Below are 57,671 nucleotides of genomic sequence, written 5' to 3' on the forward strand. Positions count from 1 at the left end.
ACGCACGACCTTGAGGAAGAGGGTCCCCTCGGCGGCGTCGACCCGCACCACGGCACGCTTGCCCGGTCGGTACGCCGCGACCGTGAGGGTCGGGTCGGTGACCGGCATGCCGAGCGTCGTGAGGAGCTCGGCGACGGCGTCGCGGTACGTCACCTGGGGCAGCACCGGCAGCCCGGGGTCGTTCGGGTACGCCCACACCGAGACCGGCTCGCCCGTCGCGGGGTCGGTGACGATCGCGCTGTTCTGGTCGTGGGTCCCGCCGGTGTCGACGTAGGTCAGGACCGTGGCGCGCTGGCCGTTGCGGTCCACGGTGTCGACCTCGTAGCCGTACAGGTAGCCGTTGCCCGAGGGTTCGACCGAGTGCGCGCGTGCGGCCACCACGGAGGTCCCGGAGCCGGCGAAGGCCTGCGGGATGACGCGCTCATGGTTGGGCCACACGAGACCAGTCAACCGGACGGGGCGGGATTCGTCGCGTTCGTGCACGGCTCGGCGCGCGCACCGTGGCTACCGTGGTCGTCGTGAACCCGGTCGCGCGTCTCCGCAGCTCCAGTCGCACGCCGTTCCTGCAGGTCGTCAAGACCGCGGTCGCGGTGGTCGCCGCCGTGCTGCTGTGCCGGGTGTTCATCGACGGCCCGTTCCCGACCTTCGCCGCGATCGCCGCGCTCCTCGTGGTGCAGCCGAGCATCAACCAGTCGTTCGTGAAAGGACTCGAGCGCAGTGCCGGGGTCGTCCTCGGCGTCGTGCTCGCCACCGGGTTCCACCTGCTGCTCGGCGACACCGTGTGGGTCGTCCTCCTCGTCATCGTGCTCGCGATCCTCATCGCGTGGGCACTGCGGCTCACCCCGACCTCGGCGACGCAGGTCGGCATCAGCGGCATGCTCGTGCTGACCGCGGGCGTCGTCACGCCGAACTACTCGGCCGACCGGATCCTCGAGACCGTCCTCGGGGCGATCGTCGCCCTGATCGTGAACGCGCTCATCGTGCCGCCGGTGCTGCTCGGTCCGGCGCACCTCGCGGTCGCACGGCTCGCCCGGGACACCGCCGCCGCGTTCGAGCGGGTGGCGATCGGGCTCACCGAGGGGTGGGACCAGGACCGCTGGCACGAGGCGCTCCTGCAGGCCCGGGCGCTCCGGCAGCAGCACGCCCGCGCCGAGGCGTCGCTCACCGCGGCCCGGGAATCCCTCACGATGAACCCGCGCGGCGGCCGGCACCGGACCGTCCTCGACGAGGACATCGTCGTGGCCGAACACCTGCGTGTGCTCGTCACCCGGGTCACCGGCATGACCCGGGCGATCCAGGACAACACGGCACCCGACCTCCGGGCCGACCCCGTCGTCGGCAGCATCGCCACCGAGGTCGCCCGGATCGCGGCCGACGTCCGGGCGCTCAGTGCCCGGGTCGCCGCGAAGGAGGTGCCCGTGTCGACCGCCGCGTCCCCTCGGCCCCGGTGGTCGGTGCCGACGTCGCCGCAGCACGACGAGGACGTCGCGGAGCCTGCACTCACGGCGCCGCTCGAGGTGATCCGGCCGAACTCGCGGCACTGGATCCTGATCGGGGCGCTGCTCGAGGACATCCGGCGCGTGCGCGAGGAGCTGCTCGGCGAGGACGACTGACGCGGAACGTGGGCGTGCGCGTGCGCGTGCGCGTGCGCGCTCGTGGCGCGTCAGCGCGCGGCGGGCACCGCCTTGCTCACCGGCACGCGGCGGGCGTCGCGCGTCAGCGTGCGGCCGACGCTGCCTCGGCCGCGGAGTGCACGATGTCGTCCCAGATCGTCGCCGTCGGCACGGTCGAGTCGCTCGAGACGACCTCGACGCTCGCGAACCGGCTGATCTCGGCCACGACGGCATCGGCCCCCGCGGCACGAGCAGCGACGCTCGCGATGTCCGGGACCGCCGCCCGGAGCTCGGCGACCACACGGTCGCGGCTGTCGTCCTCCATGTCGCCGAGCACGCCGATGCCCTTCCAAGCGGCGTCGAGCTCGGCACGCAGACGGACGAGGGCCGGGTGTTCCGGCATGTCGTTCATGGTGCCCCCACTGCGGATGTGACGTCGGGTACGCCGCTTCCGGTGCGCGAGCATAGCAACGAAGCAAGCAGTCCTCACGTCCCACGAACGGGGGACAGACCGTTCTACCTGTCCGACCGCCGTGACTGTGACGAGATTCAGCGAGTTCAGCCGTGGGATCTCCCGCATGTACAGGTTCGATGCCACGATGGGGTCGAGGAGGTCGCTATGCGCCTGTTGGTGGTCGAGGACGATGACGAGATGCGCGCGCTCATGGAACGTGGGCTCGCGGCAGAGGGGTACCGCGTCACCGCGGTCGAGAACGGGGTCGAGGCGCTGATCGCGCTCGGCGACCAGGCGTTCGACCTGGCCGTCGTGGACGTCATGATGCCCGGCATGTCCGGCTTCGAGCTCGCCCGCCGCATCCGCGAGCGCGAGGACCCGGTCCGGATCCTCCTCGTGACCGCGCGGGACGCCGTGGACGACCGGGTGTTCGGCCTCGACGCCGGCGCCGACGACTACCTCACGAAGCCGTTCGCCTTCGCCGAGCTCACCGCGCGCCTCCGCGCCCTCGGCCGTCGCGAGTCCGCCGGCGCCCCGCGCACCATCGAGGTGGGCGACGTCGCGATCGACTCCGAGGCCCGTCGCATCCTGATCAAGGGGCAGCGGGTGGCCGTGAGCCCCACCGAGTTCGCGCTCCTCCGGCTGCTCGCACGGTCGGTGGGCACCGTGGTCGACCGCCCGAAGATCCTCGAAGAGGTCTGGGACGGCTCGCAGCACGTCGACCCGAACGTCGTCGAGCAGTACATCTCGTACCTCCGCAAGAAGCTGACCTCGCACGAGGCGACGGTCGCGATCTCCACCGTGCGCGGCCGCGGCTACCGGCTCGATCTGCTCGGAGCGTGACCGGTTCCGGGCGTGGCCTGATCCGTCCGCTGCGGAACCTGTCGCTCCGCGCTCGGATCACCATCGGGTCCACGGCGATCGCGGCGGTGGTCATCGTGCTGCTCGTGCTCGTCATGCGGTTCCAGGTGGTCAGCGTCGTCGCGAGTGCCACGCGCACCCTGCTCGACGCGGACGCCGACCCGTACGTGGCCACGCTCGAGGTCGACAGCGATCCCGACCTGTCCCCGCCGGGCAACGCGCAGCTCGTGGCCGTGGTCTCGCCGTCCGGTGACATCGCCCTGTCGACCATGCCGCCTCGCGTCGAGCGCGCGCTCGGCAGCCTCACCGAGACGAAGGCCGGGACGTCCCTCATCCGGGTCGCCGGCTCGGAGTACCGCGTCGTCGTCGAGCACCCCGTCAACCAGGCGGGTCGGTGGACGGTCGTGGCGGCCCGCAACTCGCAGGCCGAGGCGATCGTCGTCGACGACCTGACCTCGACGCTGTCGCTCACCGGACTCGCGATCCTGGTCGCGTTCGGCGTCGCCTCGTGGGTGCTCGCGACCGCCGCCCTGCGCCCGGTGAACCGGATGCGCCGCGAGGCCGAGCGCCTCTCCGTCGCCCCCGAGCGCGCCGAGCTGCCGGTCGGTCCGGCCCAGGACGAACTCGCGTCGCTGGCGACGACCCTCAACGCCTTCCTCGCCCGCACACGCCAGGCCACCGAACGCGAGCGCCAGATGGTCTCGGACGCGAGCCACGAACTCCGCACACCCCTCGCGATCCTGACGACCCAGCTCGACCTGGCGTCCCTCGACGGGGACGACGCGGCCGCCCTCGCCGCCCACATCGAACGCGCGAAGCTCAGTGTCGCGCGGCTGTCCCGCCTGGCGAACGACCTGCTCGCGCTGTCGCGCATCGAGGAGTCCGAGCGCCGCGAACAGGACGGCGCCGAGCAGCAGCCCACGGGCTGGTCGGACCTCGGCGACGAGGTCATGAGTGCCGTCGACCGCGTCCGGCTCATCGCGTCCGCCAAGGACATCACCGTCGACTTCGACCTGGAGTCCCCGGTCGCCGTCGGGGGTTCCGGCCCGGGCATCGGCGGCGGCACCGTGGAACCGCGGTACCGACTCGACACCGGTGGCATGGCGCAGCTCGTCACGAACATCGCCGGCAACGCGGTCTCGGCACTCCCCCGCGGCGGCGGCGTCTTCGTCTCGTGGCGCAGTGCCGGCGGCGAGGGGATCCTGCAGATCACGGACGACGGCCCCGGCGTGCCGGAATCGTTCATCCCCGTCGCCTTCGACCGGTTCACCCGCCCCGACGAGGCCCGGAAGTCCCGCCCGAACCCCGACCCCGCGACCGGCACGATCCCCCTGCCGGGTGGTTCCGGACTCGGGCTCGCGATCGTGCGGGCCGTGGCGGAGCGTGCGGGCGGGACGGCGTCGCTCCGGAACGTGCGGTCCGGCGGGCTCGAGGTCACGATCCGCATCCCCGAGGTGCAGTAGCCGGTCGGTCACTGGAAATCCCTCGACCGGGTGCGGACCGACAGGGACAGGTGTTCGATCCGGTCGGCCACCAGGTTCACGACCCCGTCCGGCGACCGCTCGAGGATCCCCCGCACGATCACGGCCGGCGCCTCGCGCGCGACCCGTCGGTACCGCCCCCACACCCCGACGCTGCAGATCACGTTCACCAACCCGGTCTCGTCCTCGACGTTCATGAACGTGATGCCGGACGCCGTCGCCGGACGCTGCCGGTGCGTCACGATCCCTCCGACCTCGACCCGCCGTCCGGTCTCGGCCGTCGCGGTGTCCTGGACGCTGAGCACCCCGCGGGCCACGAGGCCGTCACGGACGTACCGCACGGGATGGTCGTCCGTCGTCATCCCCGTCGACCACATGTCCGCGATGAGGACGTCACCGCTGGTCATCTGCCCGAACAGCGGCGGCTGCACCGTCACCTGGGTGTCGGGCAGCTGGTCGGGACGCTCGGCCGCGGCCTGTGCTGCCGACCACATCCCACCGCGCCGGTCGACCCCGATCGACGCGAAGGCGTCGGCGGCGGCGAGCGCCTCGAGCTGCGCCGTGGTCAGCCCGACACGGCGAGCGAGGTCGGACATGTCGGTGAAGGGACCGTGGGCATCCCGCTCGGCGACGATCTTCTCGGCGCTCTTCCGGCCGAGCGAGGAGACCTCGGCCAATCCGAGGCGGACCGCGAAGGCGCCGTCCCGCCGGTGCCGCGCCGTGTCGTCGGGCGTGGCCTTGTCGAACGGCAGCACCGGGGGTTGTTCCTCGGCCAGGCAGTCGTCGTGACCCGTCGCGTGGACGTGCGCCGCGCCTCCTGGACCACCGTCGGCGTCGTCGTCGGCGGCGTCGTCGTGCAGCGGCTCCAACGTGGCGTCCACGCCGGAGCGCAGGATGTCCGGTCGCAGGACGGTGACCCCGTGCCGTCGGGCGTCGGCCACCAGGGTCTGGGGTGAGTAGAACCCCATCGGCTGCGCACGGAGCAGCGCCGCGAGGAAGGCGCCGGGGTAGTGCAGCCGCATCCACGCGCTCGCGTAGACGATGAGCGCGAAGCTGATGGAGTGGCTCTCCGCGAAGCCGAAGTTCGCGAACGCCTGGATCTTGGCGTAGATGGCGTCGGCGTCCTCGCCGTGGATGTCGTTCGCGGCCATCCCGGCGTAGAGCTTCTCGCGGAGCCGGTCGATCTTCTCGTGCCCGCGCTTCGACCCCATCGCACGCCGGAGCAGGTCGGCGTCGTCCCCCGAGCACCCGCCCACCGCGATCGCCATCTGCATCAGTTGTTCCTGGAAGAGCGGGACGCCGAGGGTCCGCTCGAGCACGGGTTCGAGCGACGGGTGGATGTACGTGATCGGCTCTTCGCCCGTGCGCCGCCGGATGTACGGGTGGACCGCGCCGCCCTGGATCGGCCCGGGGCGCACCAGGGCGACCTCGATCACGAGGTCGTAGAAGCGCCGCGGCAGCAGTCGGGGCAGCGTCCCCATCTGCGCTCGGGACTCCACTTGGAACACCCCGATGGTGTCCGCGCGGCACAGCTGGTCGTAGACGCCCTGTTCCTCCTTCGGGATGGAGTGCATGTCCCACCGCTCCCCGCAGTGCTCGTCGGCGAGGTCGAACGAGTACTGCAGCGCGGCGAGCATGCCGAGCCCGAGCATGTCGAACTTCACGAGGCCCATGTAGGCGCAGTCGTCCTTGTCCCACTGCAGCACCGTCCGGCCGTCCATGCGGGCGTGCTCGATCGGTACGACCTCGCCCACGGGCCGGTCGGTGAGGACCATGCCGCCGGAGTGGATGCCGAGGTGCCGGGGGAACCCGAGCACCTGCTGCGCCATGTCGACCACGGTGTCCGGGATGTCGTGGTCTTGGCTCTCGGTCACCGAGCCCCAGCGTTCGACCTGCTTCGACCAGGCGTCCTGCTGCCCGGGGCTGTGGCCGAGCGCCTTCGCCATGTCCCGCACGGCGCCCTTCGGCCGGTAGGTGATGACGTTCGCGACCTGTGCGGCGTTGAACCGGCCGTACTTCTCGTAGACGTACTGGATGACCTCTTCACGTCGGTCGGAGTCGAAGTCGACGTCGATGTCGGGTTCCTCGTCGCGCATGGCCGACAGGAAGCGTTCGAACGGCAGCCCGTAGCGGATCGAGTCGACCGCGGTGATCTCGAGCAGGTAGCAGACCGCCGAGTTCGCCGCCGAGCCGCGGCCCTGGCAGAGGATGCCGCGCTCCCGGGCGTACTGCACCATGTCCCGCACGATGAGGAAGTAGCCGGGGAAGTCCTTGTCCTCGATCACCGACAGCTCGCGTTCGATGCGCTCGCGCTTCTGCGGGTCGACACCGTCGGCGCTGCCGGGGTAGAACCGGCGGGCGCCGCGCCAGGTGAGTTCCCGCAGCCAGGACATCGTGGTGTGCCCGTCGGGGACGTCGATGTCGGGCAACCCGGGCTTGACCGTCTTCAGCCGGAACCCGAGCTCGTCGGCGAGTTCGACGCTGTGCTCGATCGCCCCGGGGTAGCGGGCGAACCGCCGGGTCATCTCGGCCCCCGAGCGGAGGTGGGCCGTCGGTGCGGCCGGCAGCCAGCCGTCGATCTCGTCGAGACTGCGGCGGGCCCGGACCGCGGCGAGCGCCGTCGCCACCGGGAAGCGGTCCGGGGTGGCGTAGTGCACGTTGCCCGTGGCCACCGTGGGCAGCGCGTGCTTCGCGGCGAGGGCGGCCAGGGCGTCGTTCCGCGCGGTGTCCATCGGGTCGCCGTGGTCGGTGAGCTCGACGACGACCCCCGCCGTGCCGAACCGGTCGAGCAGGGCGCGCAGGGCGTCCTCGGCCGCGGACTCGCCCCCGCGCTCGAGCGCCTGCCGGACGGCCCCCTTGCGGCACCCGGTCAGGACGCGCCAGTGCCCGTCCGATCGTGCTGCGAGGTCGTCGAGGTCGTACCGGGGTCGTCCCTTCTCGGCGCCGGCGGCCAGGTGCGCCCGGGTGACGGCACCGGCGAGCCGGTGGTACCCGTCCTGCCCGTCCGCCAGCAGGAGCAGGTGCGTGCCCTCGGGGTCGGGTACGCCGTTCTGCGGTTCGGTCAGCCCGAGGGACAGCTCGGTGCCGTACACCGTGGCGACGGTCGGGTAGGCCTCGGCCACCTCGGCCATGCGCGCGGCACCGTAGAAACCGTCGTGGTCGGTGAGGGCGAGCCCGTGCAGGTGCAACCGAGCGGCCTCTTCGAAGAGCTGTTCCGGGCCGCTCGCGCCGTCGAGGAAGCTGAACGTCGAGTGCGCGTGCAGCTCGGCGTACGGCACGACCGGCACGTTCGTGTCGTCGGCCACCGGCGGGGTCGTCGGCGCGTAGGGCTCGCGCTTGCGGGACCACGCGGGGCTGTCCCCGCCGTCGCCGTCGTGCGTGCTGCCGGGGCTCCGCTTGTCGGACAGCGCACGTTCGAACTGGGACCACGGGATCGGCGGGTTGCTGTACCCCATCAGTGTTCCCCCGTCCGGGCGGTCACGTCGCCACCGCCTCGGCCCACCACCGGTGGTCGGCGAGCACGAGGTACCACGCACGTCCGTCGGCGTCGACGAGCTGCAACCGGTGGAGTCGGCGTCCGCCGGCCTCCCACCAGCGCACGACGAGCGGCCACGGTCCGGCCCACGCGGTCACGGCGTCGAACCGGCCACCACGCTCCCCCTCGGCACGGAACCGTTCCGGGACCCCGGTGAGGACGCCGCGGTCGTCGACGTCGACGGTGCCGCCGTCGCCGGTGACGACGTCCACCGGGCGCGGACGGTCGAGCACGGTCGCCGGCGGCGGACCGGGAAGCTTGCCGGGCCACGGGCGGTCGCGGACGGTCGCCAGCGCACGCTCGCCACCGGCGGGAGCGTCGCCCCACGGCACGAGCACCACGCGTTCGGCCAGGGTGCGCCCGCCGCCGATCCGTGGCGTGACCACCCCGTCGTGCCCGACCAGTCCCTGCACGCGGGCGAGACCGTGGTGCACGCGTTCGTCCGGTCCGGTCCCCCAGAGCCCGCGTTCGTGGTTCGCCATGTCGTCGACCGCGACGGGCTCGAGCACCACCTGGACGACCGGCGCCTCGAGCCCGGTCGGGTCCACCCCGCCGGCGAGCTGCCAGCGCACCCGGTCCACCACGTCGGCGGCGTCGAACCACCGCGGGTGCACCCACGTGCGCTCGAGCAGGATGTCCCGCTCGTCGACGATGCCGACCCGGATCGTGGTGGCGACGAGTCCAGCTGCCCGGAGGCGTGCGGCGAAGTCGTCGGCGGAGCGACGGAACGCGAACGCGATCTGGTCGGCGCGGTCGAGCGGAGGTTCGAACGACGCCTCGACCCGGAGTTCGGGCGGGACCGCGCGCGCCGCGACCTCTCGCGGGTCACGACCGCCGGCGAGCCGGTGCAGGAACGCCCCGGCGAGTCCGAACCGGTCGCGCACCTGTTCGTCGGCCAGCGCGGCGAACTCGCCGAGGGTCTGGATGCCGAGGCGCCCGAGCAGCATCGCGAGGTCGGCGTCGCCGAGCACGCCGAGCGGCAGCCCGGCCAGGAACGGCGCCGAGCCGTCGACGGGCACGATCCGCACCCGCTCCCCCGGACGTGCCGGGCGAGCCCGTGCGGCCTGTTCGGCGGCGAACGGGGTGTCCGCGACGCCGGCGCGCACCCCGGGAGCGCCGTGGTCGGCAGCGATGCCGGCGAGGGTCGCCGCGGCGGCTCGTTCTCCGCCGTAGTACCGGGCCGGCCCGCGGGACCGCAGCGCGAGGGTGCCCGGGCGGAGGACCTCGACACCGGGGACCGCCGCCTCGACCGCGCGGATGACCGGTTCGAACGCCCGGTGGTCGAGCGCGTCGTCGTAGGGCTGGACGACGAGCTCGGGGCAGCGCGCCTGTGCCTCGCGCACGCGGAGCCCCCGGACCACGCCGTGCTGCCGGGCACTGGCGGAACTGGCGTACACCTGGCCCTTCACCACGAGGGCGAACGGGTGGTCCGGCGGCGACCCGGCAGCGCGAGCGGCCGCGATCACCGGCCAGTCCGGGCACCACAGCACGATCGTCCGGGTCGGCGGGGGCTCGGGCAGCGCCCCACCGCGGGCGAGTGCGTCGGCTCGGATCGACCGCGCATCGGGCACGCCCGCCGCACCCGCGCCGGCCCCGGGCCCGCGTCCGGCGAGGGCACCGGTGACCCGGGACCCGGTCGTCCGGGTCCGGCCGCCGCCACGGGGGCTCACGACGCCACCGCCACGGGACGCAGCACGGGTGTCGTCCGGCCGGGGCCGGACGCCGCAGCGGTGGGGACGGCGGCCCGGACCGTGCCGTCCGCCGCGGGCAGCAGCAGGTCGGCGTCCACCGGTCGGCCCGCTCCGGCACGACCGGACGCCGACACCGTGACCCGTCGTTCCGTCAGGAAGCCGTGCCCGTCCCCGATGCCGCTCCACTCGGACCGGGTCACCCGCAGCGAGACGTCGGCCCCGGGCCAGGACCCGAGCGCGACGAGCGCACCACCACGCTGACGCAGCCGTGCCGACAGCCGGGAGACGTCGCCGGGAACCACCCGACCGAGCGGACGGGTGAGGACGATCTGGGCGACGTCCGCCAGCGCGGCCGTCACGGTGAGCCACTGGTCGCCCGGGTCCGGCACGAGCACGAGCCGTTCGAGGTCGATGCCGGCCGCGGCCGCTGCCTCGACCCCGAAGGACGGCACCCCCACCACCGCGCACCAGGCACCGGCGGCCGAGGCGGCCTGCAGCATCGTCATCGCGAGGAGTACCGACTCGTGCACCGAGTAGGACCCGCCCACGCGGATCGCACCACCCGGCAGGAGCGGTGCGAGCGCCTCGGCCGTGGGCAGCCCCTCGGTGTCGACCCGGGTGGACTCCATCTCGGCCACACGCGACCGCAGCGAGGTGATCCGTTCGAGTGCGGCGCGGGCGTCACCGAGGTGGTCGACCCGCCGCACCGGCCGGGCAGGACCGGGCCGCCCGGTCGGCTCTCCGTGAGCCCCGGGCGATCGGAGTGCCGCCGCCGTCTGCATGCCCTCATATTCGAACATGTGTTCGATGATGTCAATCGGGTCCGACATCCTGTGGACAGTTGCTTCGAACACGCGTTCGACACGCCGTGTGAGCGGTGGATCAGCGCCCTGTGGAGGAGTGATCCGGCACCGCCGCCCGACGATCCGCCGTCACCAGCGGGCGACGGCCCCCACACCGGCGAGCACCGAGCGCGTCTTCGTCTCGACCTCGTCCGCCTCGTCCGCGGCGACCGACGACCACGTCACCGCGCCGCCGGCACCGAACGACCGCGACCGCACCGTGCCCCGGTCGTCGATGACCGTCACCAGTGTGCGGATCACCACCGACAGGTCGACCGCGCCGCTGGCCGAGAAGTACCCGATCGCACCCGAGTACAGCCCGCGAGGCCCGTCCTCGAGCCGATCCGCGATCCCCATGGCACTGATCTTCGGCGCGCCGGTCATCGACCCCGGCGGGAAGGCGGCGTGCACCACGGCTGCCCGCGACGTCCCCGCGGGCAGGACCGCACCGATCGTCGACACCATCTGGTGCACGCTCGCGTACGTCTCGACGTCGCAGAGCCGGTCGACGTGCACCGACCCCGGTACCGCCGTCCGGAGCAGGTCGTTCCGGAGCAGGTCGACGATCATGACGTTCTCGGCTCGGTCCTTCGCGCTCACGGCGAGTCCGGCGCGGACCGCTTCGTCCTCCACAGGGTCGTCGGAGCGCCGTCGGGTCCCCTTGATCGGCTCCGCGGACACCGTCCCGGACGCATCGATCCGCAGGAACCGCTCAGGAGACCGGCTCGCCACGCGCAGCGGGCCGAGCCGCAGGTACGCACCGAACGGGACGGGGTCCGCCGCGCGCAGCCGCAGGTACTCGGTCAGGTGGGGGTCCCTGGCGGGGCCCCGCCGCGCCTCCTGGACCGGCGGCACCGCGAAGGCGGTCGTGAGGCACACCTGGAACGCGTTGCCCGCACGGATCTCCGCGCGGCACGCGTCCACCGCCGTCTCGTAGGCGGCGCGCGTGACGCGCCCGGTCGCCGGAGCGGGGCCCGGGAGGAACGGGGCCACGTCGTCGACGTCGACCCGCGTGACCGGGGCGGTCACCGTCTCCAGCCATGCGCAGTTCCGCGCGCTGGCCTCGGGTTCCGCATCGCTCGCCAGGGCGAGTGCCCAGGCGTCACCGGCGGCGTCGACGACCACCGCGCGGTCGACGAACCGCAGGTCCGCGTCCGCGTGCCCCTCGGCCGTCCGGTCGACGCCGCCCGACTCGCGCCCGAGCTCGTAGCCGAGGAACCCGACCCAGCCGAGCGCGAAGCCGCAGCCCGCGACCGGTTCCGGCAGCACCGGGGTGCGCGCGAGCAACTCGGTGAGGACCGCGAAGGCGGGTCGGTCCGATCCCTCGGCGGTCGCGACGCCCCCGAACCACGATCGGGACGCCGGGGTCGTCTCGACGAACGCCCGTCGCGTCTCGTGCCGGAACCGCGCTGCGAACGGGCCGTCCGTCAGCGCCAGGACCGACCACCGGGCACGGGCATGCGCGGTCGGGGGTGAACCGGCCGGCAGCGAGGAGTCGAGCCAGACCACGTCGGCGCCGGACGCGGCGGCGAGGGCGCCGAGGTCGGGAGTCGACGGCAGCCGCCGGACCTCGATCCGGGCGGACGCGGGTGCTGCCGTCAGACCGCCGCGATCGTCCACGAGGCCGCCGACGAGGACCCGGGCTCGAGCACGACGAGTCCGGCGTCGGACCCGGCGTTGAAGGCGTCCGGCGCACAGGTCATCGGCTCGACCGCGAGACCCGCACGGTGGTACTCCGGCACGACGTGGTCGGCGGTGTGCACCTGCGCCCACCCGCACTCCGGGCCGAACGAGGCACGGACACCGCGGCCGTCGGCGGCGGTGAGGACGATCGTCGCGGTGCCGTCGGCGTCGCGGTCGAACCCGGTGAAGGCGTGGTCGATGAACCGGTCGCCGATGCGCGTCGCGGAGCGCAGGTCGAACTCGTCGTGCACCGGCGCGAGGCCCGTCGGGACGAGGCGGTCCTCGGTGACCTCGAGCACCTCGGCCGCGGGCAGCGTCAGGGTCCAGTCGTCGACACGACCCTCGCCGGCGACGAGGTACGGGTGCGGACCGGTCCCCCACGGTGCCGCGTCGGCACCGGTGTTCGTGCCGGTGATCGTCGTGTGCAACCCGTCGGCGTCGACGCGGTACTCGACCAGTACCTCGACGCGGAACGGGTACCCGTCCTGGGCGGGCACGGTCGTGGCGAGGACCGCGCGGTCCGGTTCGTGCGCGACGATCCGGAAGTCGGTCCAGGCGACCAGTCCGTGCAGCGCGTGCTGTCGCTTCGGCTCGGTCAGCGCGAGCTCGTGCTCGGTCCCGCCGAACGTGTACTTCCCGTCGACGACCCGGTTCGGCCACGGCGCCAGGACGGCTCCGCGGAAGGCCGGGCGGACCTCGTCGGCGTCGAACGGCACGACCAGGTCGCGTCCCTCGAACCGGAACGTCCGCAGTGTCGCCCCCACCGAGGCGATCTCGGCCGTGTAGCCGCCGGCGGTGATCGTCAGGGCGGAACCAGACAGGGGTGCGTCGCTGCTCATGCGCTCAGCGTACTGGGGACGCGGGAGCCGGATCACCTCGGGCGCGCGTCCCCGGAACGAGAAGACCCCCGCGGTTCCGGAGAACCGCGGGGGTGATGGTGGATCTGAGGGGACTCGAACCCCTGACCCCCTGCATGCCATGCAGGTGCGCTACCAGCTGCGCCACAGACCCGAAGTGTTGGTGTTCCCACCGACTTCAGTGTGCCCCCGTTCCCCGGAGGCACCATAGAAGCGTACACCATGCGAACGCCGGGTGACGAAATCGTCGCCGCCACCCGGGCGCGTCGCACCTACGCGGTGTGGTCCACCGGGAGCTCGAGCGGGATGGTCGGGCAGTCCGACCAGAGACGCTCGAGCGAGTAGTACTGGCGGTCTTCTTCGTGGAAGACGTGCACGACGATGTCGCCGAAGTCGATGAGGACCCAGCGGCCCTCGCTCCGGCCTTCACGACGGAGCGGCTTGGCCCCGGCTTCGAGGAGGCGCTCTTCGATCTCGTCCGCGATGGCGAGCACGTTGCGCTCGTTCCGGCCGGTCGCGAGCAGGAACACGTCGGTGAGCTGCAGCGGCCCGGTCACGTCGAGGGCGACGAGGTCCTCGGCCTGCTTGGCGTCGGCCGCCTGGGCGGCGATCTGCACGAGTTCCACTGCGCGTGAGGAGGCGGTCACGGATTCCTTCCGGTCGGTCGACCTGGCAGGCTGCCGGATCGCTTGATGGGTCACGATCATAAGCCACCCACCGACACACGGCCAGGCCGTGCGCGGTGGGGAGGACTCAGAACGTGTGGGTCGTGACGAGGGCCACGATGATGACGGCTGCAGCGGCGACGCCGACGGCACCGACCGTCACGCCGAGGATGAGTGGCGTGCGCGACTCCTTCGGCTTGGCCGCCGCGAGGACGACCTGCCGCGTCGAAGTGTGGCTCGACACCGCACGGCTGGCACGGACCGGGCTGGCGTCCGTGTCGGGCTGTTCGTCGTGCTGCTCGAGCAGACGGTCAACCTCGGCACCGTCGATCGGCCGGTGCGACCCGGTCGAGGACAGCGACGCCGGCAGGTCGATCGAGCCGGTGAGGATGACCTCGCCCGTGGCGTTCAGCGCACCCGTCGGGTCGGCGAGGGCCGAGTTCGGCAGGATGATCGCGTTCGTGTTCGTCACGGCGACGCGGCGGGTGCCGGTCTCCTCGTCGTGGACCTCGGCGTCGTTCGAGTCGTGCGCCTGCTGCGACCAGTGGCCGACGGGCGGCTCGAACGCGGTCGTGAGGGGCTTCGGCTCGGCCGGACGCTGGAACGAAGCCGGCACGCGGGGGGCATCGGCGTCGCCATCGGTGTCGCCGGCGGACGACGGTGCACCACTCGACGTGGGTGCCGAGGCAGCGCGCGCGGGCTGGGCGGCGTTCTGGACCGGGACCTCGTTCGTGTCGTCCTCGTCCAGCGAGAGCGGGAACACCGCCGGCGTGGAGGACTGGATCGGGGTCCGCTGCGCCGTGGCAGGGACGTCCGGGGTGCCCAGCGTGTTCGGAGCGTCCGGTGTGTCCGGCGCGTCTGGCGTGTCCGAGTCGGCTTCGGTGTCGGACGGCTCGGTGGCCTCGGGCGGGGCCCAGGTCGAACGGTGGCGACGCGGCTCTTCGCTGTGGGCGGCGGCTTCCTCGAGGGGCTCGATCGCGTCGGGCGATCCGTCCGCCTCGGTCGCCTGCGCCACGGCCGCCTGGTCGAGCACGACCGTCTCGGCTGAGGGCTCGGGGTCGACGGAGGACTCCTGCGCGAGCGGCTCGGGCTCGGCGGCGGCCGACGTGCCCGTCGCGTCCGGCGTGCCAGTGCGCTCCGGTCCACCGTGCAGCGCGTCGACCGAGCCGAGGACGTCCTCGACGGTGCGGTCGGACGACTGCGGGGTCGGGTTCTGCAGCGGGACGGGCTGGATCGCCTGTCCCTCGGCCGCACGCAGCTGCCGGATCTGCCGACGGGTGAGTCCGCCCGAGCCGGGGACGATCTCGGTCGCCGAGGCCGGGGGCATCGACGGCACACCGGAGCCGGCGGACGACGGCGACGAGGCCGACGACGGCACGGCGGACTGTGCGGGTGCGCCGGGGGCGGGAGCGACGTGGCTGCCGGGACGGTGGCGCACTTCCGGCTGCTCGGCCGGGGTGGCGACGGTCGGGGGCGGCGTCACGGGCTGCGCACCGCCCGCGGCGGCACGCTCCCGCTCGCGCGCCTGGCGCCGCGACAGGGGCGGCTGCGCGTCGGACGAACTCATGCAACGCTCCGATACAGATGGTGCTTGGAGATGTACTGGACGACACCGTCGGGGACCAAGTACCACACGGGGAAACCACGTCTCACCCGGTCGCGGCAGTCGGTCGACGATATTGCCAGCGCGGGAACTTCGAGCAAGCTTACGTCTCGTTCGGGCAGACCCGTGATGCTCAAGGCGTGTCCCGGACGTGTCACAGCGACGAAGTGCGCGAGGTCCCAGAGGCCATCATGGTCCTTCCAGTCGACAATCTGCTGGACGGCGTCTGCGCCGGAGATGAAGACCAGCTGCGCGTCGGGTCGCTGCTCGTGCAGGTCCTTCAGCGTGTCGACCGTGTAGGTCGGGCCCGGGCGGTCGATGTCCACGCGGCTCACGGTGAACATCGGGTTCGACGCCGTGGCGACGACGGTCATGAGGTAGCGGTGCTCGGCGTCGGTCACACCGGACTTCATGTACGGCTGCCCCGTGGGGACGAAGACCACTTCGTCGAGGTCGAACGCGCGCGCCACTTCGGACGCTGCCACGAGGTGGCCGTTGTGGATCGGGTCGAACGTGCCACCCATCACGCCGATGCGAGGCCGCCCCGTGCTCTCGAGCATGGAGTCGCGGGTCAGTGCTCGGCGCGACCGAACTCGTCGACACCCGTCTCGTGGGTGCGCGTGGCCTCGAACTTGTGCGAGTGGCGGTAGGCCACGTCGCGGAAGCTCCAGGTCACGAACCCGAGGAACGCGAAGAAGAGGGCACCGACGAGCGGGAACACGTACGCGGGGACCCCCGAGGCGTGCTCAGCGGCTTCTGCGAGGAAGGTCATTGATCCGATGCTCCGTTCGGTCGGGGGAATTCGCCGTTCAGTCTAGCCGCGGATCTGTCCCTGCCCGCGCACGATCCACTTGGTGCTCGTCAGCTCGGGCAGCCCCATCGGCCCACGAGCGTGCAGTTTCTGCGTCGAGATCCCCACCTCGGCACCGAACCCGAACTCCCCGCCGTCGGTGAACCGCGTCGAGGCGTTCGCCATCACGACCGCGGAGTCGACCTCGGCCAGGAAGCGCTCGGCCGTGTCGACGTCGTTCGTGACGATCGACTCGGTGTGGTGCGTCGACCAGCGCGCGATGTGCGCCATCGCCGCATCGACGTCGGGCACCACCCGGACGGACAGGTCGAGGTCCATCGACTCGGTTGCCCAGTCGTCGTCCGTCGCCCGGAGCACACCGGGCACGAGCACCCGCGTGGCGTCGTCACCGCGGAGCGTGACGCCGGCGGCCCGCAGCCGGTCGGCCAGCGCGGGCAGGAGCCGGTCGGCCGCCCGCTCGTGCACGAGGAGCGTCTCGAGCGCGTTGCACACGCTGGGCCGCTGCACCTTGCTGTTCAGGACGATGTCGATCGACCGGTCGAGCGGTGCCGACTCGTCGAGGAACACGTGGACGACCCCGGCACCCGTCTCGATCACGGGTACCTGCGACTCGGTCACGACGGTCTGGATCAGTGACGCGCTGCCCCGCGGGATGAGCACGTCGACGAGCCCGCGTGCCCGCATCAGGTCGGTCGCGCCGGCACGCCCGAACTCGTCGATCGTCTGCACGAGTTCGCGCGGCAGCCCCGCCGAGGCGACGGCGTCCTGGATCCGGGCGACGAGCACCGCGTTGGTGCGCTGCGCCGCCGAGCCGCCCCGGAGCACGACCGCGTTGCCGCTCTTCAGCGCGAGGCTGGCGATGTCGACCGTGACGTTCGGCCGCGCTTCGTAGATCGCGCCGACGACCCCGAACGGCACCCGCACCTGGGAGAGCTGCAGCCCGTTCGGCAACCGCGACCCGCGGACGTGCTGCCCGACCGGGTCGGTGAGGCCGACGACGTGCTCGACCGCGGCGGCGAGGGCGTCGATGCGGACGGGATCGAGCCGCAACCGGTCCAGGAGCCCGGACGAGAGCCCGCTCTCTTCGCCCGCCAAGAGGTCCTCGTGGTTGGCCGCGACGATCTCGTCCGTCGCCTGTCGCACGCCCGCCGCGATCGCGAGGAGCGCCGCGTCCTTCACCGCGGTCGTCGCCGTGGCGAGGACCGACGCCGCGTCGCGCGCAGCGACGAGCTTGTCGGTCAGGGTCGGGGCGGATGCGGTCAGCGACATGGCTCGATTCTAGGCGCGGGGGTCCGCCACATGACGGCGGTCCGGCTCACCTGTGGAGGGCCCTGGAGGCGCGGCTCCTGTGGACGAGTCAGCACACGCCCGCAGCGCCCGCACCACTCGGTCCGCGCGCCCCGCGTGCGGGCACGACACGCCGCAGGCGTGCCGCCGAGGTCGCGGAATCCGTCGCTCCGAAGCGCCGAGAGTGACGAACAATGCCCCCTCGGCGGACGTGAGCGGCGCGTCGAAGCCGACCCGCGCCTCCCGAACCGAACCGAACCGAACGAACCGGAGCCGAACTCCGTCAGCCCCGCGCCGCCGCCTCGAACCAGGTCCCGACCTGCGCCCCCGCCAACGCCCGCTCCACGAGCGCCGTCGCCGTCACGAGCACCGCCGTGCCGGCCTCCGCCGCGAGCCGGGCGGCAGCGACCTTCGTCCCCGCTCCCCCGGTCCCCACGCCCGCGGCACCGATCGACCCGAACGTGACCCCGGCGAGCTCGTCGCCGAACGCCACGTGCGTGATCGGCTCCGCGCCGGGCTGCTCCGGGGGCCGCGTGTAGAGCGACTCCACGTCGGACAGCAGCACGAGCGCATCGGCCCCGAGCAGCCGGGCCACGAGCGCCGCGAGCCGGTCGTTGTCCCCGAAGCGGATCTCGTGCGTCGCCACGGTGTCGTTCTCGTTCACGATCGGCAGCACCCGCAGTGCGAGCAGTCGGTCGATGGCCCGCTGCGCGTTCACCCGGTGCGTCGGGTTCTGCAGGTCCCCCGCGGTCAGGAGGATCTGCGCCGCGACGACCGCGTGCCGGTCGAGTTCCTTCTGGTACCGGAACATCAGGACGTTCTGCCCGGTCGCGGCGGCGGCCTGCTGGGTGGCGAGGTCGTCGGGGCGACCCTCGAGCCCGAGGAACGGGAACCCGGTGGCGATGGCGCCGGAGGACACGAGGACGACCTCGGTCCCCCGGGCGTGCGCTGCCGCGATGGCGTCGACGAGCGGAGCGATCTGCCCGGTGTTGTCACCGCTGACCGACGACGACCCGACCTTGACCACGATCCGCTTGGCACGCGGGATGTCCTCGCGCCGGGTGACGGGTCCGAGGTCGGTGCGTGCGGTCGTGTCGGTCATGCCGTGGTCAGTCCCTGTCGTCCCGGTCGGCTTCGGCGGGAGACAGGTCTCCGTCCTCCGCCCACAGCCCGGCGATGCGCTCCTGCTCGAGCTCGGCACGCGCCGCGGCCTTGGCGTCCATGCGCTCGAAGTACTCCTCGCGACGCTCGTTGCGGGTCGGACGCGAGGTCGCGCCGATCCGGGCGTCGGTCCCGCGGGCGCTCGTGATGAGCTCCGCGGTCGAGGTGAGCGTGGGCTCCCAGTCGAAGATCGTGCCGCCGTCGCCACCGATGACGACGGTGGACCCGGCGACGGCTCCGGCCTTGAACAGGCCGTCCTCGACGCCGAGCTTCGCCAGGCGGTCGGCGAGGTAGCCGATCGCCTCTTCGTTGGTGAAGTCGGTCTGCTGCACCCAGCGCTCCGGCTTCGCACCCCGGATGCGGTAGAAGCGGTGCTCCTCGCCGCCTTCGGCGCGGATGGTGAAGGGCTTGTCGTCGACCGCCTTGGGGCGGAGGACGATGCGCTCGGCCACCGGCTCGGCGGCACGGGAGGCGCGGGCCTGCTCCACGACGTCGGCCAGCGCGAACGTCAGCTCGCGCAGGCCCTTGCGGGACGCGGTCGAGATCGGGAAGACGCGGTAGCCACGGCCCTCGAGCTCGTCGCGCACGAAGGCGGCGAGTTCTTCGGCCTCGGGCACGTCGACCTTGTTGAGCGCGATCATCTGCGGGCGCTCGAGCAGCGGCACCTGCCCCTCTGGGACCGGGTAGCGCTCGAGCTCGCCGAGGATGACGTCGAGGTCGCTGATCGGGTCACGGCCGGGGTCGAGGGTGGCGCAGTCGATCACGTGCAGGAGTGCCTCGCAGCGCTCGACGTGACGGAGGAACTCGAGGCCGAGGCCCTTGCCCTCCGACGCGCCCTCGATCAGACCGGGGACGTCGGCGACGGTGAAGCGGGTGGACCCGGACTCGACGACGCCGAGGTTCGGCGTGAGGGTCGTGAACGGGTAGTCCGCGATCTTCGGCTTCGCGGCGGAGATCGCGGCGATGAGCGAGGACTTGCCGGCGCTCGGGAACCCGACGAGGGCGACGTCGGCGATGGTCTTCAGCTCGAGGCTGACGTCACCGGCCCAGCCCTCGGTGCCGAGCAGCGCGAACCCGGGGGCCTTGCGCTTCGTGGTCGAGAGCGCGGCGTTGCCGAGACCGCCCTGACCGCCGGGGGCGATGACGACGCGCATGCCCGGCTCGGTCATGTCCGCGAGGACGTCGCCGTTCTCGTCGTACACGACGGTGCCGATCGGCAGCGGGAGCTCGAGCGTCTCACCGCTGATGCCGCTCCGCATGTCGCCCATGCCGGGCTGCCCGTTCTTGGAGGAACGGTGCGGCGAGCGGTGGTAGCCGAGCAGGGTCGTCACCTGGGGGTCGGCGACGAGGACGATGTCGCCACCGTCACCGCCGTTGCCGCCGTCCGGGCCGGCCAGCGGCTTGAACTTCTCACGGCGGACCGACACGCAGCCGTTGCCGCCGTTCCCCGCGGTGAGGTGCAGGGTCACGCGGTCGACGAAGGTCGCCATGGGTCCACTCCTTGGTGTTGCAACGAAAGAACGGGAGGGGCGGGCACGTGGCCCGCCCCTCCCGCAGAGTCAGATCGTCGAACTGCTTACGCGTTGACGATGTTGACGACCTTGCGGCCGCCCTTGGTGCCGAACTCGACCGCACCGGCCGAGAGGGCGAACAGCGTGTCGTCGCCACCACGGCCAACGTTGGCGCCCGGGTGGAAGTGGGTACCGCGCTGGCGGAGGATGATCTCACCGGCGTTGACGACCTCGCCACCGAAGCGCTTCACGCCGAGGCGCTGTGCGTTCGAGTCACGACCGTTGCGAGTGGAGCTCGCACCCTTCTTGTGTGCCATCTTCTACTCCCGCCTTACGCGATCGAGGTGATCTTGACACGGGTGAGCTCAGCGCGGAAACCCTGACGCTTCTTGTACCCGGTCTTGTTCTTGAACTTCTGGATGACGACCTTCGGACCGCGGAGGTCCTCGAGCACCTCGGCGGTGACCGTCACGTTGGCGAGCTCGGAAGCCGCCGACGTGATCTTGTCACCGTCCACGAGGAGCACCGGGGCGAGGTCGATGTTGCCCTTGTCGTCGGCCTTGGCACGGTCGATCGTGATGATCGTGCCGACCTCGACCTTCTCCTGACGGCCGCCGGCGCGCACTACTGCGTAAACCACGTGGAAATCCTTACGTAACTCTGCTTGAGGGAAGTCTCGGGTGCCCACTTCTGCACGAGCGGTTCCCGGAGGGCCGGGCCCGATCGGCGACGCAGGCAGAACGGCCCGCTGACACCAGGGATCGAGAATACTCGATGCCCCCAGGTCCGGTCAAACGGCGACACACGTACGATTGCCGTGTGACCGTGATGATCGACCCGCCGACGTGGCCCGCACACGACACTCTGTGGTCGCACCTCGTCAGTGACACATCATACGACGAGCTGCACGAGTTCGCTGGACGCGTCGGTATCCCACGCCGTGCGTTCGACCACGACCACTACGACGTTCCGTTGTCGCGCTACGAGGAACTCGTCGCCGCGGGGGCCACGGCGGTCACGGGGCGCGAGCTGGTGCTGCGCCTGATCGGCAGCGGGCTGCGGGTCGCCCAGCGGGACAAGCACACGTTCTGAGCGCGCGGCCGCCCACGCACGGTGCGAGGTTCCGTGCTGGGTGCGCCGGTCGTTCCCTCGCACCCTGCCCGGCACCTCGCACGCGGCACGGCGCGGTGGCGCGCGGCGGTCCAGGAGGCGCGGCGCACCCCCGCCCCGCCGGGCACCTCCCTCGGCGCGCGGCCGACTCCCGGGCGTGGCGTGGCGCGGCGGTGAGTCGCCAGCGCGCGTGGCGAGCCCGAACGACATCGCCGAGGTCGGACGACGTCGGGGATGTCGCACCCCCGCGTCCACAACGGACGGCGCACGCAACGTGCGACATGGTCGACGTCGGACGACCTCGACCATGTCGCACCACGTCGGTGCGCGGCGCGCGGCACACGGCGCACGGCCACGAGCCGCACGCGGCCGCTCAGCGGCTCAGCGCGGCGCCGGACCACCCCAGGGGTTCGACGGGGGCTGCGGCGGCGCGTACGGCGGCACCTGGGCCCCCTGCGCCCCCGGCTGGCCCGCCTGACCCTGCTGCGACGACGGCTGCACGGTCGCCGGCGGCACCGCGTCGGCCGGTCGGACCGTCCCGGGCGTGCCGGGTGCTCCGGGCGCACGACGTCCGCCCCGGGGCCGCCCGAGCCAGAGCCACGCCGCGGTCGACGTCGCGATGAGCATCAGCGTGAACGGCACACCGGACTGCAGCGGGCGGGTGACGACGTCGATGAGGAGCTGGGCGCCTCCGGAGCGGACGGCGCTGAACGTGCCCGTGAAGACCCCGACGAGCGCCAGGGCGATCGTCCCAGCGGCCCCGGCGAGCACGGCGCGGAGGAGCACCGTCGGCAGCGGGCTCCGTCGGTCGACGGGCGTGAGGAACGCCAGCGCGAGGAAGGCCCCGGCGTAGAACGGGAACGGCGTGGCGAACACCCCGGACACGAACCCGCCGACCAGGCTGCCGCCCGCGCCGTAGCTCGCGAACGGGTGCACCACGAACGAGGCGCCGAGCAGGCCGACGAGCCCCGAGACGAACTCGACGAGGACGATCGACACGACGGCGATGAGCGCGCCGGCCGTGTTCGTGACCGACGCTCCCGGAGCGAAGGCCCGACGCGGATCCGCCGGCGTCCGCGGTGGGCGCGGAGCCGGCGCGGACCCGCCGTACTGCGGCCCGCGGTACGGGCCGCCCTGCGGCGCACCGTACGGGACGCCGGACTGCTGCGGCCCGCCGTACTGCTGCGGTCCCCCGTACGCTCCGCCCGGCTGCTGCGGGGCACCGGCGGGCGGCGCGGGCTGGGACCAGCCCGCGCCGTAGTACCCACGATCGTGCTGCGACCGCTGCGGATCGCCGGGGTTCGACATCGTCAGTTCCCCAGGATCACGGCGCCGTCGTCGGTGTCGTCACCCTCGGCCGTCGCCGGTGCGCTGATGCTCGGGGACGAGACGCGACGGGACCGCGAACGGCCCTGCCCCGGCTGCTTGGGCTCCGGGAGCGCCTGCAGCACGGAGTCGAGCAGGGACTCGGCGTCCCCGCTGACCTGGCGCGGCTCGCGCTTCGTGGCGGCGATCGGGATGTCGAGGATCGCGACCGAGGTCTCGGCCGGGGTCACCGGGGCGCTCGAGCTCACCCGACGGCGGGTCGGCGCCTTGGCCGGCACGTCCTCGACGACGGGGGCAGCAGCGACCGGAGCCGCCGCAGCCGGAGCGGCAGCGGCCGGAGCGGCAGCAGCCGACGTGCCCTGCTCGGGCGCGGACGGTGCATCGGGCGCCGTGGACGAGCCGGACGCGGTGTCCACCGTCGTCTCGGGCGCACCGGCACCGCGGCCACCACGGCGACGTCGGCGCTTCGAGCCCGACGACTGCTCGCCGTGCTCGGCCTGCGACGCGCCGGTGTCCGGACCGGACTCCGCGGCGGGTGCCTCCGGAGCCGATGCCGCCGATGCCGCCGATGCCGCCGATGACGCCGAACCCGCCGACACCGCAGAGGACGCGGAAGCCGGGGTCGCAGCCCCGTCGTGCTCCTCGTGCGGGATGGTCGATGCGGCGATCCGGGACAGCGCGCTCTTCACGTCGTCCGTGATCTGGTGCGCGTGCGACGAGCCGTTCGACGACGAACCGTTGCCGGACCCGCCGTTCGACCCGTTCCCACCGGTCGAACCGTTCGAACCGTTCCCACCGTTGGACCCGCCGTTGCCGGCCCCACCGCGGCTCTTGCGACGGCTCTTCGACGGCCCCGGGTCGGCGTTGTTGTCGTTGACCTTGGCGTTGACCTCGTCGAGGGACTCGCGGAGCCCCACGCCGATCTTCTTGCGGGTCATCTGCACGAGGCCGAGCGAGGTGACCTCGGCGACCTGGTGCTTCGTCCGGTCACGGCTGAGGCACTCGACGAGCCGACGCAGCACGAGGTCGCGGTTCGACTCGAGCACCATGTCGATGAAGTCGACGACGATGATGCCGCCGATGTCCCGCAGGCGGAGCTGGCGGACGATCTCCTCGGCCGCTTCGAGGTTGTTCTTCGTGACGGTCTCCTCGAGGTTGCCGCCGGACCCGACGAACTTCCCCGTGTTGACGTCGACGACCGTCATGGCCTCGGTGCGGTCGATCACGAGCGAACCACCCGAGGGCAGCCAGACCTTGCGGTCGAGTGCCTTCTCGATCTGCTCGTTGAGGCGGTACTCCTCGAAGGAGTCCGGGCCGTCGTAGATCTCGACGCGGTCCTTGAGGTCCGGCGCGACCGCGGTGAGGTACTCGTCGATCGTCTCGCGCGCCGCGGAGCCGTCGATGATGAGCTTGGTGAAGTCCTCGTTGAAGACGTCGCGGACGATCTTCACGAGCAGGTCCGGCTCCGAGTGGAGCATGACCGGTGCCTGGCCGTTCGCGACCTTCTTCTGGATCGCCTCCCACTGGCTGGTGAGCCGCTGCACGTCGCGGGTGAGCTGCTCCTCGGTCGCGCCCTCGGCCGCGGTGCGGACGATGACGCCCGCGTGCTCCGGGAGGACCTCCTTGAGGATCTTCTTGAGGCGCGCACGCTCGGTGTCCGGCAGCTTGCGCGAGATGCCGTTCATCGAGCCGTTCGGCACGTACACGAGGTAGCGGCCCGGCAGCGAGACTTGGCTCGTCAGACGGGCGCCCTTGTGCCCGACCGGGTCCTTCGTGACCTGCACGAGGACCTTGTCGCCCGGCTTGAGCGCGGCTTCGATCCGACGCCCGTGGTTGCCGGTGTCGACCGAGTTCCAGTCGACCTCGCCCGCGTACAGCACGGCGTTGCGACCGCGACCGATGTCGACGAACGCCGCCTCCATCGAGGGCAGGACGTTCTGCACCTTGCCGAGGTACACGTTGCCGATGAGCGACACGTTGTGCGACTTCGTCACGTAGTGCTCGGCGAGGACACCGTCCTCGAGCACGCCGATCTCGATCTTCGAGGCGCTCGACCGGACGATCATCTGTCGGTCGACGCTCTCGCGGCGGGCGAGGAACTCGTCCTCGGTGACGACCTGGCGACGACGACCGGCATCGCGCCCGTCGCGGCGGCGCTGCTTCTTCGCCTCGAGCCGCGTCGAGCCCTTCACCTTCTGCGGCTCGGTGATGTACTCGACCTCGCGGCGGCGGGGCTCCTGGTGGTCCCGCGGCTCGCGCGGCTCGCGGCCTTCGCGGTCGGCGCTCGTGCCGCGGCGACGCGACCGACGGCGTCCGCCGCCCTGCTCGTCGTCGTCGTCCTCGTCGTGACGGGGCGCGCGCTCGGGCAGGTCCGGCAGGACCGGGGCGTGGAAGATCAGGCTGAGCGTGCTCGTCGCCTTGGGGACGAACGGCTCGTCGACGGGCTCCGCCGGACTGGAGGCGCTGCTCACGTCCGCCTCGACCGTCGCGGCCGGTGCGGCTGCGGTCTCGGTGTCGGTATCATCACCGGCCGTGATGACCGGCAGGTCGCCCGTGAGGGTGCTCACGTCGTGCGGCTCGTCGCCGCCGGCGGTCGCCTCGACGGCGACCGACACGGTGGGCGCCTCCGGCGCTCCCCCGGCGTCCGGCGCTGCGTCCGTCACCGCGAGCGTCTCCGCGCCGGCGTCGGTCGTGCCGTCCGCCGGAGACCCGGTCACCTGCTCGACGGGACCGGTCTGCGCGGCGTCACCCCGTGCCTCCTGGCCGGCCGACCGGGCGCGCCGACCGCCGAACAGGCGGCCTCGACGCTTCGGTGCGACTTCTTCGTTGTTCGTGTTGTCGTTGTTCTGCTCCACCATGGACCTGGTGCACTCCTTGACCCCGCTCGCATCCTGTCCGGACGGCGGGAATTCTGTAGTTGTAGCGGGTGGCGACCACGCCCCCGCGTTCGCTGTCTTGTGACCGTCGCGTCGCGCGCGTCCCGGTCACGGTGCGCTCTCACCGCACCTGATCGTCCGGGCTGGGCCCGGAAAGCTTTCGTCGTCGTGCGGATGGCCGCACGACCTCCAGGGATTATCGCATGCCGCACCGGGAAAGGACCGGATCGAGCATGCGATGATGACGCCGTGAGCACGCCAGCACCTGCCGTCCGCCGTCCGATCGCCATGGGCGTCTTCCTCCTGATCACCGGCGCGGTGGGTCTCTACGGGGCGTTCCGACTGGTCATCGACGAGTTCGAGAAGTACGCGCACCCCCAGGCAGTGTTGTCCTGCGACGTCAACCCGTTCATCAACTGCTCGGACGTGATGGCCAGCTGGCAGGGGCACCTGCTCGGGTTCCCGAACCCGCTGCTCGGCGTCATGGGCTTCGTCGCGCCGATCGCCGTCGCCGTCATGCTCCTCGCCGGGTTCCGGAACGGTTCGCGCTGGTTCTGGATCGCCTTCAACGCGGGCGTGTTCCTGGCGTGGGTCTTCGTCACGTGGCTCTTCACCCAGACCGTCTGGTTCATCGGCGCGCTCTGCCCCTGGTGCATGCTCGTGTGGTCGATGACGATCCCGATGTTCTGGGTGTTCACGATCTGGAACGCCGCGCAGGGACGCTTCGGCGCCGGCGCCCAGCGGCTCGGTCGGACCCTGCTGCCCTTCTGCTGGGCCTTCCCGCTGGCGAACTACCTGTTCATCGCCGTGTCGATCCTCATCGTGTTCCCGCGGGTCCTCTCCTCCTTCTGAGCGCCCGCTGAGCGTTGCCGATGACGCGTCATCGAATTCCTGGGTCCTTCCCAGCCAGATCGGCCGATCGGCCCACCGGCACGACCTACGCTCGATGGCGATGAGCGAGAACGAGAGCAAGAAGGCCCGGCGGGAGGCAGCGCGGGAGCGCGCACGCCTCGCCCGCGCGAAGGAGCAGGCGCGTCGACGCCGCAACAAGACCCTGGGGATCAGCGGCATCATCGTCGGCGCGCTCGCGGTCGCCGCGATCGTCGTCGTGGTGGTCGCGAACTCCGTGCAACCCGCCGGCCCCGGGCCGAAGAACATGGCGAGCGACGGTGTGCTCCTGACGGGCTCGAACGGGCAGATCGTCCCCGTCACCACGAAGGCGACGCCGGAGGGCGGGAAGCCGACCCCGACGAAGCAGGACGACTCGGTCGCGAACATCACCGTGTACTCGGACTACATGTGCCCGTACTGCAACCAGTTCGAGACGAGCCAGATGTCCCAGATCCAGCAGTGGGTGAAGGACGGCTCGGCGACGCTCGAGCTGCACCCGTTCAACCTGCTCGACCGCGTGTCCCTCGGCTCGAAGTACTCGACCCGTTCGGCCGCCGCCGCCGCCTGCGTCGCGAACTACGACCCGGACGCGTTCCTCGCGTACAACACGTCGCTCTACGAGAACCAGCCGTCCGAGAGCACGCGCGGCCTCACGAACGACAAGCTCGCGTCACTGGCGAAGGCCGCCGGGGCGACGAACGAGAACGTGGCGTCCTGCATCACGGACCAGAAGTTCGCCGGGTGGGTTGCCGACGCGACGAACCGGGTGCTCAACGACCCGATCCCGAACTCGTCGCTCGAAAAGGTCACCGGTACCCCCACCGTGATCGTCAACGGCAAGCAGTACAACGGTTCCCTCACCGACACGGACGCCTTCGCCGCGTTCGTGGAGCAGAACGGCGGGAAGGCGTAGTTCCGGCTGCTCCGTACGACGAGGGCCCCCGCTTCCGATCGGAAGCGGGGGCCCTCGTCGTACGGCGTGCTACTTCGACGCGGCGTCGATCTCGGTGATCACGTCGGTCAGCGTGGCGATCTTCTTGCCGTTCACGAGGACGGTCGGCGTGCCGAAGCCCTGCGTGCCCTGCAGTGCCGGATCGGCCAGCACGGCGTTCGTGGACTTCGTCACCCACCCGCGGAAGCGCTCGCTGGACAGGCACTCGGAGACGTTCGACCCGGTCGCGCCACCAGCCGTGACGAGCTTCGCGATCTCGGCGTTCGTCAGGCCCTTCGTGCCCTCCTCCGGCTGGTTGTCGAAGAACTGCGTCTGGACGTCGAGGAACTTGTCCGGCGCGTAGTTCGCGACGCACATCGCGGCGTTCGCGGCACGGCTGGCGTACCGCGAGTTCTGGTAGCTGCGGTCGAGGATCGACACGGGCTGGATCGCGAGGGTCGCGTCGCCGGACTTCACCTTGTCGAGGATCTGGTCGGCGTATGCGGCCTCGAACTGCTTGCAGACCGGGCAGGCCCAGTCGACGTACTCGGTGACCTGGACCCTCCCGTCGGCGGCCGCGGTGGGCACCGGGGACGGGGTGGCCTTCGCCGACACCGCGCCGGAGGTCACGGGGGTGACCGTGCCGTCGCTGCCGGTGAACTGGATCGCACCGGTCGCCATGTTCTTCGGCCCGGCCGCGGACACGGCGGGCTGGTTGTTCACGTTCACCACCACGATCGCGACGATCGCGGCGACGGCGATGATCCCGAGGCCGATGCCGCCCTGCAGGAACCAGCGGTTGCGGCGCTTGCGGCGCTTCTCGGCCTCGGCGCGCTGCCGGGCGACGTCACGGGCGTGCTGGCGACGCTCGTTCTTCGAGGGACGGTCGTTGTTCGTCACGCGTCGGTCCCCCGGACTCAGGCGAACCAGAGCGCGAGCTCGCGCGCCGACGACTCGGGGCTGTCGGAGCCGTGCACGAGGTTCTGCTGCACCTTGAGGCCCCAGTCGCGACCGAGGTCACCGCGGATCGTCCCGGGCGCGGCCGAGGTCGGGTCGGTGGTGCCGGCGAGCGACCGGAAGCCGGCGATGACGCCGTTGCCGGCGACGCGCACGGCGACGACCGGGCCGGACTGCATGAACTCGACGAGGGGCTCGAAGAACGGCTTGCCCTGGTGCTCCTCGTAGTGGGCGTCGAGCAGGTCACGGGGCGCCGTCACCATCTTCAGGTCGACGATCTCGTAGCCCTTGGCCTCGATCCGGCGGAGGATCTCACCGGTGAGCTGGCGGGCGACGCCGTCGGGCTTGACGAGGACGAGGGTCTCTTCGAGATCGGACACGCGGAACTCCTGGTGTTTCGTGGTCGAACGGGGTGGTCAGTCCTCGCCGAGGGCCGCGCGTCTCGCGGCGTTCTGACGGTCGAGCTGACCGCCCTTGACGAAGCAGAAGACCCACAGCGCCAGGAACACCACGGCCACGGCGAACATGAACGGTTCGATGAACCCGGTGGCGAGGATGGCCGCCTGCAGCAGCCACCCGAACCCTACACCGGCGCGGTTGCCGGTCAGGCGAGAGGCCAGGGCCAGCACGATCATCGAGCCGATGCCACCGCCGAACGCGACGGCCGGCGGGAGGGTCCCCTTGCCGAACACGACGAGCATCGGGAAGAAGAACATGATCGCTTCGAGCACGAGGGTGATCGACAGCAGGCTCTCCCGTGCGCCGCGATCGCGTCGCGGCCGACGGGTGCGCGGTGCGCGTGGGGTCCTGGAGGCGCGGCCCGCGTCCGTCACTTCGTCCCGCCTTCGGCGTGGACCAGGTCCATGACGCGGCCCACCATCACGATCGAGCCCGCGACGAGCACCATGGCGTCGTCCGCCTCGGCGTCGTCCGCGAGGTCACGGGCTTCCTGGAGGGCGGCCTCGAGCGACGGCTCGACGACGACCCGGTCCTCGCCGACCTCGTCGACGACGACCCGGGCGAACTCGTCCGCGTCGAGGGCGCGCTCCCCCGGCGGCTGGGTCACGACGAAGGTCGCGACGGTGTCCTTGAGCGCGCGGACGAAGCCGCGGGCGTCCTTGTCGCCGAGGATGCCGACGACGCCGACCACGTGCTCGGACGGGAACGCCACGGGGAGCGCCTCGGCGAGCGCGCGTGCGCCGTGCGGGTTGTGCGCCGCGTCGACCACCACGGTTGGTCCGGTGGCGATCGGCTGGAGTCGGCCGGGGCTGGTCGCACCGGCGAGTCCCTCGGACAGGACGTCCTCGTCGAGGGCCTGCGAGCCGCGGCCGAGGAAGGCCTCGACGGCGGCGATCGCGACGGCGGCGTTGTGCGCCTGGTGCCGGCCGAAGAGCGGCAGGAACAGGTCGTCGTAACGTCCGGCGACGCCCTGCACGGTGATGAGCTGGCCGCCGACGGCCGGCGTCACGTCGACGAGCCGGAAGCCGTCCCCCTCGACCGCGAGGGTCGACTCGGTGAGCTCGGCCGCGCGCTGCAGCTCGGCGAGCGCCTCGGGCGTCTGTGCGCTCGAGACGATCGACGACGAGGGCTTGATGATGCCGGACTTCGTGCGGGCGATCTCGGCGACGGTACTGCCGAGCTGCTTGGCGTGGTCGATCGCGATCGGCGTGAACACCTGCACCTGGCTCTGCACGACGTTGGTGGAGTCCCACTCGCCGCCCATGCCGACCTCGATCACGGCGACGTCGACCGGAGCCTCGGCGAAGCACGCCAGGGCGAGGACGGTCAACGCCTCGAAGAAGGTCAGCGGGAGCTCACCCTTGTCGGTGAGCTCCTGGTCGGTCATCTCGAGGATCGGGGCGATGTCGTCCCAGTTCTCCACGAAGCGGTCGGCGGCGATCGGGGTGCCGTCGATGACGATGCGCTCCCGGATCGACACCAGGTGCGGGCTCGTCATGAGGCCGGTCCGGAGGCCGTGTGCCCGGACGATGCTCTCGGCCATGCGCGCGGTCGAGGTCTTGCCGTTCGTGCCGGTCAGGTGGATCACGGGGTACGACAGGTGCGGGTCGCCGAGGAGCTCCACGGCGCGCCGGGTCGCGGAGAGCCGGTGTTCGGGCGACTGCTCGCCGATCCGGGCGTACAGGGCCGCCTCGACGCGCTTGACCTCGTCGTCGTCCGCACCGTAGGGCACGGCGTCGGCGGGGTCCGTCGCACCGGCGGGGCCGACGGGGATCTCGATGCCGTCCTCGGACGGCTCTTCGGGGTACTCGCTCATGCGCGTGACACCTCCACGGTCACCTTCGCACCGTCACCGACGTCGGTGGTGGTGGCGTCTGCCCCGAGGGGCACGATCTCGATGCTCGTCGACAGGGTCTCCCCCGCGATGAGCTGTTGGTGGGTGCGGACCGCCACGTCGGCGACCTCGTCCGCACCGAGGGTGAGGACGATGCGGTCGCTGACGTCGAGGTCGGCGTCACGGCGGGCCTGCTGGACGGCGCGGACGACGTCGCGGGCGAGCCCCTCGGCCTCGAGCCCGGGCGTCGTCACGGTGTCGAGCACCGCGAAGCCGCCGCCGTCGAGGAACGCCACCGCCACGGAGTCGTCGGCGACGGTGAGGTCGAGCGTGTACTCGCCCTCGACGAGGTCGACGCCGCCGACGGTCACGCCGGACTCGGTCGTGGTCCAGTCGCCCCTCTTGGCGGCCGGGATGACCTGCTGGACCTGCTTGCCGATGCGGGGTCCGGCGGCACGGGCGTTCACGGTGAGCTTCCGCTCGATGCCGTACCGACCGAGCGACGACTCCTCCTGCTGCTCGAGCACGACCTGCTTGACGTTGAGCTCGTCGCGGAGGATGTCCACGAAGGGCTCGACGGCCGCCGGGTCGGGCACCACGAGCGTCAGGGTGGCGAGGGGCAGGCGGACGCGCTTGCCGGTGGCCTTGCGGAGCGCGAGCCCCTTCGAGGCGACGTCCCGCACGCGGTCCATGGCGTCGACGAGCGCCTGGTCGGCCGGGAACTCCTCGGCGTCGGGGAAGTCCTCGAGGTGGACGCTGCGGCCGCCGGTCAGTCCCCGCCAGACCGCGTCGGTCACGAGCGGGGCGAGGGGTGCGGCGACGCGGGTGAGCGTCTCGAGCACGGTGTACAGCGTGTCGAACGCGGCACGGGCCTCGGGCGAGGACTCGGCGCCGAGCCAGAACTTGTCGCGCGACCGGCGCACGTACCAGTTCGTCAGCACGTCGGCGAAGTCGCGGACGGCCTGGGCGGCGAGCGGGGTGTCGAGCGCGTCGAGGTGCTGCTGCACGTCCGACACGAGCACCCGGGTCTTCGCGAGCAGGTAGCGGTCGAGCACGTCGGTGCTCGCCGTGCTCCGCGACGCCTGGTACCCGGACTCCCCCGACGCGTTCGCGTAGAGGGTGAAGAAGTAGTACGTCGACCAGAGCGGCAGCAGGAACTCGCGGACGCCCTGGCGGATGCCCTCTTCCGTGACGACGAGGTTCCCGCCGCGGATGACCGACGACGACATCAGGAACCAGCGCATCGCGTCGGCACCGTCGCGGTCGAACACCTCGGAGACGTCCGGGTAGTTCCGGAGCGACTTCGACATCTTCTGGCCGTCGGAGCCGAGCACGATGCCGTGGCTGATGACGTTCTTGTACGCCGGCCGGTCGAACAGCGCGGTGGACAGCACGTGCATGACGTAGAACCAGCCGCGGGTCTGCCCGATGTACTCGACGATGAAGTCGGCCGGGTTGTGCGACTCGAACCACTCGCGGTTCTCGAACGGGTAGTGCACCTGAGCGTACGGCATCGACCCGGAGTCGAACCAGACGTCGAACACGTCGGTGATCCGGCGCATCGTCGACTTCCCGGTGGGGTCGTCCGGGTTGGGGCGCGTCAGGTCGTCGATGAACGGGCGGTGCAGGTCGACCTCGCCGTCGGCGTTCACCGGCAGTCGACCGAAGTCACGCTCGATCTCCTCGAGCGAGCCGTACACGTCGGTGCGCGGGTGCTCGGGGTCGTCGGACTGCCACACCGGGATCGGCGTGCCGAAGTACCGGTTGCGGGACACCGACCAGTCGATGGCGTTGCCGACCCACTTGCCGAACTGGCCGTCCTTGACGTTGTCCGGCACCCAGTTGATGTCCTGGTTGAGCTCGCCCATGCGGTCGCGGAACTCGGTCACGCGGACGAACCAGCTCGACACGGCCTTGTAGATGAGGGGCTTCCGGCAGCGCCAGCAGTGCGGGTAGCTGTGCTCGTAGGACGCCTGGCGGAGCAGTCGACCGGCGTCGCGGACGGCCTTCGTGAGGGGCTTGTTCGCGTCCGACCAGAGCATGCCGGCGACCTCGCCGAACTGCGACGTGAAGACACCGCCCTCGTCGAGCGACAGCACCACGGGGATCCCCGCGGCGGCGCAGACCACCTGGTCGTCGGCACCGTAGGCCGGGGCCTGGTGCACGATGCCGGTGCCCTCGCCCGTCTCGACGTAGTCGGCGACGAGGATCTTCCAGGCGTTCTCCATGCCCTCGGTCTCCGCGAGGAAGTCGAAGAGGCGCTCGTACTCGACGCCGTCGAGCTCCGCACCCGTCAGGGTGCGGACGACCGCGACAGCGGCGTCCTCCGCGCTCTCGTAGCCGAGGTCCTTCGCGTGGGCGGCCACGGTGTCCGACGCCAGCAGGTAGTGGACGGAACCGGCGGTGCCACCGTCAGTCGCGCCTCCTGGACCGGCGGGCAGCACCACGTACGAAACCGCAGGCCCGACGGCCAGCGCGGCGTTCGTCGGCAGGGTCCAGGGGGTCGTCGTCCAGGCGAGCGCACGCACGCCGGCCAGCCCGAGCGACTCGGCGCGCGCACCCCGCAGCGGGAACGACACCGTGACGGACTGGTCCTGGCGCATCTTGTAGACGTCGTCGTCCATGCGCAGCTCGTGGTTCGACAGCGGCGTCTGGTCGTTCCAGCAGTACGGCAGGACCCGGAAGCCCTCGTACGCGAGCCCCTTGTCCCAGAGCTGCTTCCACGCCCACAGCACGCTCTCCATGAACGTCACGTCGAGGGTCTTGTAGTCGTTCTCGAAGTCGACCCAGCGCGCCTGGCGGGTGACGTACTGCTGCCACTCGTCGGTGTACTGCAGGACGGACTTCTTGGCGGCGGCGTTGAAGACGTCGACGCCCATCTCGTCGATCTCGTGCTTCTCGGTGATGCCGAGCTGGCGCATCGCCTCGAGCTCGGCGGGCAGGCCGTGCGTGTCCCAGCCGAAGCGACGGTGCACCTGCTTGCCGCGCATGGTCTGGTAGCGCGGGAAGACGTCCTTCGCGTACCCGGTCAGGAGGTGGCCGTAGTGCGGCAGGCCGTTGGCGAACGGCGGGCCGTCGTAGAACGTCCACTCGTCGCAGCCCTCGCGCTGGTCGATAGACGCCTGGAACGTGCCGTCGCCCTTCCAGAAGGCGAGGATGCCCTGCTCGACGGCGGGGAAGGACGGCGACGGGACGACGCCGTCTGCGTCGGAATCAAGTGGGTAGCGCACCGCGGGGCTCCTGTGGGTTGCCGGTTCTCAGGACCACGAGGACGGAGCAGGCTCCGCGGTACCACCTCGCTTGCCGCTCCGGGTGACCCGGGGCGACCGCTCGTTGCCGGGGGCGTGCGCGGCCCGGTCCGCCCGGTTCTACTGCCGGCGGTCGATGGTGCTGACGGCCGGGTTCTTCCGGAGGCTCCCCGGTGATGGCCGGATCGACGCCTGTGTGCACGAGTTTAGCGGACGGGAGCATGCTGGAGCGATGCCCTCGTCAGATGCTGCCCCCGCGCAGCAGGAGCGTCCCGATTCCCTGCTCACCGTCGTCATCGCGTTCGGCGCGAACCTGCTCGTCGCGATCGCCAAGACGATCGCCTCCCTGATCTCCGGATCGGCGTCAATGGTCGCCGAGGCCGCGCACTCGTGGGCTGACACCGGCAACGAGATCTTCCTGCTCGTCGCCGAACGGCGTGGCTCGAGGAAGCGCGACACCGCGCACCCACTCGGCTACGGCCGTGAGACGTACATCTGGTCGATGTTCGCCGCGTTCGGCCTCTTCACCGCCGGCGCCATCGTCTCGATCTACCACGGCATCACCGAGCTCGGGGACACCGGGCCGGCCGAGGACGTGCTGCTGAACTACATCGTCCTCGGGCTGTCGTTCTGCCTCGAGGGCACGAGCTTCCTGCAGGCGTACCGGCAGGCGCACGGCGCGGCGACGAAGCGGCGGGTGCCGGTGCTCCGGCACGTCCTGCAGTCGTCGAACCCGACCCTCCGTGCCGTCTTCGCCGAGGACGCCGCGGCGCTCATCGGCCTCGTGGTCGCGTTCCTCGGGGTGTTCCTCCACCAGGTCACCGGCCTCGCGGTCTTCGACGCCATCGGCTCGATCGCGATCGGCATCCTGCTCGGGGTCGTCGCGATCGTCCTGATCGACCGCAACCGCCGGTTCCTGCTCGGGGAGAGCACGTCCCCGGAGCTCGAGAACGCGGTGCTCGTCGAGCTGCTGGGGCGGTCGCAGATCGAGCGCGTCACCTACCTGCACCTCGAGTTCGTCGGGCCCTCGCGGGTCTACCTCGTCGCCGCGGTCGACCTGACCGGCAACGAGAACGAGGAGCACGTGGCGGTGCGGTTGCGCGACGTCGAGAAGTCCCTCGAGGAGAGCCAGTACATCGAGGAGGCCGTGCTCACCCTGAGCTACCCCGGCGACGAGTCGCTCGTGCCGACGGGCGACGATGTGCCCGAGGTGGTGCGGGACGGGACGGCCGAGGACGTCGCCGCGGGCGGGGCCGGCACGCTCCGGACCGACTGAGCCGCACGCGGCTGCGCGGTCGGGTCAGCCGCGGTCGGCGGGCACCAGGGTCGCGGTGTCCCCGCGCCGCTCGATCACCAGGCCGTCCCGCACGACCCACACCCGCAGCGCGTCGAGCCGGAACTCCTCGAACCGCTCTGGGTGCTCCCGCAGCAAGGCCCGCAGGTCGTCGTCCATCGGGAACCGCGGGTCGATCCCGGCGACGAGCACGCCGTAGTCCCCGTGCGTCACCCCCTGGGTCGCGCCACGGCGGCCGATGAACACGGCGAACGACTGCTGCGCCGACCCCGACACGAGGACGCGGACGTCGTCCGGCACCCCGCGTTCCTCGAGGACACCCTCGAGCCGGGCGAACCCGGTGGTGCGCGTCTCGGCGACGGTCCGCACCACGACGACCGCGGGGACGATCGTCACGACGACCGCGAGGAGCGCCACCACGGTCGTGAGCGGCGGCCGCAGCCGGGCGAGCCGGGTGTACCCGACCGCGGCGAGCGCGATGATCCAGGGCATCCACGCCTGGTAGTAGTGCGGCAGCGCGACGTTGGCCGTCGAGTAGAAGACGACGAGGATCCCGAGCGCGATCCCGAGGAGCGCGACGAGCCGGTCCGGGCGGATCGCGAACGCCGCGGCCGTGCCGACCAGGAGCACGACGACCGTCGGCCACCCGACCCCCTCGACGACCCGCACGAAGTTCGTCCACCACGGCGCGATCATGTACGTCTTCCCGAGGACCGAGATGATGTGCCCGCGGGTGTCGTGCTTGCCCTGGAACTCGATCATGAAGGTGATCGCCCGAACCCCGCCGACGGGCACGTACGCGACGACGAACACCACGGCGAACGCCGCGGCGGCCGCGACGCCCCCGGTCAGCAGCCCGGACCAGCGCCGGAACAGCAGCGGGACCGCGACCAGCGCGAGCACGAGGACGGTGGTGGTGACCTTCGACGTGACCGACAGTGCCAGGAGGGCACCGGCGAGCGCCATCCACCACCAGCCGTCCCAGGCCGTGGTCCGGTCGGCGGCGCGTCGGGGTCGGGTCGCCCACTGCCAGGCCGCGGCGAGCGCCGCCACGGCGAAGAAGGTCATCAGCGGTTCGAGGAGGGCGAGCCGGTCGATCCGTGCGGCTGTGCCGGACGCGACGTCCGCCCACGTCGGCGAGTCGGCACGCGGCGTGAGCCACCAGAGCCCGGCGGCGAGCACGGCGCCCCAGTACCCGATCGGACGCCGGAGCCAGGCGAACAGGACGATGCCGGTGCCGAACGAGGCCGTCGCGGCGACGAGACGGGGCCCGAGCACGCCCTCGCCGAACACGAGCTGCGCGACGCCGAACAGGTACTTGCCGGTCGGCGGGTGCTGCAGGTTCGAGGTGAGCACCCCGTGCACGTAGTCCCACCCGGCCCGCGTGTAGGTGAACTCGTCGACGTAGGTGCTCTGTCTGCCGATGTGCCAGTACGCGACGAACACCCCCGCGAGGGCGATCACGGCGAAGACCGCAGTTCGTGTCCATCGCGCGCGGGTCATGGGGAGAGAGCCTATTGGGCCGGACCTCAGTGGGAGTCGAGACCCGCTGCGACCGGGGTGAGCGCCGCCCCGACGTACTCGACGAGCGGTCGGCGCCCGACCCCGTCCGAGACCCAGACGCCGAAGGCCGCTGCGGCCGCCCCGAGCATGGCGCCGGACACCGTCTGGGGCCAGAGCGCCGCCGGGTGCTCCCCCGTCCGGCGGGCGACGAAGGCCGCCACCGCCGCGTGCTGCGCCGTCACCCGTGCCGCGACGCTCGCCACGAGCTCGGCCCCGATGCCCATCACCTCGGCCTGTGCGATCGCCCAGGGGACGCGGTCGGGGTCGTGGGCGCGGGCGGTGGCGAGCAGCGCGGCCTCGACGGCCCGCACCGCGGACTCCTCGGTCGAGGCGGCGAGGCACGCCGGGAGCGTCGCGACCGCGGCGTCGAGGTCGAGCCAGAGCACGTCGGACTTCGCCGTGAAGTAGTTGAAGAAGGTCGCGCGGCTGACCCCGGCCCGTGCGGCGATCTGGTCGACCGTGGTCCGGCCGTAGCCCTGTTCGAGGAACAGCTCGGCCGCGGCGTCGGCGAGCACCTCGGCGCTCGAGCGTCGGGGGCGGCCACCGCGGCGCATCGGTTCGTCCATGGGCCCCAGTAAACCGCTAGACTCGTCCAGCCATGATCTTGGACTCAGTACAGAAAACCACCGCAGTGGTCGCCGGCGCCGCCGCACTCCTCCTCGTGCTCGCCGGCTGCACCGGTGGCGGCACCGCGACGTCCAACAGCACGCCGGTCGACGGCGGCACGCTCACGTACGCCTCGGGTGACGCCGAACCGACCTGCCTCGACCCGCACGTCGGCGGCAACTACCCGCAGGCGCTCCTGTCCACCCAGTACATCGAGGAGCTCACCGCGCTCGACGACGGCAAGCCCGTCCCCGCGCTGGCGAAGTCCTGGACGACGAGCGACGACGGCAGGACGCTCACCTTCACGCTGCGCAACGACGTGACCTTCACCGACGGCACGCCCTTCGACGCCGCCGCGGTCGTGGCGAACATCGAGCACGTGCAGGACCCGGCGACCGCGTCGAGCACGGGGTACCTCGCGCTGCAGTCGATCACGAAGGCGACGGCCACCGACGACCACACCGTGACCCTGACGCTGAGCCGGCCGGACAGCGCGCTGCTCGAGTCGTTCTCGCAGCCGTGGGTCGGCATGGAGTCCCCGAAGGCGCTGGAGCGCTCGCAGGCGGTGAACTGCGAGTCGCCGGTCGGCACCGGCCCGTTCGAGGTCACCGGCTGGAAGCACGGCGACCGGGTGACGCTCCGCAAGAACGCCGACTACACGCCGCTCCGCGCCAGCACGGAGCCCCGCCTCGACGGCATCACGTGGCGCTTCCTGCCCGACTCGACCTCGCGGTACGCGGCACTGCAGTCCGGCCAGGTCGACGTCATCGACAACGCCCAGCCCGACCAGCTCACGGCAGCGTCGTCGAAGGGGTCCATCCGCGACCTCGACGCTCCGCGCCCCGGTGCGTCGAACCGCCTCGAGCTGAACTCCGGCCACGGGGTCTTCCGTGACGAGGCCGTCCGCAAGGCCTTCATCGCCGGCGCCGAGATCGACCCCGGCATCCGGTCGCTCTTCCTCGGGACGGCGAAGCGCTCGTACTCGGTGCTCTCCAGCGTCGAGCCGTACGGGTACTCCGACAAGAGCCTGTTCGAGTACTCCCCGACGAAGGCGAAGCGACTCCTCGACGACGCCGGCTGGAAGGTGGGCAGCGACGGCATCCGCGAGAAGGACGGCGAGCAGCTGACCGTCACGTTCCCGGTGTCGACGAACCAGTCCGTCCCCGCCGAGCGCAGCCTGTTCCAGCAGATCCAGGCCTCCGAGAAGGCCGTCGGCTTCAAGGTCGTGCTGCAGGAGCTCGACCTCTCCAGCTGGTACGCGGCCCTCGCGGCGAACGAGTACGACGTCGTCAGCGCGCCGTACACGAAGGTGGGCGCGGACGTCCTCCGCATCCTGTACGACTCCGCCAGCATCACGCCGGCACCGTCCGGGTACTTCGCGAACCTCGCCCAGCTCGACGACCCGGAGCTCGACGACCTGCTCCAGCAGGCAGCGCAGACCTCGGACACGTCCGAGCGCGGCGATCTCTACGAGCAGGCGCAGGAGATCATCCTGTCCAGCGGCACCGTCCTCCCGCTCTACGACCAGCAGAACCACTTCCTGCTGCGGTCGAGCGTGCACGGCGTGCAGACGACCGCGGTGTCGACGCCGTGGTTCGGCACGGCCTGGATCGACCGCTGATCGCGACCTCGCGATCGTCGGACGGGAGGCACGGATTGCGTCGCGGACGTCGAGGCACGCCCGCCGCGTGGTCGGCGTGGTCCCTGTGGGGACTGCGCCGCCTGGCCGGCGGCATCGGGGTGCTCTGGGCGGTCGCCACGATCGTGTTCGTCGCGATCCGGCTCATCCCGGGTGACCCGGCGCTCGCGATCCTCGGCGGACCGGGCTCCCAGGCCTCGGCCGAGGCGGTCGCGCAGGTCCGACAGGAGTACGGCCTCGACCGGCCGGTGCTCGTGCAGTACGCGGTGTTCCTCGGGCGTCTGGCGACCGGGCACCTCGGTGACTCGTACGCGTTCCGGACGCCGGTGTCGACGCTCCTCGGGCAGCAGCTCCCGGTCACGCTGACCCTGGCCGTGGCCGGGCTCGTCGTCGCCTGGGTGCTCGCGATCGTCGCCGCGTGGTGGTCGACGCAGCGCGGCCGGTTCGCCGCGGCACTCACGAGCGCCCTGAGCGTCACCGCGAGCGTCACCCCGCACTTCTGGCTCGGCAGCGTCCTCATCGTGGTGTTCGCCAGCGCCCTCGGCTGGGTCCCGGCGGTCAGCGACGGATCGGTCCGTGGCTGGGTGCTGCCGGTCGTCACGGTGGCCGTGCCGGTCGCCGGCTACCTCGCCGAGACCGTCCGGGACGGCGTGGTCGACGCCCAGCGGTCGGCCTTCGCACTCGCGGCCCGCAGTCGTGGCGAGACCCGCGCGGGACTGTTCGGCCGGCACCTGCTCCGGCACGCGGCGCTCCCGGGGATCGCCCTGTCCGCGTGGGCGTTCGGTTCGCTCGTGTCCGGTGCGGTCGTCGTCGAGTCGGTGTTCGCGCTCCCGGGCATCGGGCGCGCACTCGTGACCGCGGTGACGCAGCGGGACATGCCGCTCGTCGCGGGCATCGCGCTGGTGTCGGCCGCCGCGTACGTGGTCGTGCTCGCCGTCGCGGACCTCGTCGAGCGTGTGGTGGACCCGCGTGCCGGCGGGACGGCCGGGGCGGGGGCGACCCGGCGTCGCGCCCCGCGCGTCACCCGGCACGGGGCGGGCGCACGGTGAGCGGGATCGCCGAACCGCGCCTCCAGGCCGGTGCCCAGGGTGACGCGTCCGCCGGACGGTCCGAGCGAGTCCGTGGGGGGACGCTCGGCCCGGCCGGATGGACCGCTGCCGCCGTGGTGGCGCTGGCCGTGGTCGCGGCGGTGTGGCCGGCGCTGCTCGGCGGTGGCGACCCGCTCGCCGTGCACCCGGCGCAGGCGCTCCAGGCGCCGTCGTGGTCGAGTCCGTTCGGCACCGACGAGTCCGGGCGGGACGTCTTCGCCCGGGTCGTCGCCGGGACCCGGGCGTCGCTCGTGGTCGGTGTGGTCGCGACGCTCGTCGGCGGCGGGGTCGGGGTCGTGCTCGGCGTGGTCGCGGGACTCGGCGGACGCGTCGTCGACGGGGTCGTCGGCCGACTGACCGAGGTCGCGTTCGCGCTCCCCCTGCTCCTCGTGGCGCTCGTCGTCATCGCGGTGACCGGCCCCGGGCCCGTCCCGGCGATGCTCGCGGTCGGGTTCGCCACGGCGCCCGGGTACGCCCGGATCGTCCGCGGGCTCGTGCTCCGGGCGCGCCGCTCGCAGGTGGTCGAGACCGCCGTGCTGATGGGCCGCTCCCCCGCCGTGATCACCGTGCGGCACGTGCTCCCCGCGGCGCTCTGGCCGGTCGTGGCGGTCGGGACCCTCGGCGTCGGGCAGGCGATCGTGTGGGCCTCGGCGCTGAGCTACCTCGGCGTCGGCACCCCGCCACCCGCGCCGGAGTGGGGCGCGATGCTGGCCGACGGTCGCACGTACCTGCTGACGGCCCCGTGGATGAGCACCTTCCCCGGCCTCGCGATCGTGGTCCTGGCGACCGCGGTGACCATGCTCGGCCGGGCGATCCGACGAACAGGAGCGATCCGATGACCGTGCTCGACGTGCAGGGGCTGACCGTCAGCATCGGCGGATCAGTGGTCGTGCAGGACGTCGCGCTGCACGTCGATGCCGGCGAGTGCGTCGCGCTCGTCGGTGCCTCCGGCTCCGGCAAGACCGTCACCGCACGGGCGGCGCTCGGCCTGTCGGCGCCCGGTTCCTCGGTCCGGGTCGACCGGCTGACCGTGGCCGGGCTCGACGTCCGGGCGTTCTCGGACCGCAGGTGGCGGAGCGTGCGCGGCTCGCGGGTCGGCTACGTCGGCCAGGAGGCCCTGGGCGCCCTGGACCCGCTGCGTCCCGTCGGGCGAGAGGTCGCGGACGCCCTCCGGCTGCACACGGACATGACGGCGGCGCAGCGCGTGGGGGCCGTGCGGGACGCCCTCACCGCGGTCGGCCTCGACCCGGCGCTCGCCACGGACGGTCGGCTCGCGGGCACCCTGTCCGGAGGGATGCGCCAGCGCGCCCTCATCGCCGCGGCCACGGTCGGGTCGCCGGCGCTCGTGGTCGCCGACGAACCGACGACGGCGCTCGACGCCGGGGTCGCGGTCACCGTGATGGAGCAGCTGCGTGCGGCCCAGTCGCGCGGCGCCGGGCTGCTCGTCATCACGCACGACCTCGGGCTCGTCGCGGGGTGGGCGGACCGGGTGGTCGTCGTGCACGAGGGACGCGTGGTGGAGCAGGGGCCGGTGGCGTCGGTGTTCGCGGCGCCGCAGCACGAGGCGACGCGGGCGCTGGTGCGGGCGGCGGGCGCGGGTGGGCCCGGCGGGTCCGGCGGGTCCGGCGGGTCCGGCGGGTCTGCAGTGTGCGAGGTGCCGGGCACGGTGCGGGGGTCGGAGCCCCGCACGGAGCGCGGAGCCTCGCACGGTGCGGGCGTGGTGCTCGCGGCCGAGGGGCTCGCGCGGGCGTTCGACGGCGTCCCCGCCGTGCGCGACGTGTCGTTCGGGCTCGAGCGCGGGCGCGTCCTCGGGGTGATCGGTGCGTCGGGGTCCGGCAAGACCACGCTCGCGAGGATGCTCCTCGGCCTCGAACTCCCCGACGCCGGCACGGTCACGCTCGACTCGTCGCCGTGGGTGCCGCTCGACGAACGCACCCGCCGGCCCCTGCGGCACCGGGTGTCCGCGGTGGTGCAGGACCCCGGGGCGACGTTCGACGAGCGGTGGAACGTGGAGCGGGTCCTCGCGGACGCGTTCACCGGCGGCGCCGAGCGGTCGGCCCGTGGTGCGCTCGGTGCCCGCATCGACGCGGCGCTCGACCAGGTGGGGCTCGACCCGGCACTCCGCCGACGCTCGCCGCTGACGCTGTCCGGCGGGCAACGGCAGCGCCTCGCGATCTCCCGCGCACTCGCGACGTCGCCCGAGGTGATCGTGCTCGACGAACCGGTCACGGCACTCGACGCCACGGTGCAGGACGCGGTGCTGACGCTCCTCGAGGGGCTCAGGAACAGCACGGGCGTGGCGATGGTCTTCGTGTCGCACGATCTCCGGGCCGTCCGGCGGATGGCCGACGACGTGCTGGTCGTGCACGAGGGCCGGGTCGTCGAGCACGGCCCCGCCGCGACGGTGTTCGACCGCCCGACGCACGCCGTGACCGCGCGCTTGCTGCGGGCCGCCGAGCGGCTGGCCGCGGGCCCGCGGCCCGAGGCCGGCGCCGCGTAGCGCGGCCGCGGCCGCGCGCCGCGCGGCGCCTGCGTTCTCACGCGCTCAGCGACACCTCACGGGCGCGAGGAGCCGTGAAGTGTCGCGCAGCGCGAAACGTCGCGAACCGCGCCGCCGCCGCGCCGCGCACCGTGCCCGGACGAGCGGAGGCACGGCGCGACGTCCGAGACGGACGCGCACCGTGCCTCCAGGCAGCCAGCTCCTACGAGCCCGCGGGCTCCTTCGAACCGTCACCGGACGACGGCACGTCGCCCGAGATGATCGGGATCTCGCTCGTCGAGAAGTCCTTCGCCCAGTCGGACTGCGCCAGCTCGGACTCCGGGTCGTTGTAGTCCTTGATGACGCCGGCGATCTCGTCCTCGTGCGCCACCGTGGGGCCGGACCCCATCAGCGGCGTCGCGGCCGTCTCCTTGGTGAAGTAGACGGCGACGAGCCCGATCAGGGCGGCCAGCATCAGGTAGAACGCCGGGATGTCCTCGGCCCAGCCGTAACCGGCGTCCTTCGCGGCGTTGATGAGCGCCGAGGTCGCGAGCGGGGTCGTCCCGCCGAAGAGCGACACCGACACGTTGAACGCGATGGCGAGCGCGCCGTAGCGGATGATCGTCGGGAACAGCGCCGGCAGGGTCGACGGCATGGTCGAGGTGAACGTCACGAGCACGACGCCGAGGATCAGGAGTCCCGCGAAGACCCCCACGCCGGTACCGGTCTGCACCAGCTTGAGCGCCGGCCACGACAGCAGGATGAACCCGACGCAGCCCGCGGCGAGCACGGGACGTCGGCCGAACTTGTCGGACAGGCGACCGCCGAACGTGATGACGACCATCATGAGGATCATCACGATCACGATGAGGATCAGGCCGAACGTGGCGTTCTGGCCGAGGTTCTGCTCGAGGTACGTCGGCATGTACGACAGGAGCATGTAATCGGTCACGTTGAACACGAGGACCAGACCGATGCAGATGATCAGCGAGCGCCAGTTCTCGGCGAAGAGCTTGAGGAACGGGGTCTTCTGCCCCTCGCGCTCGGCGGCCTGCTCCTGCTGCTTCTGGAACGCCGGGGTCTCCTCCAGCTTGAGGCGCAGGTAGAGGCCGATCAGGCCGAGCGGACCGGCGATGATGAACGGGATGCGCCAGCCCCAGCTGAGCAGGGCGTCCTCGGAGAGGCCGAACTGCAGGCCCGTCACGATCGATGCGCCGAGCACGTAGCCGGCGAGGGTGCCGAACTCGAGCCACGAACCCATGAACCCGCGGCGCTTGTCCGGCGAGTACTCGGCGATGAACGTCGCAGCCCCGCCGTACTCACCACCGGTCGAGAAGCCCTGCACGAACCGCGCCACCAGCAGCAGCACGGGCGCCCAGAAGCCGATCGAGCTGTAGCTCGGGATCAGACCGATCATGAGCGTGCCCGCGGCCATCAGGATCATCGTGAGGGCGAGGACCTTCTGCCGGCCGATCCGGTCGCCGATCGGGCCGAAGACCGCACCGCCGATGGGGCGCACGATGAACGCTGCGGCGAAGAAGCCGAAGGTCGCGACGATGTTCGCGGCGGGGTCGCCCTCGGGGAGGAACACCTTCGAGATCGTCACCGTGAGGTAGGCGAAGATGCCGAAGTCGAACCACTCCATGGCGTTGCCGAGCGCGGCGGCCGCGACGGCACGCTTGAGCAGCGACTCCTCGACGACGGTGACGTCGTCCTCGGTCAGCTTGCGGCGTGCGCGCTTCGCGGCGCCCTTGGTGCGCAGGGGGCGGTCGCCCCGTGCGTTTCCTGCTTCGTTCGGTGCCAAGTGAGTTCCTCCGGTAGTGCTGTGTCTTGCCTTCGGGCGCCCGGCGGACGGCGACGCTGCAGTCCCTGCGAACCCCGCGTCCGCCGGACAAACTCCGACAGACTATCAGCTGCCCGGCGTGTCTGCCGGATCCGTGTGCTATTGGCCACCGGAGGGTCGGTGGGAGCCGCTACGATCGTGGGACTGCGCAGCACGCGCACACACTCAGGCACCTCATCACGGACTCGGTGCCGCACACAGCGGTCGCAGCACCGCACCGAACGGAAGGCCCGCCATGTCGAAGCCCATGCCCGAGAAGCCCACGGTGGACGGACTCGAAGACGTCTGGGGCCCGGTCTGGGAGCAGGACGGCACCTACCGGTTCGACCGCGACGCCGCCGGCGACCGCAGCAACGTCTACTCGATCGACACCCCGCCGCCGACCGCCTCGGGTTCGCTCCACATCGGGCACGTGTTCTCGTACACGCACACCGACCTCAAGGCCCGGTACGAGCGCATGCGCGGCAAGCACGTCTTCTACCCGATGGGCTGGGACGACAACGGTCTCCCCACCGAGCGCCGTGTGCAGAACTACTACGGCGTCCGCTGCGACCCGCAGCTCCCCTACGACGCCACCTTCGTGCCGCCGTTCGAGGGCGGGGACAACAAGTCGTCGAAGGCGGCCGACCAGATCCCGGTGTCGCGCCGCAACTTCATCGAGCTGTGCGAGCGCCTGACCGTGCAGGACGAGCAGCAGTTCGAGCACCTCTTCCGCACGCTCGGCCTCTCCGTGGACTGGACGCAGTCGTACCGGACGATCGACGACACCTCGCGGGCGAGCGCCCAGCGTGCCTTCCTCCGCAACCTCGAGCGCGGTGAGGCCTACCAGGCCGACGCCCCGACGCTCTGGGACGTCACGTTCCGCACGGCCGTGGCCCAGGCCGAGCTCGAGGACAAGGAGATGCCGGGCGCGTACCACGGCATCGCCTTCCACCGCACGGACGGCGGCGACGACGTCGTCATCCAGACCACCCGCCCTGAGCTGCTCCCCGCGTGCGTCGCCCTCGTCGCGCACCCGGACGACGAGCGCTTCCAGGACCTCTTCGGCACGACGGTCCGCTCCCCCCTGTTCGACGTCGAGGTGCCGGTGCTCGCGCACCACCTCGCGCAGCAGGACAAGGGCGCCGGCATCGCGATGGTCTGCACCTTCGGCGACACCACCGACGTCGTGTGGTGGCGCGAGCTGCAGCTGCCGAACCGCGCGATCATCGGGTTCGACGGCCGCGTCCGCTCCGACGAGCCGGCCTGGATCGAGTCCGACGGCGGCAAGGCGCTCTACGCCGAGATGGCCGGCAAGACCGTGTTCTCGGCGAAGAAGGTCGTCGTGGACGCCCTGACCGAGTCCGGCGAGCTGATCGGCGACGTGAAGACGATCAACCACCCCGTGAAGTTCTTCGAGAAGGGCGACAAGCCGCTCGAGATCGTCTCGACCCGCCAGTGGTACATCGTGAACGGTGCCCGCGACGAGCATCTCAAGGCAACCCTCCGGCAGCGCGGCGACGAGATCGCGTTCCACCCGGACTTCATGCGCGTCCGGTACGACAACTGGGTCGGCGGCCTCTCCGGCGACTGGCTCATCTCGCGCCAGCGCTTCTTCGGCGTGCCGCTGCCGGTCTGGTACCCGCTCGACGCCGACGGCAACCCGGTCTTCGACCAGCCGATCGTCCCGACCGAGGCCCAGCTCCCCGTCGACCCGGCGTCCGAGCCGGCCCCGGGCTACACCGAGGACCAGCGCGGTGTCGCCGGCGGGTTCCAGGGCGAGCTCGACGTGATGGACACCTGGGCCACCTCGTCGCTCACCCCGCAGCTCGCGGGCAAGTGGGAGACCGACCCGGCGCTCTACGACCTCGTCTACCCGTACGACGTCCGCCCGCAGGCGCAGGACATCATCCGCACGTGGCTGTTCACGACGGTGCTCCGCAGCCAGCTCGAAGCGGACACCGTGCCGTGGAAGCACGCGAGCATCTCCGGCTTCATCGTGGACCCCGACCGCAAGAAGATGTCGAAGTCGAAGGGCAACGTCGTCACGCCGCTGTCCATCCTCGAGCAGCACGGCGCCGACGCGGTCCGCTACTGGGCGGCCTCGTCGAAGCTCGGCACCGACGCGGCGTTCGACCCGCAGAACCCGAAGCAGATCAAGGTCGGTCGTCGTCTGGCGATCAAGGTCCTCAACGCCGCGAAGTTCGTCTACGGCTTCCCGCTGCCCGAGGGCGCCACGAGCGTCACCGAGCCGCTCGACGTCGACGTGCTCGCCGAGCTCGGATCGGTCATCGACCAGGCCACCACGGCGTTCGACGCGTTCGACCACGCCCGTGCCCTCGAGGTGATCGAGCGCTTCTTCTGGACCTTCTGCGACGACTACCTCGAGCTCGTCAAGGAGCGCGCGTACGGCACCGCCTCGGACGCGACGCACGAGACCCAGGCGAGCGCGGTCCTCGCGCTGCGCGCCGCGATCGACGCGCTGCTGCGCCTGCTGGCACCGTTCCTCCCGTTCGCGACGGAGGAAGTGTGGGCCTGGACCCACGAGACCAGCGTGCACCGCGCCTCCTGGCCGACCGTGGCCGAGCTGCCCACGCAGGCCGAGCCGACGGGGCTCCTCGGGGCGGTGGGCCAGGCGCTCATCGGTATCCGCGGGGCGAAGACGGCCGCCAAGGCGTCCCAGAAGACGCCCGTGACGCGCGCCGTCGTGCAGGCCCCGGCCGAGACGCGGGCGCTCATCGAGCGCGCGGCGGTCGACCTGGCGGCCGTCGGCCGCATCGAGAACCTGTCGTTCGAGGACGGCGCGGAACTGGCCGTCACCGAGATCGAGCTGGCGGAACAGCAGGCGTAACGTCGGTCGTCCGGGCCGGGTCGCGTGTGCGATCCGGCCCGGCCACCACCGGACTGGAGGCACGGATGCAGTTGGGCAGGCGCTGGAACGTGGGTGCCGAGGCACCCGGGCAACTCCCCGAGGCGATGGTCGTCGCCGTGCGGGGCGTCGAGGACGAGCTCGCGTCGGAGTCGGTCGACACTGCGGGGTGGGGCTGGACCCTGACCTTCCTCGAGGGCAAGCCGATGGTCGCGCTCGACGACGGCACCTCGATCCACCTCGACGACGCCGGGCGCGCCCAGGTCACGAACCCCGACGACGCCCCCGAGGAGGACTGAGGGCGCCGCGCCGCATCGCTTGGTGAGCGGAAATGGTCGGGTCCCGCTGGGGAACCCGATCATTTCCGCTCACGATGCGAGCACGCGCGCTACTTCGCGAGCCACCCCAGGAGCACCTCGTTCACCTCGGCGGTGTGCGTGGTGAGCAGGCCGTGCGGGGCGCCCTCGATCTCGACGTACTCCGCCGCGGGCAGGGCCTTGGTGAAGCGTCGGCCGGTGGCGTCGATCGGCAGGATGTTGTCCGCCGTGCCGTGCACGATCAGCGCGGGGACGGTGACCTTCGGGATGTCCTGACGGAAGTCGGTCGGCCACGTCAACGGCGCCGCGGCGGAGGCGATCGCACCCGACCCGGCAGCGACGTTCCACGCGTTCCGGACGGCCTCTTCCGAGATGCGGGAGCCGAGGTTGTCCGACAGGTTGAAGAAGTCCTGGTAGAAGTTCGTGAAGTACGCGTACCGGTCCTTCTTCACGTCGGCGGCGATGCCCTCGAAGAACGACATCGGGCCGGCACCGTCGGGGTTGTCGTCGGTGATGGCCAGGAAGGGCTCGAGCGAGGCCAGGAACGCGACCTTGGCGATCCGGTCCTGTCCGTGGCGGCCGATGTAGCGGGCGATCTCGCCGGTGCCCATCGAGAAGCCGACCAGGATCACGTCGCGCAGGTCGAGGGTCTCGAGGACGGTGTGCAGGTCGTCGGCGAAGGTGTCGTAGTCGTAGCCGGTGGAGGGCTGCGAGGACTGCCCGAAGCCGCGGCGGTCGTACGTGATCACGCGGTAGCCGGCGTCGAGCAGGGCCGGGGTCTGGCCCTCCCACGAGTTGCCGTCGAGGGGGAAGCCGTGGATCAGCACGATCGGCTGGCCGGTTCCCTTGTCCTCGTAGTGCAGTTCGATGTCGACGCTGTTCTCGGTCCCGACGGTGATGGCACCCATGGTCGTTCCTTCCCTGAACCTCGCGGAGAACGGTCGTTCTCCGTCGATGTGGCTTACACTAGAGAACGGTCGTTCCCGGCGCAAGTCGAGAACGGTGAACACGCAGCGAACGGGGTACGCTATGGCAACCAGCACGCTCCCGACCGTCGACCCCGACGTCCGGGCACACATCGTCGACGTCGCCGACCAGCTCTTCTACGCGCGCGGCATCCAGTCCGTCGGCATGGACGAGATCCGCACCGGCGCCGGGGTGTCGCTCAAGAAGCTCTACGCCGCGTTCCCCGGCAAGGAGCAGCTGATCGCCGCGGTCCTCGCCGGACGCCACGACGTCTGGGAACACGGGGTCCACGGCGCGGTCGACACCGCCACCACCCCGCGTGACAAGCTGCTCGCGGTCTACGACTTCCTCGAGTCGTGGTTCGGCGACGACACCTTCCGCGGCTGCGGGTTCATCAACGCGTTCGGCGAGCTCGGAGCCACCTCCCCCGCCGTCGCCGAGATCGCCCGTGCCCACAAGGACTCGTTCCAGCGCTTCGTCCAGGACCTCGCGGCCTCGGTCGTCCGCGACCCCGCCACCGCCGAGGAACTCGCCGCCCAGCTCGCCCTCCTCGCCGAGGGGGCGCAGACCACGGCCGCGATCGCCGGGTCGACGACGCCGGCGCGGCACGCGCGGCGGGCAGCCGAGACCCTCATCGACGCGGCGACGCGCGCCTGAGACGCGACCGACCGTCGGACAGGAGGCGCGGGTCGGGTCCGCACCGCGCCTCCCGTCCGACAGCGCCACCGGTCCGTAGGGTGGAGCGATGGCAACCCCGTTCGATGGACCGAGCACCCTTCCCTACGCCCTCCCGCCGTTCCGCGAGGTACGGCTCGAGCACTACCGCCCCGCGTTCGACGCCGGCATGGCCGAGCAGCGCACCGAGGTCGAAGCGATCGCCGCCTCCCCCGACGAACCCACCTTCGAGAACACGCTCGTGGCGCTCGAGCGCACCGGGCAGCTGCTCGCCCGCGTGAGCCACGTGTTCTTCACGCTGTCGTCGGCGGACTCGACGTCGGAGCTGCACGACCTCGAGGCCGAGGTCTCCCCGTTCCTCGCCGCGCACCGCGACGCGATCACGCTCGACGGACGTCTGTACGCACGGGTGGCGGCGGTCCGTGATTCACTCGACGACCGGGCCGACCTCACCGACGAGGACCGTCGGCTGGTCGAGCGGACGCACACCGAGATGACCCTCGCGGGCGCCGGGCTCGACGACGCCGGCAAGGAACGGCTCACCGCGATCAACCAGGAGCTCTCGACGCTCACGACGACCTTCGAGCGGAACCTGCTCGACGACACGAACGACCTCGCCGTGCACGTGTCGGATGCTTCGGAACTGTCCGGCCTCGACGACGGCGCGAAGTCCGCCGCCGCCGCCGCCGCTGCCGACCGGGGGCTCGACGGCTGGCTCATCACACTGCCGCTCTACACCGGGCATCCGTGGCTGTCGTCGCTGGCAGACCGCGGGCTGCGTCGGCGGATCATGGAGGCGTCGCTCTCCCGTGGTCGTCGGGGCAACGACCACGACAACCGTGACGTCCTCCTGCGCACCGTCCGACTGCGGGCCGAGCGCGCCGAACTCCTCGGCTTCCCGAACCACGCCGCGGTCGTCACGGCCGACGAGACCGCCGGGACGCCCGAAGCCGTCGACGGTCTGCTGTCGTCACTCGTCGGCGCGGCCGCTCGCAACGCCGACGACGAACGGGACGTCCGCGCCCGGGTGCTCGGTCACGAGGTCGAGTCGTGGGACTGGGCGTACGCGACCGAACTCCTGCGCGGTGAGCAGTTCGCGGCGGACAGCTCGGCGCTCCGCCCCTACTTCGAGGCCGACCGGGTGCTGCACGACGGCGTCTTCCACGCTGCCGGCGAGCTCTACGGCCTGACGTTCACCGAGCGCCCCGACCTGCACGGGTACAACGACGAGGTGCGGGTGTTCGAGGTGCGCGGCGCCTCCGGTGAGGAGGTCGGGCTCTACCTGCTCGACCTCTACACGCGGGACGGCAAGCGCGGCGGCGCGTGGATGAACCCCGTCGTGGAGCAGTCCGCGCTGCTCGGCACGCTGCCCGTCGTCGTGAACAACCTCAACGTCGCGAAGCCGGCCGCCGGATCGCCGACGCTCCTGATCCAGGACGAGGTCGAGACGCTCTTCCACGAATTCGGGCACGCACTGCACGGCCTCATCGCCCGCACCACCTACCCCCGCTTCTCGGGCACGAACGTGGAGCGGGACTTCGTCGAGTTCCCGTCGCAGGTGAACGAGATGTGGGTGTCGTGGCCGTCCGTCCTGGCGAACTACGCCAAGCACCACGAGACCGGGGCGCCGCTGCCGCCGGAGCTCGTCCTGGGGCTCAGCGACTCCGCGGGGTTCAACGAGGGGTTCGCGACGACGGAGTACCTCGCCGCGGCACTGCTCGACCAGGCGTGGCACCGGCTCTCCGCTGCCTCGGCGGCTTCCGTGACCTCGGTCGAGGACTTCGAGCGGGCGGCTCTGGAATCCGCGGGCATCGCGGTCGAGGCCGTCCCGCCGCGGTACTCGTCGACGTACTTCGCGCATACGTTCTCGGGCGGGTACGACGCCGGGTACTACGGGTACATCTGGTCCGAGGTGCTCGATGCCGACACCGTGGAGTGGTTCCGCTCGAACGGTGGGCTCTCGCGCGCAGCGGGTGAGCGGTTCGCGTCGAAGTTGCTCGGGGTCGGTGGGGCGAAGGACCCGCTCGAGGCGTACCGGGACTTCCGTGGGCGCGATGCCGAGGTGGGGCCGCTGTTGCGGCGCCGCGGGCTGGAGTAGGCGCGCGCGGCGCGCGCGGCGGGCTGCGCGCCGCGCCGCGCTGCGGCGCAAGCTGCCGGTGCACAACCAAAGTCACCCCGAACCGCGCGCATGCCCGGCTCGGGGTGACTTGCGTTGTGCGCCGCGCGCCGACGCGCAACGTCGAACCACGAATCCGACGTTGAACCGCCACCGACGGCCGGTTCGACGTCGGAAACGTGGTTCGAAGTGCGCCCGGCCCGCCGCCGCAGCCGGCGCACAACGCGGGTCACCCCGAACCGCGCGGATGCGCAGTTCGGGGTGGTCCGCGTTGTGCGAAGCGCAGCAGGGCGCGCAAGCGCGCGCCGCGCGCCCCCGCTACGCCGACTTCTCGACGCGCTTCGCCCTCGGCCGCGGGACGATCGTCGGCGCAGCGTTCTCGAGCACCGACTCGCGGGTGATCACGACACGTGCGACGTCGTCGTCCGACGGCACGTCGAACATCACCGGCCCGAGCACCTCTTCGAGGATCGCCCGGAGCCCACGAGCACCCGTCTGCCGCAGTACCGCGAGGTCCGCGATCGCCTCGAGCGCACCCCGATCGAACTCGAGCTCCACCCCGTCGATCTGGAACATCCGCTGGTACTGCTTCACGAGCGCGTTCTTCGGCTCGGTCAGGATCTGCATGAGCGCCGACTGGTCGAGCTGTGACACCGTGGTCACGACGGGGAGACGCCCGATGAACTCCGGGATGAGCCCGAACTTGTGCAGGTCTTCCGGCAGGACGTCGGCGTAGAGGTCTTGCTGGTCGAGCGGGCTGTGCAAGGGTGCGCCGAAGCCGATCCCCCGCTTGCCGACGCGCGACGAGACGATGTCCTCGAGCCCGGCGAACGCCCCCGCCACGATGAACAGCACGTTCGTCGTGTCGATCTGGATGAACTCCTGGTGCGGGTGCTTCCGACCGCCCTGCGGCGGGACGGAGGCGACCGTGCCCTCGAGGATCTTGAGCAGCGCCTGCTGCACGCCTTCGCCCGAGACGTCGCGCGTGATCGACGGGTTCTCGGCCTTGCGGGCGATCTTGTCGACCTCGTCGATGTAGATGATGCCGGTCTCGGCACGCTTCACGTCGTAGTCGGCTGCCTGGATGAGCTTGAGCAGGATGTTCTCGACGTCTTCGCCGACGTACCCGGCCTCGGTCAGGGCAGTGGCGTCCGCGACGGCGAAGGGCACGTTGAGCCGCTTCGCGAGGGTCTGGGCGAGGTAGGTCTTGCCGCAGCCGGTCGGCCCGATGAGCAGGATGTTCGACTTCGCGATCTCGATGTCGTCGCGGTCTTCCGCTGCGGTGATCTGCCCCTGCGCGCGGATGCGCTTGTAGTGGTTGTAGACCGCCACTGCGAGGGAGCGCTTCGCCGGGTCCTGCCCGATGACGTACTCCTGCAGGAAGTCGAAGATCTCGCGCGGCTTGGGGAGCTCGAAGTCACCGCTGGCGGTGTCCTCGCCGGCTTCGGCCAGTCGCTCTTCGATGATCTCGTTGCACAACTCGACGCACTCGTCGCAGATGTACACCCCGGGACCGGCGATCAGCTGCTGGACCTGCTTCTGGCTCTTGCCGCAGAAGGAGCACTTGAGCAGGTCAGCGCTCTCTCCGATGCGTGCCATGTCGGTGCCCTCCTTGGTAGACCGATGCAGGTCGACGACCTGCCCGACTCGTACCGAGCCTAATCGCAACCGGTGACACCGACCGCGACGCCGAGCCGGTTTCGCCCGGCGCGTTCGCCCAGGGCGTTCGATCCTGCTACCGTGTCCACGACTTCTCTACAAGTTGTAGAACCGCAGTCGCGGGTCGGAGGACCCGCAGTCCCGGAAGGAACCCCATGTCCAAGCGCCTCGCCGTCGTCGGCACCGCGACCCTCGGCGTCACCGCTGCGATCGTCCTCGGCACCGCGGGTGTCGCCAGCGCCCACGTCTCGGCGACGGCCACCTCGACCGCGGCGAACTCGTACACGACGGCGACCTTCTCGGTCCCGCACGGCTGCGACGGCTCCCCCACGACGAAGATCGAGTTCCAGGTGCCGGAGTCCGTCATCGAGGTCACGCCGACCGTCAACCCGAACTGGACCATCACGAAGGCCACGGCGCCGTACACGAGCCCGTCGGCCTCCGCGGACGACGAGTCCGCCGAGGACGCGGGCGAACGCGTCACGAGCGTCACCTACACGGCGAAGACCCCGCTCCCCGCCGACGAGCGCGACACCTTCGCGCTGTCCTTCTCCCTGCCGGACGGCAAGCCCGGCGACCTCGTCGAGTTCCCGGCCCTGCAGACCTGCGAGAAGGGCTCGGTCGAGTGGAACCAGGAGCAGAAGGCCGGAGAAGCCGAGCCCGAGCACCCCGCGCCCTCGATCACGCTGACCGCGGCCGAGGCCACCGACGACGACGGTGACCCCGTCGCCGCCACCCCCACGGCCGCAGCGGCAGCGGAGTCCACGCCCGCCGACCCCGACCTCGTCGGACGTTTCCTCGGCCTCGGCGGCCTGGTGCTCGGCGCAGCCGCCCTGGTCGTCGCCGTCGCCGGCACCCGCCGTCGGAGCGCCTCCAAGTGACGGAGCGCGACACGTCGACGGGGCGCGTCGCGTCGACGAGGCGCGTCACGTCGACGGAGCGGTCACCGCGCCTCCGGCGGGCCTGGAGGCGCGGTGCCGGTGTCGCCGCCACCCTCGCCATCGCAGGCGGTGCGGTCCTCGGCCTGGCCGGCCCCGCCAGCGCGCACAACTACATGATCGCCTCGACCCCGAAGGTCGACGGCACGCTGACCGCGCTGCCGAAGGCCTTCGAGATCACGACGAACGACAAGCTGCTCGACATCGACGACACGAACTCGGGCTTCGCCTACCGGATCGTCGGCCCCGACGGGAAGTACTACGAGGACGGGTGCCTCGACGTGGACGGCCCCTCGATGACCACGAAGGCCGCACTCGGCGCCTCGGGGAAGTACACCGTCGAGTGGCAGATCGTCTCCGCCGACGGGCACACCGTGTCCGACGAGTACCCCTTCACGTGGGACGCCCCCGCCGGGTTCACCCCGGCGACGGGCTCGTCCACCCCGCCCGTCTGCGCCACGGCCGGCAGTGCGGCGAGTGCCAGTGCCGACACCACGGGCACCGCCTCGGGCGACACCGACTCCACGACGTCCGACGCCCTCTGGATCGGTGCCGGCGGCGTCGTGCTCGTCGGGCTCGTCGTCGCGCTCCTGCTGCTGCTCCGTCGCCGTCCCGCCCCCGCGTCCGACGACGACCCCACCGACGACTGACGGCGCCACGGCACCACCGCACGACGAAGGCCCCGCACCGATCGGTGCGGGGCCTTCGTCGTGCGGGTCGCCGGGACTACTTGACGAGCGCCGGCAGGTTCTTGCGGCTCGTGAGGACCTGGTCGATCAGGCCGTACTCGAGCGCCTCTTCGGCGGACATGATCTTGTCGCGCTCGATGTCGTTGTTGACCTGCTCCGGCGTGCGGTTCGAGTGCTTCGACAGGGTCTCCTCGAGCCAGGTGCGCATGCGGAGGATCTCCGCTGCCTGGATCTCGATGTCGGAGGCCTGACCGCCGCCCTGCTGGACCGCCGGCTGGTGGATGAGCACGCGGGCGTTCGGGAGCGCCAGACGCTTGCCGGGGGTACCGGCGGCGAGGAGCACCGACGCCGCCGAGGCGGCCTGACCGAGGCAGACCGTCTGGATCTGCGGACGGATGTACTGCATCGTGTCGTAGATCGCCGTCATCGCGGTGAAGGAGCCACCGGGCGAGTTGATGTACATCACGATGTCGCGGTCCGGGTCCATCGACTCGAGCACGAGCAGCTGGGCCATGACGTCGTCGGCCGACGCGTCGTCGACCTGGACGCCGAGGAACACGATGCGGTCCTCGAACAGCTTCGCGTACGGGTCCTGCCGCTTGTAGCCGTAGGCCGTGCGCTCTTCGAAGCTCGGCAGGATGTACCGATCAGTGGGGGCCGGGACGTTCTGCGCGCCACCGAGCATGGGGAGATGCATTCTCGTTTCCTTTTCTTCGGTGGGTGGGGTCAGGACTGGGCGTCGGGCTCGGCCGCGTCGGTGGGGGTCTCGCCGTCGCCGACGGTGCCACCACCGCCGATGACCTCGGTCGACGATGCACGGAGGTGGTCGACGAAGCCGTACTCGAGGGCTTCCTGCGCCGTGAACCAGTTGTCGCGGTCGTTGTCCTTGAGGATCTGCTCGATCGACTTGCCGGTCTGCTCCGCCGTGAGCTCGGCCATCCGCTGCTTCATGTCGAGGATGACCTTCGCCTGCGTCTGGATGTCGGCGGCCGTACCACCGAACCCACCCGACGGCTGGTGCAGGAGCACGCGCGCGTTCGGGGTGATGTAGCGCTTGCCCGGGGTGCCCGACGAGAGCAGGAACTGCCCCATCGAGGCGGCGAGGCCGATGCCCACCGTGACGATGTCGTTCGGCACGAACTGCATCGTGTCGTAGATCGCCATACCGGCGGTGATCGAGCCACCGGGCGAGTTGATGTAGAGGTAGATGTCCTTCTCAGGGTCCTCGGCGGCGAGCATCAGCAGCTTGGCTGCGATCTCGTTCGAGTTGTCGTCGCGGACCTCGGAGCCGAGCCACACGATCCGGTCTCTCAGAAGGCGGTCAAAAACACTGGGGTTCAGTGTCGCTTCGGCCATGGAAAAGCTCCCGTTCAGTTGTCGCTTGTTGTCGAACTTATCGGGTGCAACGCACCACTTCTCGTCTGTTCGCTGTCGGCAATGCGGTGGTGCCGAAATACGGGACGGGAGGCGCGGTGCCAGCTGGCACCGCGCCTCCCGTCCGTCGTGCTGGTGGCGTCGAGATCGTTACTCGGCGTCCTCCGCAGGCGTCTGCGCGACCCCCGCCGTGAAGGCGGAGAGGTCGACGTCGTCACCGTTGGTGTCCTTGACGGTCACCTTGGAGAGGACGGTCGCGACGGCCTTGGAGCGCGCGACCTCGCCGACCATGCCCGGGATCTGCCCGTTCTGGTCGATGACCTTGATGAACTCGCCCGGCTCCATGCCGTACTGCGCAGCGGCCTGGATGAGGTACTGCGTGAGCTCTTCCTGCGAGACCTGGATCTCTTCCTTCTCGGCGATCGAGTCGAGCAGGATCTGCGAGCGGAAGGCCTTCTCGCTGGACTCGGAGACCTCCTTGCGGTGCTCGTCGTCCTCGAGGCGGTTCTCCTGCTCGAGGTGACGGTGCACCTCGTCCTCGATGAGCTGCTCCGAGATCGGGATGTTGACGTCCTCGATGAGCTTCTCGACGAGCTTGTCGCGAGCCGCGGCGCCCTGACCGAAGGTCTTGGACTTCGCGATCTGCTCCTTGAGATCCGCCTTGAGCTCGTCGATCGTGTCGAACTGGCTGGCGATCTGCGCGAACTCGTCGTCGGCCTCGGGGAGCTCGCGCTCCTTGACGGCGGTGACGGTCACGGCGATCTGGGCGATCTCGCCTTCGCGGTCGCCACCGACGAGCTTCGACTCGAAGGTGGTGGACTCGCCGGCGGTGAGGGACTCGAGCGCCTCGTCGATGCCCTCGAGCAGGTCGCCGGAGCCGATCTCGTAGGAGACGCCGGTGGCCGAGTCGACCTCGTCGTCGCCGATGGTGGCGGTGAGGTCGATCTGGGCGAAGTCACCCGTCGTCGCCGGGCGGTCGACCGTGACGAGCGTGCCGAAGCGGGTGCGCAGGTTCTGCAGCTCCTCTTCGATCTCGTCGTCCGAAACCTCGACCGCGTCGACGGTGAGCTCGTACTTGTCGTACTCCGGCAGGTCGAACTCGGGGCGAACGTCCACCTCGAAGGTGAGGACGAGGTCGCCCGTGAAGTCCTTGACGTTCGGGAGCTCGGCGACGTCGGCCTCGGCACGACCGAGGATGCGCAGCTCCTGCTCCTCCACCGCCTGGCGGTAGAAGTTGTCGATGGCGTCGCCGACGGCGTGGTTCAGGACCTCGCCGCGGCCGACGCGCTGGTCGACGATCGCCGGCGGGACCTTGCCCTTGCGGAAGCCGGGGATGTTGATCTGCTCGGCGATGTGCTTGTACGCGTGGTCGATGCTCGGCTTGAGATCTTCCGGCGTCACGTTCACGGTGAGCTTGACGCGGGTGTCGCTCACCTTGTCGACGGTGCTGGTGGCCAAGGGATGTTCTCCTGTTGGTTGACGTTCGTGTGGTCCTGGTCGGGGCGACAGGATTTGAACCTGCGACCTCCCGCTCCCAAAGCGGGCGCTCTACCAAGCTGAGCTACGCCCCGTTTGACTGGGCCAGGGGTGTCCGCGCACGCCGGTGGGGCGCATGCGACGCCGATGAGTCTAGCGGTCCCCGGGCGCGCGGTTCCCGGCAGGTTCGGAGCCGTCGTCGGCGGCGCGTCGCAGGCCCGTCCGCCACCGCACGCCGACGACGACCTGCACGCCGAGCGCGGCCACCGCGAGCAGGATGCCGGCGACGATGCGCCACGCGTGCAGGAGCGCGTGCGCGGGCTGGGTCTGCGGGTCGCCGAACAGCTCCGGCCGCAACGAGAGGACGATCGCGGCGAGGACGACCAGCACGTAGGAGAGCACGCGCGAGCGCTT

General features: G+C 71.4%; 49 protein-coding genes and 2 tRNA genes (2 of these 51 only partly in view). 17 read left to right on the forward strand and 34 right to left on the reverse strand.

The features are described from left to right. Positions 1-438 carry the 5' end (the start) of an aminoglycoside phosphotransferase family protein gene (locus tag BJK06_RS02325; RefSeq protein ID WP_070416540.1) on the reverse strand. The gene continues 807 nt to the left of window position 1, outside the view, so 438 of the gene's 1,245 nt are visible here — the first part of the coding sequence; its start codon is at positions 436-438; its stop codon lies off the left edge, out of view. Between the two features lie 80 nt (positions 439-518). Here BJK06_RS02325 and BJK06_RS02330 point away from each other — a divergent pair, with 80 nt between their 5' ends. After that, complete coding sequence (locus BJK06_RS02330) at positions 519-1,613, forward strand: aromatic acid exporter family protein (protein WP_070419142.1); 1,095 nt, start codon at positions 519-521, stop codon at positions 1,611-1,613. A 103-nt stretch (positions 1,614-1,716) separates the two neighbouring features. Here the strand turns inward: BJK06_RS02330 and BJK06_RS02335 are convergent, their stop codons facing one another. Further along, positions 1,717-2,016, reverse strand: coding sequence for a hypothetical protein (locus BJK06_RS02335; protein ID WP_139199160.1), 300 nt, complete (start codon positions 2,014-2,016; stop codon positions 1,717-1,719). A 216-nt stretch (positions 2,017-2,232) separates the two neighbouring features. Here BJK06_RS02335 and BJK06_RS02340 point away from each other — a divergent pair, with 216 nt between their 5' ends. Next, positions 2,233-2,910, forward strand: a complete 678-nt coding sequence (locus BJK06_RS02340) for a response regulator transcription factor (protein ID WP_070416542.1) — start codon at positions 2,233-2,235, stop codon at positions 2,908-2,910. Beyond that, the gene (locus BJK06_RS02345; RefSeq protein WP_083294996.1) at positions 2,907-4,391 is read left to right on the forward strand and encodes a cell wall metabolism sensor histidine kinase WalK; all 1,485 of its coding nucleotides are present in this window, start codon (positions 2,907-2,909) and stop codon (positions 4,389-4,391) included. Before BJK06_RS02340 ends, BJK06_RS02345 begins: the two co-directional genes overlap by 4 nt. An 8-nt stretch (positions 4,392-4,399) precedes the next feature. Here BJK06_RS02345 and BJK06_RS02350 read toward each other — a convergent pair whose 3' ends face one another. The 15 genes from BJK06_RS02350 to rplU form a co-directional block, all read right to left on the reverse strand. Further along, a complete protein-coding gene (locus BJK06_RS02350; RefSeq protein ID WP_070416543.1) occupies positions 4,400-7,864 on the reverse strand; it encodes an error-prone DNA polymerase in 3,465 nt (1,154 codons plus the stop codon). 22 nt (positions 7,865-7,886) lie between these two features. Further along, complete coding sequence (locus tag BJK06_RS02355) at positions 7,887-9,497, reverse strand: DNA polymerase Y family protein (RefSeq protein ID WP_070419144.1); 1,611 nt, start codon at positions 9,495-9,497, stop codon at positions 7,887-7,889. A gap of 113 nt (positions 9,498-9,610) precedes the next feature. Beyond that, entirely contained in the window at positions 9,611-10,435 is an 825-nt protein-coding gene (locus tag BJK06_RS02360) for a hypothetical protein (protein ID WP_181015132.1), read from the reverse strand. Positions 10,436-10,567: 132 nt separating this feature from the next. Further along, positions 10,568-12,097 (reverse strand): anthranilate synthase component I family protein, encoded by a 1,530-nt coding sequence (locus BJK06_RS02365; RefSeq protein ID WP_070416545.1) that lies wholly within the window; start codon positions 12,095-12,097, stop codon positions 10,568-10,570. Then, positions 12,076-12,999 (reverse strand): aldose 1-epimerase family protein, encoded by a 924-nt coding sequence (locus BJK06_RS02370; protein ID WP_070419145.1) that lies wholly within the window; start codon positions 12,997-12,999, stop codon positions 12,076-12,078. The genes BJK06_RS02365 and BJK06_RS02370 overlap by 22 nt, the downstream gene beginning before the upstream one ends. 96 nt (positions 13,000-13,095) lie before the next feature. Further along, positions 13,096-13,171, reverse strand: a tRNA-Ala gene (locus BJK06_RS02375). 118 nt (positions 13,172-13,289) lie between these two features. Further along, positions 13,290-13,664 carry a ribosome silencing factor gene (gene rsfS / locus BJK06_RS02380; RefSeq protein ID WP_070416546.1) on the reverse strand — a complete coding sequence of 125 codons (375 nt, stop codon included), beginning with the start codon at positions 13,662-13,664 and terminating at the stop codon, positions 13,290-13,292. Between the two features lie 106 nt (positions 13,665-13,770). Further along, positions 13,771-15,249, reverse strand: coding sequence for a hypothetical protein (locus tag BJK06_RS02385; protein ID WP_070416547.1), 1,479 nt, complete (start codon positions 15,247-15,249; stop codon positions 13,771-13,773). Further along, positions 15,246-15,845, reverse strand: coding sequence for a nicotinate-nucleotide adenylyltransferase (nadD, locus tag BJK06_RS02390; RefSeq protein WP_022907294.1), 600 nt, complete (start codon positions 15,843-15,845; stop codon positions 15,246-15,248). The genes BJK06_RS02385 and nadD overlap by 4 nt, the downstream gene beginning before the upstream one ends. An 11-nt stretch (positions 15,846-15,856) precedes the next feature. Next, positions 15,857-16,057, reverse strand: coding sequence for a hypothetical protein (locus BJK06_RS02395; protein WP_070416548.1), 201 nt, complete (start codon positions 16,055-16,057; stop codon positions 15,857-15,859). 42 nt (positions 16,058-16,099) lie between these two features. Further along, the gene (locus BJK06_RS02400; protein ID WP_070416549.1) at positions 16,100-17,365 is read right to left on the reverse strand and encodes a glutamate-5-semialdehyde dehydrogenase; all 1,266 of its coding nucleotides are present in this window, start codon (positions 17,363-17,365) and stop codon (positions 16,100-16,102) included. Between the two features lie 301 nt (positions 17,366-17,666). Continuing rightward, entirely contained in the window at positions 17,667-18,485 is an 819-nt protein-coding gene (gene proB, locus BJK06_RS02405; RefSeq protein ID WP_083294998.1) for a glutamate 5-kinase, read from the reverse strand. Between the two features lie 7 nt (positions 18,486-18,492). Further along, positions 18,493-20,034 (reverse strand): GTPase ObgE, encoded by a 1,542-nt coding sequence (obgE, locus tag BJK06_RS02410; protein WP_070416550.1) that lies wholly within the window; start codon positions 20,032-20,034, stop codon positions 18,493-18,495. Positions 20,035-20,120: 86 nt separating this feature from the next. After that, positions 20,121-20,372: a 50S ribosomal protein L27 gene (gene rpmA, locus BJK06_RS02415; RefSeq protein ID WP_070416551.1), complete on the reverse strand. Its 252-nt coding sequence runs from the start codon at positions 20,370-20,372 to the stop codon at positions 20,121-20,123. Between the two features lie 14 nt (positions 20,373-20,386). After that, positions 20,387-20,695 (reverse strand): 50S ribosomal protein L21, encoded by a 309-nt coding sequence (rplU, locus tag BJK06_RS02420; protein ID WP_022905369.1) that lies wholly within the window; start codon positions 20,693-20,695, stop codon positions 20,387-20,389. A gap of 188 nt (positions 20,696-20,883) precedes the next feature. On the opposite strand from rplU, the gene BJK06_RS02425 reads away from it, so the two are divergent. Further along, positions 20,884-21,147, forward strand: a complete 264-nt coding sequence (locus BJK06_RS02425; protein WP_229085138.1) for a DUF4031 domain-containing protein — start codon at positions 20,884-20,886, stop codon at positions 21,145-21,147. A 399-nt stretch (positions 21,148-21,546) separates the two neighbouring features. Here the strand turns inward: BJK06_RS02425 and BJK06_RS02430 are convergent, their stop codons facing one another. Both BJK06_RS02430 and BJK06_RS02435 read right to left on the reverse strand, forming a co-directional pair. Continuing rightward, the gene (locus BJK06_RS02430) at positions 21,547-22,473 is read right to left on the reverse strand and encodes a hypothetical protein (RefSeq protein ID WP_070416553.1); all 927 of its coding nucleotides are present in this window, start codon (positions 22,471-22,473) and stop codon (positions 21,547-21,549) included. Between the two features lie 2 nt (positions 22,474-22,475). Next, entirely contained in the window at positions 22,476-25,349 is a 2,874-nt protein-coding gene (locus tag BJK06_RS02435) for an Rne/Rng family ribonuclease (protein ID WP_070416554.1), read from the reverse strand. Positions 25,350-25,616: 267 nt separating this feature from the next. Between BJK06_RS02435 and BJK06_RS02440 the strand changes: the two genes are divergently transcribed. Together BJK06_RS02440 and BJK06_RS02445 are read left to right on the forward strand one after the other, a co-directional pair. Further along, entirely contained in the window at positions 25,617-26,219 is a 603-nt protein-coding gene (locus BJK06_RS02440) for a vitamin K epoxide reductase family protein (protein WP_229085097.1), read from the forward strand. Between the two features lie 100 nt (positions 26,220-26,319). Next, positions 26,320-27,171, forward strand: a complete 852-nt coding sequence (locus tag BJK06_RS02445) for a thioredoxin domain-containing protein (protein WP_181015133.1) — start codon at positions 26,320-26,322, stop codon at positions 27,169-27,171. A 69-nt stretch (positions 27,172-27,240) separates the two neighbouring features. Here BJK06_RS02445 and BJK06_RS02450 read toward each other — a convergent pair whose 3' ends face one another. From BJK06_RS02450 to ileS, 5 genes are all read right to left on the reverse strand, one after another. Further along, on the reverse strand, positions 27,241-28,089 hold the full coding sequence (locus tag BJK06_RS02450) for a thioredoxin domain-containing protein (protein ID WP_070416557.1): 849 nt from the start codon (positions 28,087-28,089) through the stop codon (positions 27,241-27,243). 17 nt (positions 28,090-28,106) lie between these two features. Further along, positions 28,107-28,526, reverse strand: coding sequence for a nucleoside-diphosphate kinase (ndk, locus tag BJK06_RS02455; protein ID WP_070416558.1), 420 nt, complete (start codon positions 28,524-28,526; stop codon positions 28,107-28,109). A gap of 36 nt (positions 28,527-28,562) precedes the next feature. After that, positions 28,563-28,877: a DUF4233 domain-containing protein gene (locus BJK06_RS02460; protein WP_156794735.1), complete on the reverse strand. Its 315-nt coding sequence runs from the start codon at positions 28,875-28,877 to the stop codon at positions 28,563-28,565. Between the two features lie 98 nt (positions 28,878-28,975). Continuing rightward, positions 28,976-30,421 (reverse strand): folylpolyglutamate synthase/dihydrofolate synthase family protein, encoded by a 1,446-nt coding sequence (locus BJK06_RS02465; RefSeq protein ID WP_083294999.1) that lies wholly within the window; start codon positions 30,419-30,421, stop codon positions 28,976-28,978. Continuing rightward, positions 30,418-33,669 (reverse strand): isoleucine--tRNA ligase, encoded by a 3,252-nt coding sequence (gene ileS, locus BJK06_RS02470; protein ID WP_070416560.1) that lies wholly within the window; start codon positions 33,667-33,669, stop codon positions 30,418-30,420. The genes BJK06_RS02465 and ileS overlap by 4 nt, the downstream gene beginning before the upstream one ends. Before the next feature lie 250 nt (positions 33,670-33,919). Between ileS and BJK06_RS02475 the strand changes: the two genes are divergently transcribed. Further along, entirely contained in the window at positions 33,920-34,963 is a 1,044-nt protein-coding gene (locus tag BJK06_RS02475; RefSeq protein ID WP_070416561.1) for a cation diffusion facilitator family transporter, read from the forward strand. 24 nt (positions 34,964-34,987) lie between these two features. Here the strand turns inward: BJK06_RS02475 and BJK06_RS02480 are convergent, their stop codons facing one another. After that, a complete protein-coding gene (locus BJK06_RS02480) occupies positions 34,988-36,484 on the reverse strand; it encodes a hypothetical protein (RefSeq protein WP_156794736.1) in 1,497 nt (498 codons plus the stop codon). Between the two features lie 26 nt (positions 36,485-36,510). Continuing rightward, the gene (locus tag BJK06_RS02485) at positions 36,511-37,110 is read right to left on the reverse strand and encodes a TetR/AcrR family transcriptional regulator (protein ID WP_070416563.1); all 600 of its coding nucleotides are present in this window, start codon (positions 37,108-37,110) and stop codon (positions 36,511-36,513) included. 32 nt (positions 37,111-37,142) lie between these two features. Between BJK06_RS02485 and BJK06_RS02490 the strand changes: the two genes are divergently transcribed. Genes BJK06_RS02490 through BJK06_RS02505 form a run of 4 tightly spaced genes read left to right on the forward strand, consistent with a single transcriptional unit; the run spans position 37,143 to position 42,377 of the window. Next, the gene (locus tag BJK06_RS02490; RefSeq protein WP_070416564.1) at positions 37,143-38,771 is read left to right on the forward strand and encodes an ABC transporter substrate-binding protein; all 1,629 of its coding nucleotides are present in this window, start codon (positions 37,143-37,145) and stop codon (positions 38,769-38,771) included. A 35-nt stretch (positions 38,772-38,806) separates the two neighbouring features. Beyond that, positions 38,807-39,838, forward strand: a complete 1,032-nt coding sequence (locus BJK06_RS02495) for an ABC transporter permease (RefSeq protein ID WP_258027682.1) — start codon at positions 38,807-38,809, stop codon at positions 39,836-39,838. Next, positions 39,835-40,716: an ABC transporter permease gene (locus BJK06_RS02500; RefSeq protein WP_083295000.1), complete on the forward strand. Its 882-nt coding sequence runs from the start codon at positions 39,835-39,837 to the stop codon at positions 40,714-40,716. The genes BJK06_RS02495 and BJK06_RS02500 overlap by 4 nt, the downstream gene beginning before the upstream one ends. Continuing rightward, positions 40,713-42,377 carry an ABC transporter ATP-binding protein gene (locus tag BJK06_RS02505; protein ID WP_070416565.1) on the forward strand — a complete coding sequence of 555 codons (1,665 nt, stop codon included), beginning with the start codon at positions 40,713-40,715 and terminating at the stop codon, positions 42,375-42,377. Before BJK06_RS02500 ends, BJK06_RS02505 begins: the two co-directional genes overlap by 4 nt. Before the next feature lie 202 nt (positions 42,378-42,579). Here the strand turns inward: BJK06_RS02505 and proP are convergent, their stop codons facing one another. Beyond that, complete coding sequence (gene proP / locus BJK06_RS02510) at positions 42,580-44,160, reverse strand: glycine betaine/L-proline transporter ProP (protein WP_258027683.1); 1,581 nt, start codon at positions 44,158-44,160, stop codon at positions 42,580-42,582. Between the two features lie 274 nt (positions 44,161-44,434). Here proP and valS point away from each other — a divergent pair, with 274 nt between their 5' ends. After that, a complete protein-coding gene (gene valS, locus BJK06_RS02515) occupies positions 44,435-47,029 on the forward strand; it encodes a valine--tRNA ligase (RefSeq protein ID WP_070416566.1) in 2,595 nt (864 codons plus the stop codon). Between the two features lie 65 nt (positions 47,030-47,094). Continuing rightward, complete coding sequence (locus BJK06_RS02520; protein WP_070416567.1) at positions 47,095-47,346, forward strand: hypothetical protein; 252 nt, start codon at positions 47,095-47,097, stop codon at positions 47,344-47,346. Between the two features lie 89 nt (positions 47,347-47,435). Here the strand turns inward: BJK06_RS02520 and BJK06_RS02525 are convergent, their stop codons facing one another. Further along, the gene (locus BJK06_RS02525; RefSeq protein WP_070416568.1) at positions 47,436-48,272 is read right to left on the reverse strand and encodes an alpha/beta fold hydrolase; all 837 of its coding nucleotides are present in this window, start codon (positions 48,270-48,272) and stop codon (positions 47,436-47,438) included. A 121-nt stretch (positions 48,273-48,393) separates the two neighbouring features. Between BJK06_RS02525 and BJK06_RS02530 the strand changes: the two genes are divergently transcribed. After that, positions 48,394-48,987 carry a TetR/AcrR family transcriptional regulator gene (locus BJK06_RS02530; protein WP_070416569.1) on the forward strand — a complete coding sequence of 198 codons (594 nt, stop codon included), beginning with the start codon at positions 48,394-48,396 and terminating at the stop codon, positions 48,985-48,987. A gap of 88 nt (positions 48,988-49,075) precedes the next feature. After that, positions 49,076-51,103: a M3 family metallopeptidase gene (locus BJK06_RS02535; RefSeq protein WP_070416570.1), complete on the forward strand. Its 2,028-nt coding sequence runs from the start codon at positions 49,076-49,078 to the stop codon at positions 51,101-51,103. A 336-nt stretch (positions 51,104-51,439) separates the two neighbouring features. Here the strand turns inward: BJK06_RS02535 and clpX are convergent, their stop codons facing one another. Further along, positions 51,440-52,720, reverse strand: a complete 1,281-nt coding sequence (gene clpX, locus BJK06_RS02540; protein WP_022907244.1) for an ATP-dependent Clp protease ATP-binding subunit ClpX — start codon at positions 52,718-52,720, stop codon at positions 51,440-51,442. Between the two features lie 215 nt (positions 52,721-52,935). Between clpX and BJK06_RS02545 the strand changes: the two genes are divergently transcribed. Together BJK06_RS02545 and BJK06_RS02550 are read left to right on the forward strand one after the other, a co-directional pair. Beyond that, on the forward strand, positions 52,936-53,661 hold the full coding sequence (locus BJK06_RS02545) for a YcnI family protein (protein ID WP_070416571.1): 726 nt from the start codon (positions 52,936-52,938) through the stop codon (positions 53,659-53,661). Then, complete coding sequence (locus BJK06_RS02550) at positions 53,658-54,368, forward strand: copper resistance protein CopC (protein ID WP_083295001.1); 711 nt, start codon at positions 53,658-53,660, stop codon at positions 54,366-54,368. Before BJK06_RS02545 ends, BJK06_RS02550 begins: the two co-directional genes overlap by 4 nt. Positions 54,369-54,444: 76 nt before the next feature. Here the strand turns inward: BJK06_RS02550 and BJK06_RS02555 are convergent, their stop codons facing one another. From BJK06_RS02555 to BJK06_RS02575, 5 genes are all read right to left on the reverse strand, one after another. Continuing rightward, positions 54,445-55,104: an ATP-dependent Clp protease proteolytic subunit gene (locus BJK06_RS02555; protein ID WP_070416572.1), complete on the reverse strand. Its 660-nt coding sequence runs from the start codon at positions 55,102-55,104 to the stop codon at positions 54,445-54,447. Positions 55,105-55,133: 29 nt separating this feature from the next. After that, positions 55,134-55,763, reverse strand: coding sequence for an ATP-dependent Clp protease proteolytic subunit (locus BJK06_RS02560; RefSeq protein WP_070416573.1), 630 nt, complete (start codon positions 55,761-55,763; stop codon positions 55,134-55,136). Between the two features lie 168 nt (positions 55,764-55,931). Next, entirely contained in the window at positions 55,932-57,239 is a 1,308-nt protein-coding gene (tig, locus tag BJK06_RS02565) for a trigger factor (protein ID WP_070416574.1), read from the reverse strand. Between the two features lie 36 nt (positions 57,240-57,275). Continuing rightward, positions 57,276-57,352, reverse strand: a tRNA-Pro gene (locus tag BJK06_RS02570). A 58-nt stretch (positions 57,353-57,410) separates the two neighbouring features. Next, a protein-coding gene (locus BJK06_RS02575; RefSeq protein WP_156794737.1) for a hypothetical protein crosses the window boundary here: on the reverse strand, positions 57,411-57,671 show its 3' portion. It continues 66 nt past the right edge of the window; only the last 261 of its 327 coding nucleotides appear in the window; its start codon lies beyond the right edge, outside the window — the gene reads right to left on this strand; it ends in the stop codon at positions 57,411-57,413.

The sequence above is a fragment of the Curtobacterium sp. BH-2-1-1 genome (assembly GCF_001806325.1).
Lineage (GTDB): Bacteria > Actinomycetota > Actinomycetes > Actinomycetales > Microbacteriaceae > Curtobacterium.

Coding starts and splice junctions, on each gene's coding strand:
- BJK06_RS02350 (WP_070416543.1), bottom strand. CDS start 7,864: ATGGGGTACAGCAACCCGCCGATCCCGTGGTCCCAGTTCGAACGTGCG.
- BJK06_RS02530 (WP_070416569.1), top strand. CDS start 48,394: ATGGCAACCAGCACGCTCCCGACCGTCGACCCCGACGTCCGGGCACAC.
- BJK06_RS02445 (WP_181015133.1), top strand. CDS start 26,320: ATGAGCGAGAACGAGAGCAAGAAGGCCCGGCGGGAGGCAGCGCGGGAG.
- valS (WP_070416566.1), top strand. CDS start 44,435: ATGTCGAAGCCCATGCCCGAGAAGCCCACGGTGGACGGACTCGAAGAC.
- BJK06_RS02475 (WP_070416561.1), top strand. CDS start 33,920: ATGCCCTCGTCAGATGCTGCCCCCGCGCAGCAGGAGCGTCCCGATTCC.
- BJK06_RS02485 (WP_070416563.1), bottom strand. CDS start 37,110: ATGGACGAACCGATGCGCCGCGGTGGCCGCCCCCGACGCTCGAGCGCC.
- BJK06_RS02435 (WP_070416554.1), bottom strand. CDS start 25,349: ATGGTGGAGCAGAACAACGACAACACGAACAACGAAGAAGTCGCACCG.
- BJK06_RS02385 (WP_070416547.1), bottom strand. CDS start 15,249: ATGAGTTCGTCCGACGCGCAGCCGCCCCTGTCGCGGCGCCAGGCGCGC.
- BJK06_RS02520 (WP_070416567.1), top strand. CDS start 47,095: ATGCAGTTGGGCAGGCGCTGGAACGTGGGTGCCGAGGCACCCGGGCAA.
- BJK06_RS02370 (WP_070419145.1), bottom strand. CDS start 12,999: ATGAGCAGCGACGCACCCCTGTCTGGTTCCGCCCTGACGATCACCGCC.
- BJK06_RS02395 (WP_070416548.1), bottom strand. CDS start 16,057: ATGACCTTCCTCGCAGAAGCCGCTGAGCACGCCTCGGGGGTCCCCGCG.
- BJK06_RS02335 (WP_139199160.1), bottom strand. CDS start 2,016: ATGCCGGAACACCCGGCCCTCGTCCGTCTGCGTGCCGAGCTCGACGCC.
- rpmA (WP_070416551.1), bottom strand. CDS start 20,372: ATGGCACACAAGAAGGGTGCGAGCTCCACTCGCAACGGTCGTGACTCG.
- obgE (WP_070416550.1), bottom strand. CDS start 20,034: ATGGCGACCTTCGTCGACCGCGTGACCCTGCACCTCACCGCGGGGAAC.
- clpX (WP_022907244.1), bottom strand. CDS start 52,720: ATGGCACGCATCGGAGAGAGCGCTGACCTGCTCAAGTGCTCCTTCTGC.
- BJK06_RS02480 (WP_156794736.1), bottom strand. CDS start 36,484: ATGACCCGCGCGCGATGGACACGAACTGCGGTCTTCGCCGTGATCGCC.
- proB (WP_083294998.1), bottom strand. CDS start 18,485: ATGACCGACACGACCGCACGCACCGACCTCGGACCCGTCACCCGGCGC.
- BJK06_RS02535 (WP_070416570.1), top strand. CDS start 49,076: ATGGCAACCCCGTTCGATGGACCGAGCACCCTTCCCTACGCCCTCCCG.
- BJK06_RS02555 (WP_070416572.1), bottom strand. CDS start 55,104: ATGCATCTCCCCATGCTCGGTGGCGCGCAGAACGTCCCGGCCCCCACT.
- BJK06_RS02400 (WP_070416549.1), bottom strand. CDS start 17,365: ATGTCGCTGACCGCATCCGCCCCGACCCTGACCGACAAGCTCGTCGCT.
- BJK06_RS02465 (WP_083294999.1), bottom strand. CDS start 30,421: ATGAGCGAGTACCCCGAAGAGCCGTCCGAGGACGGCATCGAGATCCCC.
- BJK06_RS02525 (WP_070416568.1), bottom strand. CDS start 48,272: ATGGGTGCCATCACCGTCGGGACCGAGAACAGCGTCGACATCGAACTG.
- BJK06_RS02560 (WP_070416573.1), bottom strand. CDS start 55,763: ATGGCCGAAGCGACACTGAACCCCAGTGTTTTTGACCGCCTTCTGAGA.
- BJK06_RS02545 (WP_070416571.1), top strand. CDS start 52,936: ATGTCCAAGCGCCTCGCCGTCGTCGGCACCGCGACCCTCGGCGTCACC.
- BJK06_RS02505 (WP_070416565.1), top strand. CDS start 40,713: ATGACCGTGCTCGACGTGCAGGGGCTGACCGTCAGCATCGGCGGATCA.
- BJK06_RS02430 (WP_070416553.1), bottom strand. CDS start 22,473: ATGTCGAACCCCGGCGATCCGCAGCGGTCGCAGCACGATCGTGGGTAC.
- BJK06_RS02425 (WP_229085138.1), top strand. CDS start 20,884: ATGATCGACCCGCCGACGTGGCCCGCACACGACACTCTGTGGTCGCAC.
- BJK06_RS02340 (WP_070416542.1), top strand. CDS start 2,233: ATGCGCCTGTTGGTGGTCGAGGACGATGACGAGATGCGCGCGCTCATG.
- nadD (WP_022907294.1), bottom strand. CDS start 15,845: ATGCTCGAGAGCACGGGGCGGCCTCGCATCGGCGTGATGGGTGGCACG.
- BJK06_RS02490 (WP_070416564.1), top strand. CDS start 37,143: ATGATCTTGGACTCAGTACAGAAAACCACCGCAGTGGTCGCCGGCGCC.
- BJK06_RS02360 (WP_181015132.1), bottom strand. CDS start 10,435: ATGTTCGAATATGAGGGCATGCAGACGGCGGCGGCACTCCGATCGCCC.